Genomic DNA, 57,671 nt, shown 5'->3' with positions numbered 1-57,671 from the left:
GGCGGAATTTGGGTTTGAGTACTTCTTTCTCGAGACCCATGGCGTGCTTTTGGCAAAACCCGCGCCCAAATACGGCGTATTTGCGCCAATAAAGACCCCGGCGGGGCTTTATTGCATGGGTCGCGAGCAGAGCAGCTCCATGGAAGTGTGGAGCCGCAAAACCGGCTATCCGGGGCATCCCGAATACCGCGAATTCTTCAAGGACATTGCCACGGAACGCGATCCCGAGTATTTGGGTGACTACTTTATGGCGGGCGACACACCCATAGAAACCGGTCTCAAGTATTATCGCATTACCGGAAGCGAAGACAAGCAGGTTTACCGTCCGTGGAACGCGCTTCGCCTTGTCGAAGATCATGCGCGCCTGTTCGTGGCGAACCGCGAGGTGACCGTGACCGATTTGCTTCCGAACATGGATGGCAACAAGGTCTCCATATTGTGCCCCTACGACGCGGAACTCTTTGGGCACTGGTGGTTCGAAGGCCCGATGTTTATCGAGAAGATGTTCGAACGCGCTGCTAGTTCCAACGTGGTGGAGATGGCGTCGCTTGAATCTACAATGCACGAGTCACCCGATGGCGGAACTCATGCGCCCATATTCTCTTCGTGGGGCGAGGGCGGCTTTGGCGAAGTTTGGATGAACGATGAAGTCAGTTGGGCGTACCCGCTGTTCTTCCGCATGCGGGCGATGATGAATGAGATGAAACTTCGCATTGATAATTCTAAGTCGGCGCAAAACCAACTTCAAAAACGCTTTTATGCGCAAATGGCCCGTGAGCTGGTTCTGTTCCAGGCTTCGGACTGGGCGTTCATGATCCACAACAAGTCGGCTGCCGATTACGCGAAGTCCCGCCAGAATGGCCATTACAAAAACGTGTGCGCCCTTTATGCAGCTGCCACGGCGGCAGTCGTCATGAGCCGCAAGCATCCCGACACCAGCTTGCTTGCGAGCCTGGAGAAAAAGGACAATCTGTTCCCTTGGATTAGCGAGTTGCTGTAGCGTCGCTTTTACAATTCGCTAGTAAATGATCATCATGTCTTGGCTGCGCCCGTGGGCGCCGGCGCGGAACCGGTAGAGTCCGGGGACCATTTTTGCTTTCACTGTCGATTCGTCAATGCAGTGGGTGCTGTGCGTGTAATTTTCACGCATCACGAGGTCGCCACGACGGTTGCGGATTTCAATGAATTTTTTTCCTTTGGGAAGCGGTGTAAAGCACAGGTTGCCGTTACGCCAAGGCGTGGGGTAGGCGCGTAGCGTTGAATCTTTGACCACCTCGGGAATGTAATCGGAATCGGCGAAACGGCTAAAAACCCAAACGAGGGAATCGTACTTTAAAGATTGCGACCGGATTTTGTCCAAGGTGGAGGTGTTGATGATTGGCGTAACGGTCGCCTTGCCGTTGCTGTATTGGACCGCGCTCGCTTTGCCTTTAAAACTGCTGAAGTCCATGTCGTCTGCCGTGTAATACTGGAACGAGAACTTTTCCATGTCTGGCGCCGCGGTGGGAGCCTCCTTGAACAGGGCTTCGGGCCACTTGGGCTGATCGGCGTTGATCCACAGGTTGGAATCTACAGCCAAACTGCGCTTGCCGGCGAACGAAATCTTGGTCGAAAAGTCGTGGAAAACGCTGTCTGCAGATAAATTCCGCTCGCGGAGCACTTTGGAAAGCTGCCCCTGGAAATTGGTATTGGGGTCTTTGGCGAATCCTTCCCAAATTTTTTTGTCGAACATTGCGTCAAAGTGGAAATACAGGTAAATGTACAGGATTCCAAGGCCGTAGTCGTCGGGGTAGTTGTCCAAAGGGAGCCCTGGACTTCTTAATACCGAGCCTACGTGCGAAATGTAGTCGTCCACATCGGGTGCGGCAACTTCTTCGATGCCCGAGGCGGATGCTTCGAACCAAAAGGACCAGTAGTCGACGCTCATGTAGCGGAGCTGTACGGCGTGGTAGAGTTCATGGAAGGCGGTGACGCGAATGCCCATGCCCCAATCGCGTACATACGAGCGTTCGACGCTTTTTAGTTCGGCGGTGGCGACCGCGTACTTGCAAATGTCGTCGTTGACCGTGACGCTGTCGTAGGTCAAACTGGAGGCGTTGATGGGTACATAATAAAAGTCGTTGTCCAATAAGATTTCAGTTTTTTGCGGGTCGTTGTAGTCGGTGGGGTGGGTGATGCCAAAGCAGCCGGCGGTGCACTGGTCGGTGCCCACGACGCTTGCATTCCTCACGTTGTACAGGTCGACGATTTCGACAGGGTAAAGCCCGGAGTCGATGTTCTTTTGAAAGTGGTACGAGACGCTTCCGCCAATGGGCTTTTTCATGCCCAGCTTGCCTACATGGTGGTCCCAGGCTTTTTCCATGCTGGCGGCGACGCTGTCGACAAAGGCCGCGGTGGTGGCGTGGACGCCGTTCAGCGTATAGAATATTTCGAAGTGTTTCGTTTTGCGGGTGTATACGGTATCGTAATAGGCCTCAGGTTCGCAATTGGACGTGAACTTCCTCGCTGCCGTCATTTTGCCTTTATTCTTTTGGCGTTTGATGACGGCGTGCATGGTTCCGCAATGGCTAGCGACGTCTGGGAGGTTCTCGGCGGCGGGGGCGAACGCGAAAAACGCGAGCAATGCTGCTACGGCAATCTTTTTATACGAGCGGGAACAGGTCGAAAGCATCAGGTGATTCCTCCGATGCCTGCCGCCTTCAAGATTTCTTTGGCGCGTGTTTTTACTTGGGGTGGAACGTTCAATATTTTTTGGTGCCTCGGCTTGATGCGGGCGTCTACAATCATGGGGGCATCTATGGACCAGTGCTTGTTTGCGACTTGCTCGTTTAAGCCATGAACGTCTTGCGCCGGGTCCGAGCGAGTGAAGGTCACCCACAAAAAGTCGTCGATGTTCTGGATTTCGTTCAGGTTGGTTACGATGCTGACCCAGGGATAGTTCTCCTTGAAAGGCCAATGATCCAGTTCGTTTGAAAGTTTTTGGATGTCGCCAGCCCCTTCGACGGCGATGACGCCGTTCATCACGTTCTTGACGGCAGTGAAACCTTCGGGCAGTTTGAGCGTTGCCAAGTCGGCTTCAAAATTCCTGAGCAGGCGGCGCTTTTCGCCGGCGGCGACTATCACGAGTTTGGAACCGTGGTTCAGCGAAGTGCCTGTGTAGTCCAGCGTATCGATGGTGGTCGAAGTCTGGAAGTGCAAATCGCGCTTGAAGTCGATACGTTCCAGAATGTGCTCAAAAAAGGCGGGCACGTCGCAAACGTCCAAGTTGGGGTTGTCTTCTTTGGCCGCAAGCATCAGGTACTTGCTGAGCGAGACCTGATTGAAGCCGAGCAGCGCGTTGGCTGTTTTCAAGAGCTCCATCGGTTCGCGTTCTGCGCGGCTCGCGTAGGGGCGGAACCGCTCGCTTCCCAAGGCTAGGCAGAGCGGGTGCACTCCGGCGGCGTCGACTGCATGGACCGCGTGCACGCCGGGAATCGATGCAGGTACCATGGGACGCGTAATCTGGTGGATGAACTTGCCAAAGAGCGTGTCCTCTTTGGGCGGGCGTCCCACAACGGTAAATGGATAAATGGCGTCTTTTTTACAGAGGACCTTTTTTACCTTGAGGTAAGGGAACGGGTGCTTGCCAGAGTAGTAGCCCACGTGGTCGCCAAACGGCCCTTCGGGTTTCAAATCGGGGGCGACTTCGCCTAAAATGCAGAAATCGGCATCGCTCGAAATCACGTAACCGTCATGGATAAAGTAACGGAAACGCCTTCCGGCGAGCATCCCGGCAAATACAAGTTCCGAGAGGTTCTCGGGCATGGGCATCACTGCGGCGATGGTGTGCGCCGGAGCGCCTCCAATAAAGATGCTCACCTTGAGCGGCCTGCCTTCTTCAATCGCCTTTTCGTGGTGGCGGGCGATGTCCCTCTTGATTTGGTAATGCAGACCGCATTCGGCGTCGGTTCCCTTGGTGGGGTCCGCAGCGGCGTAATCGTTACCCGAGAGTTGAATGCGGTACATGCCCACGTTGGTCTGCAGTATACTGGCGCTTTCGCTTGGGCGTGTAGCCACTTGCGGGAGGGTGATGAACGCCCCGCCGTCCTCGGGCCAGCAAACGACTTGCGGCAGGTCGGCGAGGGAACATTCTTCAAAGTCCTTGATGCTTCCGCTTTTTTTGGGGAGGGCTCGGATGCCTGCCGTTGCGGCGTTGAACAGGCGCGCAGGGCTCGGCTTTTTGAAAAACTCCACGGGGTTCGACTTGAAAAGCACCGCGGTCTGCGTGGACTCGAGCGTGTCACGGAACAAAAAGTCCAAACGCTCTTGCGTGCCAAAAATGTTGGCGGCGGCAGGGAACCTGCTTCCCTTGACTTTCTCGAACAGGAGTGCCGGGCCACCGCAGTCAAAAGCCTGGCGGGCTATTTCGGCCATCTCCAAATACGGGTCCACCTCCTGGTGGATACGTTTGAGCATCCCTGCTTTTTCCAAATCCAGCAGAGCCTGTTTAAGATCGCTGTACATAGAAACCGGAAGTTTCCTTGAAATTTAGCCTGCTGTAGCGCTCTGGTCCAGGACCTGGAATTCCTGGGTCTTCTTTTGGGATTCGTAGGCGAGCATTACTTCGCGGGTCGCCTTGCGGGCGTAAATGCCGTAGACCACGTTCGTCTTGTCGATAATGCCCGCGAAAACTTCTTCGGGGATGGTCGTGAATCCCTGGAACGAGAACTCGTCGTAAATGGCGGTCATGTTGCCTTCGGACACAAACTGGTGGCTTGCGGTAAAGCCGCGGAACGGTCCGTCGCCCAGGCGCACCGTGACCTTGTTGTCGGCGACGGAACTGATGATGCCCTTCCACTTGATGGCCTTGAAACCGCACTGAATGTGGTAGTTGACGCTCGCTCCAGGAGCGAGTTCAGCGGGTAAGGTGTAGTGGAGGATAGGCGTCGTACCAATGGTCAGGTTCATCGGGGCGTATCGCATGGTTTCCATCACATTGGGGAGGGAAAACTCTTGCCACGATGTTTGACTCAATTGTACCATACAGCAATAAATCTAGTAAAAAATGACGGATAAAAACGTTAATTTATGAACTCTTTCGATAATTCGCTAAAAGCCGTTGTGGGGTTCTCTTTGACCCACTCCGCCGAGACCTTGGTGTGGAGGAAGCGCCCCTCGACCGAGTTGTACCAATGCACCACGCAGGTATCCTTTAAAATGAGCTCGTCTAACTTGTTGCTGGTCTTTGGTTTAAACCAGTGCGCGCTGATTTCGGGGCCGAGGGGGTAAAAAAAGCGTGCCGGCAAGACCACCATGGATTCGCTGCTCTTGTTGTGCGTGACGTTTTGCATGAGCCGCGTCCCCAGGCGGTAGCGTTTGAGGCGTTCCGCTTCGGGCATTTTCTTGATGAATTCAAAGGCGCTGCGGATGGTGGGGTTCCCGGGCTCGGAACCTATGATGGCGTTGTTCACCGCGGCAGAGAATCCTCTCTCGGCAAGGCGGAACAACCTGTACCCACCGGGGAGTCGCGCACAGAACTCGCGGAAGGCGAATTGGAGGCCGCAATAAATCCAACGGAAGGGATTGACGCTCCTGAAAAGGTCGGCGGGAAGCGCTACGGGTTCGACTCCAATAAAGCCCTTTTGCTGCATGAGGTTGTCGAAAGGTTTTACGACAATGACGTCGGTGTCGAGGTAAACACCGCCGTATTTGTAGAGAAGTGCCAAACGCAACAGGTTGGCTCGGCTGGCGGGCGCTTTGAGTGTCTTGAACAGCTTTAGGCAAAGCCCGTCATCGTCCAGGCCTTCAAAGTGGGAGTCCTGGACGGGGATGACCTCGAGTCCGGGGATGTCCTTGATGAGGTCCCAACCGTCGCCTTCTTGCATTAGTCCTTCGTGTACAAGCCAAATGGACTGTGGCTGTTGAACTTTGTATGCCGAACGGACGGCGACACCGCCGCTCCACGGGAACTTGGGGCCTAGCCAAATAAAGATGAGGCGATTGGGAATCATTTTGCTAAACTCTTGTATAAATCCAGTTGTCTTTTAAAGCAGTCTTCCCAGCTGTATTTTTCGGCATAGGCGCGGGCGTTCTGCTTCATGGTCTGCATGTCGGAATGGTAAAGTTCCACAATGGCGTTGGCGAGAGCCTGCGGTGTACGTTCGGCGAGGATTGTCCCTGCCTTGGATTCGGTCACGTGTTCAAAGGCGGCTCCGGCGGCGGCTCCCACCTGGGCGTTGCCGCTTGCCATGCTTTCGAGAATGGAGAGTCCGAAGGTCTCCCAGCCCGAGAGGGCAAGCCCCAGGTCGACGCTCGCGTAGTAGCGGGCCATTTCGTCAATGGAATTCACAAAGCCAATGTAGCGCATGTGCGGGTGCTTGGCGACCGCCTCCTGTACTTGCGGGAGCGAGGGCCCCGTTCCCGCAAACACAATAGCGGGTTCGTGTCCCAGCTTTTCGGTCAGGATGTCGTAGGCGCCAAGGACCAGGTCCATGCCTTTTTCGTTGCAGTGCCTGTGCGGGAAAAAGATGGTGAGGCGGTCCGGGTCGCCCGCCTTAAGCTCTTGCACCAAGGCTTCGTCGCGCTTGGTGGGCGAGAACATTTGAATGTCGCAACCGAGCGGGATCCAGCGCGGGTCCGGGAGGTTGTTCTTTTTGAGGCGCGCCATGACCTCCTTGGAAGAGGCCTGGATGCAGTCGAAGCCCTTGAATTCTTTGCGGGCGTACCAGAACGCCTTTTTGCGGCAGAACGTGCCTATGCCGGGCCCCACTTTTTTGGCGACGGGGCGACCCACGTAAGTCACGGGGAAGTCGGCGTGCCAGAATCCCACCAGCTTGGATGCGGGCGAGATTTTTTTGGCGGCGCGGCGCACGACCGTCGGCAAAATGTACGGGGAGCCGACTTCAATAATGTCGGGCTGGTACTTGGCGAGCACGGGCTCCACCTGCGAGCGCTTCCAAATAAAGCGGTATTCCCAGTTACCGGGGAACTTGAACGCTTCCACGTGCTCAATGACGAGGTTTTCGCTCTTTTGTTCGGTAAAGGTCTTGCCGTCGGGCATCACAAAAACCGAGAGCGCGTTTTCGCCCTTGGAGCTGGCCGCTTCGTAAAACGCCATTTTTTGCAGGTGGTAACGGCGGACTCCACCTCCGGATGGGCTCCAGAAGTTGTTGAAGTCGACGATGGTGAACGGCTTGGTTCCGTTTTGCATTAGGTTTCTTGCATCCTGTTGGATTCCGGATCTATGGAGAGCGTTCCTCTATAGAGGTTGTTTGTACCCAGACGCTTGGAGTTGACCGACAAGAACAGGTTGCCGCCCTTGGATTCGAGCCAGTAGATGGCGTCGGAATCACGGAGGTAGGCGCGCGGCCCCACAAGGCCGTTCTCGGAATCGATGAGCTCGCCGCCGAGGAACAGCGGGATGTCGAGCGCCTTGTACAGGTCAAGCATCACGGAGGAGCGACGTTCGTGAATGTCCGAGAGGTCCGGACGGTCCGAAATCTTGAGGTGGTCAATGCCGTCAATGATGACGATCAGGTCCGGGTGGTCCTTTTGCTCGCCCTTCAAAATGTCTAGCAGTTCCGTGTTGTTGAACGCCGGCTGATCTTCCCAGATTTCGAGGCGGTTGTTGCGCACGTAGCCCATCAGCTCGCGGGTCGCTTCCAAAATCTTTTGGTTGATTTGGTCGGATTCGTTCTGCTTGCGCACGGTCAGCACCGATTCGCCAATCATCATGGCGACCAGGCGGTCAAAAATCTGGCGGCGCGGTGTCTCGAGCGCGATGTAGATGATTTTGAGCTTCGGGTTGCTCTGGAGCAGGTCTAGGGCGAGGCTCGAAAGGAGGGTCGTCTTGAGGCCGAACGGGTTCGAGGACACGTAGAAACAGCCAGACTGGATACCGTCAATCTCTTTGGTGAGTTTTGGGAAGGTGTTCAGTGAATAACCCACGCTCACATCGGGGGGGCACGCCATGGCGGTGTCAAAGTTCTCCTTGATGTCTTGCAGCAGCATGGAACGTCGATGCGTGTGCACCGTGTCTTCTTCGGTTTGGTCGATAAGTGTAATCAGCTGGTCGGCGCCGTTCTTGCGGAGCACCTGGTCAATGGTCTCGTCCTTGGGGAGTACGATGGACTTGAACCTCAAATTCAGTTCTTCGGCCATCTTGAGGTAGCGCTGGATGCGGTATTCCTGTTCGCGGCGGTTGGCTTCGCGCCGCAAGATGAGCGTCACGGAATCGGCGCCGCAGGCCTTGAGCTTGTAGAGGTGGCTCAGCGAAAGTTCCTGGTACATGGTCGAAACCACTCCCGGGATACCCGCGAGGTCGGCCGTGAGGGCGTCAAAGAACCCTTCAACAATAATGGGCTTGTCGTTTTCGGGCTGGATGTTGAACGGAATGTCCCCCGGACCCGAGGCGTAAGAAATGTAGGGGTGGCCCTTGCCTTCGTCTTCCATAAGGCGGCCGTAGACCGAGTGGATGAGCCCCTTGGAGTTGCGGGCTGGGATGGTGATGCGCGGCTCGTGATAGGCTTCGAGGTTATCCAGGTAAAAACTGATTTGGTGGCGTTCGATGCCCGAGAGCATGCAGTAGCTCACGAACGGTTCGGGGTCGCCGCTGTAGTAGCCAATGCCGTAGAGCTGTGCCTGGCCAATGCTCCAACCGCGGCTGGAGAGGTATTCGGCTGAGGAAGGGCTGCGGCATGCCGCCCAGTGGCAGTAGCGCACAAAGCTCTCGAGGACCTTGGACTTTTCACCGCCAATTTCCTTGATCCAGGGGTGCTCATCCTTGAAGGAATCCTGTTGCTGTTCGGCTTCCTGTGCGCCCAAAAACTCGGTGGCTTCGGCACGCGCCTGCGGCTCATCCATGCCGTTAAAGCGGCTGCGCATCACAAACTCGATCAGGTCGCCCTCGCTACCGCACTGGAGGCAACGGTAACGCCAGTAACCCAGGGCGTCGTAGAAAAACAGCGACGTCTCTTCGGGGGCGTGAAAGGGGCAGCAAGCGATAAGGTTTCGACCCCAACGGCTCAGGGGAATCCCCAACTGGCGTGGGTGGGTTTTGGTTCTCACAATTCCAGCATGTTCCTGATCGATTAGCATAAGGGCCTCCAGAAGGCAATCTCTTTTAAGAGCCTTCCAAATGAAAATCTAATAAAGAAACTGGAATAAAACCAATTTTTGGTCAAGAAAAGTAGTTATAATTGGAATATGGTTATTCTAGGAATTGACCCCGGTTCCATCACGACGGGGTACGCGTTTTTGGACAATTCCGGCGGCTCGTTGCAGGTGCTGGAATACGGGACTTTGCACGCCCCGGCGACCAACGCCTTGGAAGACCGCTTGCTCCACATTGTTGGGGAGCTGGAAAAACTTTTAGAACGCTACCGCCCCGAGGCGCTTGCCATGGAAGGCGTGTTCTTTGCCAAAAACGCCAAGAGCGCCCTGGTGCTGGGTCATGTTCGCGGGGCTGTGCTCGTGGCGTGCCGCAAGCGGGGAATGTCCTTTATGGAGTACCCGCCCAAGGTCGTCAAGCAGTCGGTGACCGGGGATGGCTCCGCCTCAAAGGAGCAGGTGGCGAACATGGTCTATACCCGTTTGGGGATTGAACCCTCAGACCTCCCATTGGACGCTTCTGACGCATTGGCCATAGCCTTTACCCACTGCACGCCGGCGCCATTGACGGTTGCCCTCAAGGGGAAGGCTAAAACCAAAAAGAAGAAGGCCACGGTGCAGCAGTGGAAGGACCTAATCGAAAAGATGGGAGGGACTATCCAATGAGTTTTGTCTCCGAAGAGTTTTTGCCCTATGGTTTGGGCCAACCAAATTTGGTCGAGGTGCAGCCGGGTTATTTCGTCGATGCCGACATCGTTCCTTTTGTAGACAAACTAAATAATGCAGCCAAGGCGGAAGGCTTTGAACTGCGCATTGAATCGGCTTACCGCCCTTTTGAAAAGCAACTCTCCATTTGGAACCGCAAAGCCCGCGGGGAACTTAAGCTCCTTGACGAGCATGGCGAACCCATGGAACGCCCGCAGGACGAAGAAGAACTGATGTATGCCATCCTCACGTGGTCGGCGCTCCCCGGGGCAAGCCGCCACCATTTGGGTACCGACATTGACGTGGTCGATGGCGCCGCTTGCCCCGAAGGATACGAGGTGCAGCTCACGCCCGCCGAATGTACCGGCATGTTCGTCAAGTTCCATGAGTTTTTGACCCGCCGGATGGAGAAGGGCGAGTCGTTTGGCTTTGAACGCGTGTTTATACCTGGCCGTGGCAAGATTCGCCCCGAGGGCTGGCACATTGCGCACCTCCCTACGTCGCGCAAGCGCTTGCAGAACTTCTCGCTCAGCACCCTCCGCCATATTTACGAGCAGTCTGACATGGCCTGCAAAAAGGTCGTGCTCGCCCGGCTAGACAAGCTTGCCGAAGAATTTATTTTCCCGTACTTTGTGTGACCGCCGTGAAGTTTGAGCCGGAACATCGGGGCGTCCTTCGCCTTAAAACAGAACCTTACGGAATATCCGTTTTGGGGGCGACGCTGCGCTATATCCCGTGCACGGGCCCTTGCCGCCTTCTGGTTATGGCGGCCATCCATGGCGAGGAACCCGAGACCACTTTTTTGCTTAGCCGCGCCCTCCGCGCGTACGCCAGTCCGTTTAAGTCTATCGCCTTTGTGCTGTGCGCCAATCCCGACGGCGTTGCCTTGGGCACCCGCGGGAACGCGAACGGCGTGGACCTGAACCGCAACTTCCCGACGTCCAACTGGGCTGCTGACCCGGTGGCTTCGCGTTCCGTTTTGGAAGCCCCGCGGGATACGCTTCTTTCGCCGGGTGATTTCAAGGGCGGCGAACCCGAGATCCAAGCTCTTGTGGCACTGGTGCAAAAGCTTAAGCCCTCGGCAATCCTCTCGATGCATTCGCCCATCGGTTGCGTGGACGCCCCGCGCCAAACGCCCCTTGTCCTTGACTTGCAAAAGGTGTTCCGTTTGCCGTGGGTCGAGAACATCGGTTACCCTACGCCCGGGAGCCTTGGGACCTGGTGCATGGAGCAGGGGTTGGAATGTGTGACGCTGGAACTGCCGCGCCTAGCCCTCGAACTTTTGTTCGAACGTTACGGCGAACCTTTTGCCGAGTTTCTGGAAAACGCCGACATCAAATAAAAAACGCTCCTTTGAGGGAGCGTTTCTCATACAACAAACTCGATTACTTTTCTTTGGCGACGGCGTTCGCTTCTTCGATGATCTTGTTACGCTGCACAAGTCCGATGGTAAAGCCAATGACCATGTAGCAGGCGACGAGAATCAGTAGGTAGGTCAGCACGTAAAGGCTCTGGGAAATGAACATGAAGCCGGCGATGTAGGTAATGACGATGAGGACCGCCTGGAAGTAGTTGAAAGCCTTGTTCTTGCGGGGCTGCAGCTTGGGGAGGAACAGCGGGCTTACCATCAAAATTCCCGTGATGAACATGATGATGACCGGCAAAAAGATGAGCGAGCTGTTCGGGTCGGCAAAGACGCCCTTGTTCATGAGGAACACGACCAGGATGGCGTTTACGGCGCCGGCAAAAGTTGAGGGGAGCCCCGAAAAGTGGTGGTGGTAGTTTTCGGAGTCGCAGGCGTTGTACTTGGCAAGGCGCATGGCGGCACACAAAACGTACACGGAGAGGGCGACCGCCATCATCGGCGTGTTTGCGTCAAAGAAGTCGGGGACCATGCTCTTGTAGGCGAAAATCACGCAGAATGCCGGGGCGAGGCCAAAGGCAATCAGGTCGGCGAGACTGTCGAACTGGGCGCCGAATTCGGAGCTGGCGTTGACCAGGCGTGCGGCAAAGCCGTCGAGCTTGTCGAGGAGAACGCAAAGGATGATGAAGTACGCTCCCATGAGAATGGGGTTCTTGGATGGAAATGCCCCCGTTACCCAGCAAATGGAAAATACACCGAGCAAAAAGTTCATGCTGGTGAATGCATTAGGCAAAATAAAGCGAGTCTTTCCCACGACGGATCTCCTTTGTAAACTTACGTCAAAAATAAATAAAAATGCGCCCAAAAGGCGCATTTTATCAGTATTTTAAGCTATTTAGCAGGTTTTATTTCCCACAGTGCCTTAACACCTGCGGCAACAATCAAATGTTGCGGCGGTGCGTAGGGATTTTCCTCGGTGGGGAAGTTGTCCCAGTGCTTTGTGGAGAACTGGTAGTACTGCGTGGGGCGGTACATCACCGGGATGACCGGTACGGTTTCCATGAAGATCTTGTTGAGATCGCGGTAGGCTGCAGCCAGTTCCTTTTCGTCGGTGACGGTCGGGATCTTTGCCAGAAGCTTATTGGCGTTCTCATTTTTAAAGCGCCCCTGGTTCGAGAAGGCGTCTTCGCCAACGGCCTTTACGCCGCCGATAGTACCCATGATTTGCTCAAAGCGGCTCCACGGTGTTGCTGCAGAAAGTTCGGCAGTCTGCGTTTTCATGGCGAGGTCGAAGGTCCCCTTGCGCAAATCGGTGTCCCATACGCTGTAGTCCACGAACTTTTCTTCGGCAGGGATGCCGACTTCTTGGAAAGAGGCCACAATGACCTTGATGGCGTCTTCCCAGTCGGTCCAGCCAGACGGGCATTCAATGGTGATGGTGCGGACGGGCTTGCCACCCTTGTCCATGAGCCTGCCTTCGTCGTTCCATGTATAACCGGCGTCGGTCAAGATCTTTTTGGCCTTGTCGGCGTCGAAACCCAATTCCAACTTGTCGGCGTCTTCTTTGTTGAAGAACTTGCTCTCGGAACCGAAGGGCAAAATGAAACCGGCCTGGATGTCGGGCGTGTAGTTGGAGATGGCGCGGGTCTTGATCTTTTCGTAGTTCACGGCGTAGGTCATTGCCTGGCGGAAGGCGACGTCATTGAGCGGCGCGTTCTGGTGGGCGATGATGAGCGTTGTGATAGAGCCCGGAAGATGGTAGGGCTCGTTGCGGCTCCAAGAACGGATGCTGTCTTTTGCCTTGTCCCAAATGCGCGGCAAGAAGATGGACGAGACATCGAGGTTGCCCTTGGTCATGGCACTGTTGAAGTGGTTGTTGCCGTTGTAGAGGGAGTGGATGATGAACTTGGGAGCCGGGAGCTTGCCCCCGTGCTTTACGTTGCCCCAGTAGTTGGCATCGCGTTCCAACACAATTTTGTCGGGAGAGAACGTCTTGAGGTTGTACGGGCCCGAGACCACGGGCACGGAGTCGTTCTTGAAAGCCGTAATGCGGTTGAAGTCATAGGACTTGCCTTTTTTGGCGGAGTTGACCAACGGTTCAAAGACGGCCTTCGGCAGGATGGAGGTTTCGGCGATGGCGTTCAGCAAAATGAGAGGGTTCTTGTTGTTTTTGACGTAGTGGAATACAATGTTGTTGCCTTCGACAGCCTCGATGGACTGGATGTATTCCCAGTTGCCGTGACGCGGGGTCGGCAAAATCTCGTCAATGTGGAATGTGAACAGGACGTCGTCCACGGTGACCGGTTGACCGTTGTTCCACTTGGCCCTCGGGTCCAGGTGCACCACGAGCGAAGAGTCCGTCTGTTCAAAACTGTCCGCGAGCATCGGTTCAAGCTTGCCGTCAAGCTGGTTGTAGGTAACAAGGGTCTCGTACATCAGGCGGACGTTGCCGTCGATGGGGAAGTTCGGGTCGTAGTCCAATGGGTTGAAGGTCGACGGGGGAGCCCAGTCGAAGCCGCCTATATATAATGTTTCGGCTCTCGGATATTCCGAAGCGTCCGCGGCGGCGGATTCCTGTTTAGTCTCCTGGCATGCCACAAGGCTCGCTGCTGCAATCAGCAAGCCTGTTTCCCCTAGAAGCCCGAAGATTTTGTTAATAGCACTCATAATCCCTTCATCTCATATTTTGTCTCTTTTAACACAAAAGAAACAATACTTTATAATGAAAATGTAGTGAGTTTTATAAAAAAATGCTACTAAAAAATCTTTACAGACTATGATAAAGTGGAATAAACGGGGGCTTTAAACCACTTTTTTGAACTAATTACAAAGAAAACCCGTACAAAAGGCGTTTTGACGAGGCGCTGTAAAGTGTTTTGTTCAAAATAAAGGGGGTGCCAGCCCCTCCGGGGGTGCTGAATTTTTGCTGGACCTTGCCGTCTTTGAGTGAAATGGAAACAACTTCGTTGCCTTGGTCAAGCCAGGCCGAGTTGTCGTGGATGAACGGGGTGTTGAATACGCTGTTCTTGCCTTGGAACTTCCAGAGGGGAGCGCCCTTGATGGTATAGAATAGGACGGTTTGATCCGAAAGGCCCACCATAAAGTGCGGCTTTCCTTGGTACTGGACTGCCTGCAGCGACGAAATGGGGGATTCCAGCAAGATTTGAACGGGCTCGTTGGCGTTGTTGGTAGTGTTGTACAAGTAGAGCCTGTTGTTTGCCGTGGCGATTGCCATAATGGAGTCTGCCTGGGCCAGTAGCGAAATTCCGTTTTGGAGCTTGACGCCGTTGCTCTTGATTTGCCCGGAGCCGTCCCAAAGGTGGATGATATCGCCATCAAGACTTGCCAGGTGCAATTCCGCGCCATTCTTGGTGAAGAGGAACGGGATGGAGAAAATCTTGCGGGACCAGGCCAGCTTGCTTTCGGGACGCAGAATCTTGAGCAGAAACCCGTTCCAAGTCGAAACGTATATGGCGTCGTCGTTTACCTTGACGTTGAAAGCCTTGCCGGGGAGCTGGATGGTTGTTGGCGGCGTATCCTTGTTGAAGTCGTAGATGTTCAAAGTGAATCCGGAGATAAGGGCGAGAATGGCGTCGTCATGGTCCATCACAGGGCTGTTGTCCATTTTGGCGAGAGGGCGCGTCCAGCGGAGTTCCCCGTTGTCGGCGTTCACGCAAATGAGGCGCTCGGCTGCCGGGTCAATGGTGAACAAGTTCTTTTTGCTGCCAAAGAGCTGCGGGTACTTGGTCTTGGGCGAAATGTTTAGGAGGCTTACGAACTTGGCGCCAATGGCTTTCCCGTAGCGGTTCAATATAACCGGGGTCGCGTAGGGGTTGCTGACCGAGTGACGGACTGCCTCGGACCATGCTTTTTGACGGTCCTTGTCGTTGCCCTCGTTGTTCTCCAAGTACAGTGCCTTGAACAGCCAAGCTTCGGCATTGCCCGGTTCCAGCTTGAAAATGGAATCCAAGATACTAGGCAGCGAAGTCCAGTCGCTGTTTTCGACCAATGAGGCGGCACGCTTGGCGAGGTTCTCCGAAAGGAGCGGGTGCATGCCGTAATAGTGCGGTGCAATCCCCTGCAAGTAGGAGTCGCCAAAGAACAAGTAGATGCTTTCGCCCGTGCGGATGACATCCGTGGTGATGGGCTTGGTGAAGTTGAAATGCCAAAGCGGCCTAAGGATGGTATCGACGACGGTGAGCGCGCCTTCGTTGGTAAAGAGACCGAGTGTCCCTTGGGCCAGTTCCTGAATGTCGGCGGCGTCGCTCCTGATGATGGATTTGATAGTGCCGTTGGACTTGTTCAAAAGTGTAACGCGCCCTGAGGCCTCTAAAACGGCAATGCGGTTTTCGAAGGAGAGAATTTTTTCGGCATTGCTGAAGGAAACCCTCCATTGGGGGATGGCGCTGTTTTTGGGCTGGTAGCAAAACAGCGTATTGCCCGAGAGCAACAAGATGTCGCGCTTGTCGACGAGGAGTTCCTTGATGGGTTCGAACTGGGTGATGGTGTAGGTTTCACTGGCGTCGCCATCCGAAACAAAATGCAGGGCATTGTCGGGACAGTTGAGCACGAAGTGCCCTGTGGTGGCGTAAAAAGCCGATACATCACAGCCGTTGTACTTCTCGTTGATTTGCGCACGGATGCCTTTTTTGTTGAGCAACGTCAGAGTGTGTGCACTTTGCGCGAGAATGTTGTCGCCCTTGATAAAAATGCTGGTTGTCCCCACAATGGGGAACGCCCTCTTGATTGCGGAGTTGGTAAAGGACTTAAAATGGAGACTGTCTTTTTCGGGATACTGGTACCAAACGCCTGCGTCGTCAATATAAAGGATTTCGGCGTTGGCCCCTATATGGGGGTTGATCGAAATAAGGGTGTCCTGCTCTACCTTTTTGATGTTCTTGTTTTCGAGTAGGAGGTAGGTCGAGTTGTCCTTGAAAATTTTGGTAATGGGGGACTTGAGCGGGATCTTCTTTTTGAGCAACTCGTCAAAGGTGTTGCTGGTCGCCGCTTCGCGTTCGGCAAGCCAGTAGGCCTTGGCGGTCTCCTTGGTGTTGTTCAGGCTTTGCTTGTAATAGAAGTTTGCTGAACTGAAATTGCCCGCGAGTTCTTGGATTTTGGCAAGGTAAAAGTGGGCTTGCTCCTTGTCTTCGCGGTCGCCTTTTTCGGAGACGTCCTTGAGAATGCGAATAGCCTCGGCAGTTTCGCCCTTCATCTCGAACAGGTAAATGGCCTCTTGCAGCGAGTACGCCATGGTGCTGGCGTGAGCCTTGCCGCCAAATACGCAAAGCAAGGCGAGGCTCGCTGTGGCGGCCGCCCTTAGAACTTTGGCATTATGGAACAAGACTTTTGTCATAGGCTTAAGCGTCGAATTTGTAACCGGCTCCGCGAATGGAGAGAATGATTTTGGGGTTGGCCTGGTCTTCTTCCAGTTTTTTGCGGAGGTTTACAATGTGATTGTCGATGGTGCGGGTCGAGGGCATGTTCTCGGGAGTGTAACCCCAAATGTCCTGGAGCAGGTCTTCGCGGAGTACGACTTCGCCGCGGTGCTGCCAAAAATATTTGAGAATCTGGAACTCGCGTGCCGACATCTCGAGCGGGACTCCCGCCTTGGTGGCTTCGTATTTTTTGAAGTCCAGGTGGACGTCGGCAAAGTCGATGGCGTCCTGTGCGGTGTGGGCCGCTTCTGCCTTGGGCGCGGTTGTCTCGACGCGGCGCAAAAAAGCCTTGACGCGGGCGAGCAGTTCCAAAATGGAGAACGGCTTGGTCACATAGTCGTCGGCGCCCATCTCGAGTCCTGCCACCTTGCTCGTCTCTTCGGTTTTGGCCGTGAGCATGATGATGAAACATTCGGGATGCTTTTTGCGAATGACTCGGCAGACTTCAAAGCCACTCTTTTTAGGAATCATCAAGTCCAAAAGGACGAGGTTTGGCTGGAAGGAGTCCGCCTTGGCTATGGCTTCTTCGCCATCGCATGCGGTCTCGACGATGTAGTTTTCCAGCTCAAAGTTGTCTTGGAGCCCGAGGCGGATGATTTCTTCGTCTTCGACGATGAGGATTTTGTGTTGCATAATCAGTCTACCTTCTTGAATTTGACGGTAAAGGTGGATCCCTTGCCGGGTTTACTGGTTAAAGATATGGTTGCCTTGTGGGTCTCGGCGACGCGCTTCACAATGGCAAGCCCCAAGCCGGAACCTTTGGTGCTGCGAGTCATCTCGTCGCCCACTCTATAAAAGTCATTAAATATATTTTTTTGTTCCGATGAAGGGATGCCAACGCCGGTATCGGTCACAGAAAAAACGCCTCGGCCGTCTTCGTTGAATACGCTAATCGAGATTTCGCCGGGGGCGTTGGTGTACTTGATGGCGTTTTCGACGAGGTTTTGTACAAGGCTGTAAAGCGCCGTGTAGTCGCCCATCACATAAACGCCCGGCTCAAACTTTGTATGAAATTCAAGCCCCTTCTCGACGCCGATGTCTTCGATGGCGTCAAACACTTTTTGGGCGCAAATAGAAAAGTCCAGTTTTTCCCACTTGAAAGCGCCTGTGCCGTGCTCCATGCGGGTGTAGTTCAAAATGGCTCCAATGAGGTTCTCGAGGCGGGTGGCTTCTTTGCCAATGAGCCCAGAATACTCCTGCACTTTTTCGACTTTTTGTACGCGTCCGCGCGCCATCATTTCGGCGAACATCTTGATGGAGGTGAGGGGCGTCTTGAGTTCGTGCGAAACACTTGAGAGGAAGTTCGCCTTCATGGCGAGCAGCCTGTGCTCTTGGGAGATGAATCTCAACATAAAGAACGAACCCAAGATAACCGTGATCAGTGAGAACGAGAGCAACCCGTACATGAGGAACATGCGTTGGCGAGTTTCTTTGCGGATTTCCTTGACGTTCTTTTCGTAGAGGGAGAATTCCCAGTTGCAGGCGTCGCTAATGCGGGTCTGCGTCAAAACGGATGCGCTGTCGGGGATGCTTCCCATGAGGACGTTGTTGTTCTCGTTCACAATGGAATAGGGAATGTTTTTCCAGCTTTGGGCTACAGACTTGATTTTGTCGAGCAGTCTATTTTTGTATGTTTCGTTGTCAATTTTTGCGATGACAATCTGGTTGCCCGAAAGTTGCGGGTAGCTCATTTTGAACAGGGTCACGTTGCCGTCGGTGTGGTAGAGAATACCGTCTTTGGAGGTGTATTCGTTGTCCATGAGCTCGGCAAAGAGATTCTTGTACTTGGCGAGGATGTCCATATAGCGGAGCTGATGGTTGAAGTTGGAACGCAGGTTCCAAAAGGCCTCGCGCTTTTCTTGACTCAGGTCTTCAAAAGAGAGAATTTGGGTAAAGGCTTCTTCAAAGAAGAACTTTGCCGACGAAATGTTTTCGATGTGCTCGCTTTGCAAAAACTGCGATAGCACGGCAAGGCAGTAGTCCTCGGCTTCTTGGTGCTTTTTTTGCTTGATGAGGATTTCGAAGTGGAGTAGGTTCACCGAACGGGTGAGGTCAGCGTGGAGGTAGCCCTGCAAGTGTGGGTGTTGTTCCAGAATTTTGAGTAGGCGCAATGCCTCGGGGTAGTTCTTGCTTTTGTAGGCAAGGCGGATCATGCCCAAAATGTTTTGGACTTGTTCCTTCTTGGTCTCGAAGGGTGAGTGGAGCAACCGCATGGAGCGGGTCAGGTACATCTGGTCGTTGGAGCTGGGCTTTTGCTCTTCGTGAAAGAACTGTTGCTCTACAGGGCTAGGTCTAATGTCCGAAAAATCAGACGTCTTGTAGAAGTGTCTTGACGAGATGTCGGGGTAGACCAGCTTGTTGTTGTTGAAAAGGAAAATGGCCTCGATTCCATTCACGTCCTTGAAGGCCGTGGCGTTGCCGAATTCCAAAAGGCTTCGGGGCTGTTCGTACAAAAACAGGGAGGCCGCCTTGGTCTCTTGGTAAATTTTGTCTTGTTCCTTGATTACGGCTTCCTCGACTTCTTTTTGGAACGAGGCGCGGTTCTCGTCGAACGTCTTTTGGGCGAGGAAGATTTCGTTTTGGATGTTGCGGAAACTCAAAAACGAAAGAATGGCCGTCGGCAACACGATGCCGCCGGCGAAAAGTGCAAAAAAGAGGAGATTGTTTTTGTTAAACTTTATCGACATGCCGCCTCTCTATAGGGGCAGACTCGCCGATATGCTGGGAAACAAGAGTATCAGTACACTGCTCCCCATGAGGAGCGTCACAAGAGTGAATGCCACGGCGGCAATTATGACGAGCGCTTTGGTCACTTGACGACGTTTGCGGAGTGGGTGATGGAAACCTTGTGCCCGGTTTCAATTCTACGGTTGTTGGAGTAGATTTCGCGAATCAGCACACAGGATTCGTTTTTGCCGGCGCGGGCGATGATGCCCCTGCCCAACAGGCGCGGCGGGATGCTGGCGTCGGACTTGTCTTCTTCCCAAATGGCCACAGCGTCGCCGGTGTTGAACTTTTGGTCAAGCCCCTTGTCGATTAGCACGTAGTTGTAGCTCCCGATGATGAGCATTGGGTCGGTGGCGTACGTGATCATGGCCATGTCTTCAATCTTGGCTTCCTTGACATTGGAGTAGCCCGAGACGTTGATGGTCTTTAGAGGCTGTTTGAGCCTTGCCTTGGCTTGGCTGATTTTGATTTCGCGGAAGCTCTGGACAACGCGGGCGCGGGAAAGCGTGTCGCCGATGGCGGAAATCTTGGCAATGCCGTTCAAACGAAGGAGGGCGTACTTCTTAAAGGAGGTGCTGCCCTTGATGGCAACTTCAATAGGACGTGCGTCGAAGATTTCGACAAGATCACCCTTTTTGAGCTTGGAATAGGTTTTTTTGCCAACGCCGACCACGACCTCCGATTCGGGGATGTGGATGAGCGGTTGTTTCTTTTCGCCCGAGACGATGGAGATGAAGGACGAATCCTTTTTGAGGGAGTCGATTTCGTAAATCATCGGAGCGTGGATCTGGTAGTAACCGTTAAAAATCTTGGGCTCGGGGCGTTTTTGATAGGTGTAGCGGTCTGCGTCGATTTTCTTTTTGGTCGGGCGCTTGTCACGGCTGCGGAGGTCGCCGAGCATATCTTCAAAGTCACCTTCGCGTCCATCGCCGTCGTCACAACCCACGGCAGTCACGCCCTTGGGGAGGTTCGTGTCAGAGACGGCGGTGGCACAGGGGTTCTTGCCTGCCGGGGTGCGCAGAACTTGTTCTTCGCGGAGGCTGTCGCCAAAGTAGATGGAGTCGCCCGGGTAAATCCAGTGCGGGTCCTGAATGTGGCGGTTGTTTTCCCAGAGGTCCGGCCATGCGAATGGGTCGTGCAGGAATTCGTCGCTCAAGTCCCAGAGGGTGTCGCCTTCCTTGACGATATAGGCAGAGGCGATCAAGGCCGTGAGGCCAAGGCAGAGAGTCGCACATTTTAAAAATCGCATAATAATCCTTGTAACTCTTTGAACGTGAACAAGTTATGTAATAATTTAATCTTTTCTTTGCCTAAAAGTAGTCCTGGATTGAACAAAATGCGGAATATCGCCCTGTTTTTGGGCGTTTATGCGTTCTTTGGGGCGCTGGACGGTGCGAGACTTGCGGTTTTGGAGCGGATTTTGACTCAAAATGCCTGCTCGGTCGGGCACAAAGACCAAAAGGAGCTCGATTTTCCCGCTGCCCGGTTCCAGGTAGAGGGGGATGTTCTTGCGGAGCATGTAGCCTTCGCGGCGGAAGTGGCGGATTTCCTTGGTGGCGACTTCGAGGTCCGATACCTGGATCAGGATGCGTTCCGGGCGTGACATGGCCGCAGACTGTTCCACGCCCGCAGGGAGGGACTCGCCATCGGGCAGGTTGAAGTAGAATGTCCAGCGTCCTTCGTTTTCTTCTTTGCCAAAGAATTTTTGGAAAAAACCGGCGTCGAGCTGGCAGCGGTGGAACCGCAGGTTTTCGTCGACGAGGCACTTGGCGTTGAAGCGGGTCGAGAGCATGGCCGATTCGCGGCAGTCCAACGCTTCCACTTGGCTAAAGCAGCTGGCGAGGGATGCCCCCACGTAGGAGCAACCCGAATAGAATTCAAACAACTTGTCGCCTTTTGCCGGGTGGATGGCGTCCTTGATGCGGGCGGGGAGGGCTAGCCACGCCTCCTTGGCGCGCGGGGCCCAGTCCAAAACATGCATGTGGAACCCGGTTCCGGCAAGCGGCATGTAGTCGCTCCCGTAATTGCATTTGCTCTCGACGCGCACCGACTGCTTGAAGGCGGGGTCGAACAGCTTGTCGGGCATGCACTGGATTTGGTGGCAGCTAATAACCTCGGGGCAACTGCGTTCCAAAAAGTCAGAGAAGGTCTTGAATCCGTGAGCCGAATTCTTACCGTGAAAACTTGCCTGGACCAGGACTGCAAAACGTCCGTCGCCGGTGGCGCGAAGCCAAATTTGACGGATGGTCTTGCGGAAAATGCGCAGGTGGTCTTTGTGGAGCTGTTCGCCAATGCGCGTCACGACTTCGGGCGGTTCCATGCCCTTGGCTGGAGCCTCTATCGAAAGGACTTCGTGTTCGCCTTGTTTTTTGCATACAAAGCGCCAGTCGGCGTTTTCGGCGGCGCTCTCCTTAGTGAACCAGGCCTGGAACTTGCCGGGGATGTTGTCGTTCTCAGCCCATGCCAAAAGCTGGCGCTTCAGGTCTTCGGCGGTCAAGTTTTTGTGGGGAGCGGGCTTGGTCACGGCGGGTTCCGGTTTGGCTATGCTGCTGGCCCTTCCGTTGTGGAACTTGCCGGCGGTTAGCTTTTTGGGCGCCCTGGGATTAGAGCGCGCGTTACGACTTTGTCTTGTATACATAAAAAACAGCTGCTAAAAAATTATACCAAGAAACGCGGGTAGATCCAGGAGCATTCGTGGGCGATCATCTTCGGGAATTCGCGGAATGTTCCGTTGATCTGGTACAAGTCGAGGCTGCCTTCCACCGGGGTGAGCGACATGACGCTGTCGGCGCGGGAGCTCAGGTACGGGTACTCGTCGTTGTTGCAGGCGGTCACCACGGCGCAACCCGTGAGGGCGATGATGGTGTCGATCATTTGCATGAGCATTTGATGCGGTGCGCCCGTCAAACGCAGGGACTTGGGGTTGTGAAGCACTGCCGAGATGGGGTCGATGACCACTACGCGGTAGTCGTGGTTCTCAAGCTTTTTGGCGCCCTCGATGCGCTTGGCAATGAGCTGGGCGGTTTCGATAGGTGAGAGGGCCGTGCCACGCAGGTTCAAAAAGCCGAACTTCGAGGTGCTCGCGTTGAGACCGCGAATGCTTCCCAACAGGTGCAGGCGGTTCAGGAACACGGAACGCGTGAGTTCGTAGTTGATGAACAAAACATCGTTCGAGGAGGTCGAGTTGCCGAACCAGTCCTCGCCGTAGCAAATGGAGAGGCCGAGGTCCATGAGGGCAAACGACTTGCCGCTCTTGGGAGGCGCCGTGAACAAGAAGAATTCTCCGGTACGCAGCACGTTCTCGATGATGCTCGCATCCTTTTTGGGCGCTTCTTCGCTGTCGCTCGCCAGTTCCACCAGGGGCTTGCCGTCGAGGGAGTATTCCACCCATTCGCGCCATTCCTGGAAGTCCTTGGCGCCTTGTTCCAAACCGATGAGGTACTGCTGCTTGCCGCCGCGCAAAACGCCTGGCATTCGCGCCATCATGTTCGGGTTCTTGTTGCTCGGGTCCACAATGAAGCCCTGTTCTTCCAGGGTCTTGAAGAGGAAGTCAACGCGCTCGTTGTATTCGTTCTGGTTGCTCGCGCCAATCTTGACCCATGCCTGTGCGGAGTTTGCACCAAGGGTATTCACGATGGCGGCGCAGGGGAGGTTCAAGGCCTTGTAGTAGGCGAGCTGCTTGGCCAAGAGCATTTTGGGACTGTCGACCACCACGTAGCGGTACTTGTAGCTTTCGTCGGTCGCGTCCGGGCTTCCCTTGGTGGCGTTCACGCAAATGAGGGCGCCTTCGGGACTGTCGAGGCTCTTCATGATTTTGGCGATGTTCGCGTCTTGGCCTACAATGTTCGAAACTTTTTCAGAGGTGCATTTGGGCGTCTCGGAAACCTTGAACTCGATGGTTTCGTCGCTCTCAAAGACGGCTTCCAAAAGCTTGGCGAGGTCCTTGCGCCAGTCGTGGCTCGGCCACGGGATGGAGAGGGCTTCGGGGTCAATCTTGTGGTTCTGTAGCAAGGTGAGCGACTGCGTGTCGAGACCCATGGCGAGCATCTGCTCCATCGAGAACATGCCCGCGGGCATCGGGGAGATGATGGTCGGCTGGATGGGGGCAGCCGTGGCTTCTGCCTTGGGCGCGGCCGTTTCGGGATTTTTTTCTTCTTCGCGTTCTGCGGCACGCTTTTCGGAGGAAAACGCACGACGGAGAATCTGTTCGACTTCGTCTGGCGAAAGGCCGTTGTCTCGTGCGACGCCACCCAGCTGGAACGAGGCGTCCATGAAGGTCCAGCCTTCTTGTTGAGCGGCTTCGCCTGCCTTGAACAACTCACTTTTGAGTTCGTTTCCGGTGAGTTTGCACTTGAGGAACAGGTTGATTGTTTTTCTTGCGTTTTCCATAAAGAGCCTTCCGTTAGAGGTTTATGAATTCAAGATTTTACTTGATGCGGAGCCTCGCGTATTCGTAGAGTCCAAGGGAGAGAGCTACGGAGGCGTTGTAGGAGTGGGCCTCGGGCATCATGGGGATGCGGAGGATGGCTTCGCACTGTTTTTTGATGAACGGCGGGAGACCGACGTCTTCGCCGCCGACTGCTAGGACCACGTGGTCGGCGAACTGGAAGTCGGCGAGGTTCGTCTCGGTGTCGGCGTCAAGGCCGAGCACTTGGTAGCCGGCCATCTTGAGTTCGCCGATGGCGGCTTCGAGGTTGTCGGGTCTGCAAATGCGGAGTTTCTCGAGAGCTCCTGCCGAGGTGCGGGCGACGCTTGGCGTAATGCCGCACATGCCCTTAGCGGGCAACAGCAAAATGCTTACGCCCAGGGCGAGCGAACTTCTGATGCAGGCGCCCAGGTTTCGCGGGTCCTCGATGTTCGTGGCCACGGCGACCAACTTTTTTTCGCCGGTATCGCGGGCTTTGAAAAATTCTTCGCGGACGTCCATCCAGTTGAGGAGCTGCTTTTCGTTCATTAGGGCGACCACGCCGTGGTTCGGGCGGGCGTAACTGTCCAAAATTTTGGAATCCACTTGTTGCACGTGAACGTGGGCGCGCTTGGCGAGCTTTTGCAGTTCGTACAGCTTGGGGTTGCCGGACTGGTGCATAAAGAGCACGCGATGCACTTGGAGAGGGTTTTTGGTAAGCAGTTCCTCGACTTCCTTGAGTCCGCCGACAGCGACCTGCGGTGCGGCATCAGCGTCGCCCATGGCGGTCACGATGTGCTCGGGGCGCGGACGGTCTCCAAAATGGCGCGGGTGGGGGTTGCCCCCGGCAAAGTTCCGCGGGCGGTCCCCGAAACTGCGCTGGCGGTCGTCCCTGCCAAAAGAGCGTTTGCGATCTTCTTTGAAATCGCGACGATTGTCGTCATTGTAAAAAGCCATTCTTGATTCCTTTTTGAACTAACCCTTTTCCCGGCAAGCGATGACCACATCCATTTTAATGTCGGTCTCCTTTTGCTCTAGGGGCTCTTTTGAAATTTGTGCGGGCGTGGCGATCCCCGCCTTGTAGGCCTTGGGGAACTTGGCAAGGAAGCGGTCGTAGTAACCCTTGCCGTGGCCCTGCCTGCACCCGTCCCATGTGAACTTGGTCCCGGGCACGAGGAACACGGGGATTTCGCCCTCGAATTTTTCGAGCCCTTCGCGCGGCTCCATAATACCGAAGTGCCCTTTGACCAAATCCTTTTTGAGGTTTTGGATTTTGTAAAAATTCATGATGCCGTCCCCTTCGCAGCGCGGCAAAAGCAGGCGCCCTTCCATGGCGAGTTCCTCGACCACGGGCATCAGGTTCGGCTCTCCCTTGACCGGGTAAAAGGCGGCGATGTTCCGCGAATCGCGGTAGCCGGGGATGTCGTGGATTTGCTGCCACGGTTCCTGGATAATGTCTTCGCCTTTTTTTTCGCGGCGCTTTTTGAGGATGAGGTCCACAATCTGGCTGCTGCCAAAGACAATCGTGACGAGAACAAATACAGCTATGGCGGTAATTACATCCATAGGCTAGTCCTCACCAATGCGTTTTGCCGAGGGGAGCTTTTCTTGTAGAATCTCGTTCCATATCCGGCGTTGCCAGTTCATGAGGCGGGCTTCGTTGTAGCGGGTTTCCCACGGCATGTCGCCGGGGGCGGCAAGCCAAATGAGCTGCGCCTTGTTGGCAAGCATCGAGGCGTCCAGCCCGATTTGTTCGGCCTTTTCGTCACGCCAAAGTTTGAGGGCTATTAGCAGGTCTGAGTGGGGCACTACCGGGGGCGGCGGAGCCTTCGGCAGCTTGGCAGGCCAGTCCGTCTCGGGGGTGGTGACCGCGTCCCGCATCATGTTGAGGAACGAATCCAAACGTTCGCCCTTGAAGTTGCGGGGCAGCTTGGGCAAAAACTTTTCGTCCACTTCGGGGAAGTGCGCTTGCTGCGCACGGGCGATGGCGAGCATCAGTTCGGCGGGCATCACCTTGTATGGAGGACGGTCGAGCTCCTCGGCCTGCTTTTCGCGCCATTCCCAAAGGTGCTTCAAAATGTTCAGGGCGCACGGGCTGTAGATGCTGCTTCCCGGAATGCGCCAGGGGTCCTTTTTGGGCGGCGCCGGGTGCTTGGCGTGCTCGATGAGCGCGCTGCATTGCTCGGTGAGCCAGTCCATGCGGCCGGCTGCCTGCAACTTCTCGACCAGGATGGCGCAGAGCTCATGCAGGTAGAAGGTGTCGTGGATGGCGTATTCGCACATCTCGAGGGGCAGGGGGCGGGTTGTCCAGTCGGCGCGCTGGTTTTCTTTTTTGAGCTCGTCCCCAAAGTATTTGCGGACCAGGTCGGCAAGCCCAAGGTGCGGTTCGTTCAGCAGCTTGGCGGCGAGCATGGTATCGAATATATGTGCCGGGGAAAACTGGTAGGTCTGCCACAGGAGGCGTAAATCGTAGTCGGCGCCATGGAAAATGAGCGTCTGCATGGCTTTTGCCAAAAAAAGTGGAGCCAGGTCGAGCCCGCAAAGCGGGTCCACAATGTAGTGATGCTCCCCGATGGTAATCTGGATGAGGCAGAGACGGGCTGTGTAATGGTACATCGAGTCGGCCTCAGTATCGACGGCCGCCATATCATAGAGCTCGAGGTCTGCGATAAGGTTCGCGAGACTTTCTTCGCTGTCGACCAGGATGTATTTTTCGTTCTGCATCATTATGGTCAAAATGTAATTAAATTGAGAAAAAAGAAGAATCTCCAGAATGAAACGAGGCTCAATAACGGAATATGTGGTGTTACCCGCAGTGCCGCTTGAGCGCGGCGATGTATTCCCTTGCATATCGCGATTGCGAAACTCCCTTGCGAGTGACTATCCCGATGGTCATCTTGTCGAATACGGCGAGGGGCTTTGCGATGATGTTTCGGCCGTTGAGCTTGTGGCTGATGACGCCCGAACAGATGGTGTATCCGTCGAGGCCGATGAGCAGGTTGAATAGCGTTGCGCGGTCGCGGACCTTGATATTTCGCGGGCAGTCGAAGTCGATGGCGGTGAGCGGTTCTTCGGCGAAATAGAACGAGTTGAAGTTTCCCTGTTCGTAGGTGAGGTAGGGATACGGTTTCAGGTCGGCAAGGGTAATCCTGTCTTTTTGCGCAAGCGGGTTTCGGGACGACATGAAAACATGCAGCGGGGTCGTGAACAGGGGCTCGAACAGCAGGTTATTTTTTTGCATCATCTTGCAGATGACCTTTTCGTTCTTGCCGCTTAAGTAGAGAACCCCGATTTCGCTCTTCATCTTTGTCACGTCGTCGATGATTTCGTTTGTCTGCGTTTCGCGGAGCGTGAAGTCGTAGCTTTCGCCGCCGAACTTGCGAATGACATCGACGAAGGCGTTCACCGCGAAGGAGTAGTGCTGGCAACTGACGGAAAAAATCGTGTTCCCGTTTTCGCCATTCTTGTAACGATCTTCAAGGAGGGAAGCCTGTTCCAGCACCTGGCGCGCGTACGAGAGGAATTCGTCGCCTTCGTTCGTAATCGTAACACCCTTGTTGCTCCTGTTGAATATGGTGACACCCATTTCTTCTTCGAGTTCGTGGATGGATGCCGTCAGGCTCGGCTGCGAGATGAAAACTCGCTTGGATGCTTCGGTGATGTTCTGCGTGTCGGCGACCGCTACTGCGTATTTAAGTTGTTGTAATGTCATAGCATTTTTTTATTACTGGTTATTTGCCATAGATTTTACCTATGGTGAATGCACAAAAAATAGTATTTTACCGATGATGTTTTTTGAGGTATATTTGCCGACAAACGAAAAACATGTAAAAAAAGGTAGGTTATACAACATGACAACGAAAAAGACATCGGTAATTGGGTTCCCGCGCATCGGTAAGGCCCGCGAACTCAAGTTTGCAAGTGAAAAGTTCTTTAAGGGCGAAATTTCCAAAGCAGATCTCCAGAAGACCGCCGCAGAAATCCGTCAGTACGGTTGGCAGAAGCAAAAGGCGGCCGGCATCGACTTCATTCCGTCCAACGATTTCTCCTTCTACGATAACGTTCTCGATACGGTGTTCCTGCTCGGGGCCGTCCCTGCGCGTTACAAGGAACTCGGGCTTTCTAAACTCGAGACCTATTTTGCCGCTGCGCACGGCTATCAGGGAGCAAAGGGCGACGTCAAGGCCCTCCCGATGAAGAAATGGTTCAATACGAACTATCACTATATTGTTCCCGAATTGGACGATTCAACCGAGCTTGCTGTTGCAGACAACGTGAAACCCCTCCGGGAATACAACGAGGCGAAGGCTGCCGGGGTTCATACAGTTCCTAGCCTCGTTGGTCCCTATACCTTCTTGCGCCTGGCCCGCTACAACGGCAAGAAGAATGCCGCCCACTTCGCGGCGTCGGCTGCGAATGCCTACCTGGATTTGGTGGAACGGCTTTCGGCTGCGGGTGCGGAATGGATTGCGCTTGCCGAACCCGCCCTCGTCTTCGACGTGAGTGAAGAGGAAAAGCGGCTATTCAAGTCCATCTACGCATTCCTGTTGGAACAGGTGCATGCGAAGACGTCGGCGAAGATTCTCCTGCAGACATACTTCGGTGATATCCGCGATGTCTACGAGGATGTCGCATCGCTCGGTTTCGATGGCATCGGTCTCGACTTTGTGGAAGGCCTCAAGTCGCTCGAACTTGTCAAGGGCGGTTTCCCGAAGAACGCGATTCTCTTTGCGGGCGTCGTGAACGGCAAGAACATCTGGCGCGCCAATTACGCGCAGAAGAACGCTATCCTCGCCGAAATCGGGAAGGTGGTCGATGCGTCCCGCGTGGTCGTGGGTACTTCGTGTTCGCTACTGCACGTGCCCTACACGGTCGCTGCTGAACAGAAGCTCCCTGCGGAAACCCTGAAACATTTCGCCTTCGCCGAGGAAAAGATCGTGGAACTTGCCGAGATTGCTGGCGGCGACGCTTCCGCTCTCGAAAAGAACAAGACCCTATTTGCTACGGCCCGCGTGAGCGAGAATGCCGCAGTGCAGTCCGCGCTTGCCTCCCTTTCCGATGCCGACTTCGCGCGTAGCCCGTCCCGTGCTGAACGCCGCAACATCCAGGTCGCCGAATTCAACCTCCCGGCTTACCCCACGACGACTATCGGGTCGTTCCCGCAGACGGCCGAAGTCCGTGCGAACCGCGCCGCCTTCAAGAAGGGCGAAATCACCCGCGAGCAGTACGTGGCATTCAACCAGAAGAAAATCGCGGAGTGCATTGCCCTCCAGGAAAGCATCGGCCTCGACGTGATTGTGCATGGCGAATTCGAACGCAACGACATGGTGGAATATTTCGGTACGCAGATTGATGGGTTCATCTTCACGCAGAACGCCTGGGTGCAGAGTTACGGCACGCGCTGCGTCAAGCCGCCCGTAGTGTGGGGCGATATCCACCGCAGCAAGCCCATCACTGTCGAATGGTCCGTGTTTGCTCAGCAGCAGACGAGCAAACCCGTGAAGGGCATGCTCACCGGCCCGGTGACAATCCTCAACTGGTCCTTCCCGCGCGAAGATATCTCGCTCAAGACGCAGGCCCAGCAGATTGGCCTTGCCATCCGTGACGAAGTCTTGGACCTCGAGAAGAACGGCATCAAGATTATCCAGATTGACGAGGCCGCCCTCCGCGAGAAGCTGCCGCTGCGCAAGACTGACTGGCACAAGGAATACCTCGACTGGGCTATTCCCGCGTTCCGCCTGGTGCACGCGAAGGTCAAGCCCGAAACGCAGATCCACACGCACATGTGCTACAGCGAGTTCAATGACATTGTCCGCGACATCGACTCCATGGATGCCGATGTGATCACTTTTGAGGCGAGCCGTTCCGACCTCAAGCTGCTCGATGCGCTCAACGATGCTCGTTTTGAGACGCAGGTTGGCCCAGGCGTGTATGACATCCACTCGCCGCGCGTGCCCTCCGTGGATGAAATCGTGAATACGATCCGCAAGATTATAGACAAGGTCCCGCAGGAAAACGTGTGGGTGAACCCTGATTGCGGCCTCAAGACCCGTGGCGAAACGGAAACCACCGCAAGCCTCAGGAACCTGGTTGCCGCGGCCAAGCAGCTGCGCGCCGGAGCCTAGGAACCGGTTTTCTGCAATAAATTTCCAAAATACACCTCACAGTCCCGCAGGCGTCCACTTGCGGGGCTTTTACGTTAAAATGTCACTAAAAAGATTCTATATTTGCGCCCATGAAAAAGATTTCCCTTACGGGCATCAAGCCCACCGGCACGCCGCATTTAGGCAACTACCTGGGCGCCATCCGCCCCGCTCTTGAACTTTCCAAGACCTACGATACGGTCTACTTTATCGCTGACTACCACGCCCTCACCACTGTGCAGAACGGTGCCGAGATGCGTGCGAACATCTACAAGATTGCGGCGACTTGGCTTGCTCTCGGTTTGAACCCCGAAGAGGGCCTGTTCTACAAGCAGAGCGACATTCCCGAAATCTTCGAACTCAGCTGGGCACTCAGCTGCTTTACGCCGAAGGGATTCATGAACCGCGCCCACGCCTACAAGGACAAGGTCGCGAAGAACGAAGCCGCCGGCGAAGATCCGGATGCCAACGTGAACATGGGCCTCTACTGCTACCCATGCCTGATGGACGCCGACATCCTCATGTTCAGCGCCGACATCGTGCCCGTGGGCAAGGACCAGAAACAGCACGTGGAATTCGCGCGCGACATCGCCATCAAGTTCAACAAGCACTTTGGCGAAGATGTGTTTACCATTCCGGAACCGGTGTTCCAGGAAACCACCGGTATCATCCCCGGTCTCGATGGCCGCAAGATGAGCAAGTCCTACGACAACGTCATCGACATCTTCCTCGAGAGCAAGGCCCTCAAGAAGAAGATTGGCAAGATCGTCACGAACTCCCAGGGCATCGAGGAACCGAAGGATCCGGATTCTTGCAACGTGTTCAAGCTGTACAAGCTCTTTGCCACGCCGGAACAGACCGAGGCGCTCGCTGCCCGCTACCGCGCCGGTGGCATGGGCTGGGGCCACGCCAAGCAGGAACTCCAGAACGTTCTCGAAGAACACCTGGGTGCCGCTCGCGAAAAGTACTTCTACCTGCTCTCCCACACCGAAGAAATCGACAAGATTCTCGCGTACGGCAAGGAGAAGGCACGCGTGAAGTCTAAGGCGATGATGGAGAAGGTTAGGAGCCTTCTCGGAACGTATTGACACCGCACGCTCAGTACTTACTCGCTCAAAATTTCAAGGAACGCTGGAACGCTGAAGGCGTCGTTGTTGGCGAAATTCCCCGCGAGGAGGTCCATGACCTCGTCGGAGTATTCGATTTGCTTGGACAGGAGCTTGACGGCGTCAATGCGGGTTCGCGCAATTTCAAATTTCTTCAGCACCATCCAAAAGAAAATGGCGAACTGGACCTTGCCAAGACTGTCGCCGTCGAACAGCGACTTGGCGTAATAGCGGAAGAGCATGTAAGCGACAATCCGGGCGCCGTCATCGTCGCTGAACAGGGCCGCCCCCGGGTCTTGACTACGGGCTCCCCAACCCTGACGGGTGATGCGTTTGTAGGCCTCGTCCCATTCGAGGCCGTAGCTTTCGCCTTTGCCCAGAACTTTGATCCACTGTTTATGAATGGTTTCGAGGCTCGGCGCGGTGTTGGGGTCGCAATCTTCTCCTCCGCAAACCAGTTCTAAGAGCATTTGCAGTCGCTGGTTCAAGGGGATTTCGCGTTGCTCCAGAATGCGGAACATCTCTTGACGCTCGGCAAAAATCATATCACGCGCCTCGCGGGCGTCGTCGGGGATGTCGTCCTCGGGTTCGTTCACTTCACTTTCGACAAGGTTGAATGTTGACGCGTCACCGCTGCAATCCAACAGCAGCCGGACGCCTTCTTCGCAGCAGAGCCCGATTCCTTTTTCCATTACATCGCCGTAGACTTCCACAAAACGCGGGTGCTCGCGGCACGTGTCGCCGAGGTAGCTTTCGCCGAGGTTCGAGATGACCCTACAGAGTCCGTCGGCATTCAAAAACGGGCAGCGGTTTTTCGCCTCTAAGGTGAACTGGTTGTTGCAGGTTTTTGCCCGCAGTTCCTCGCCAAACGCGCCCGGCACGCGGCGGTATTTTTCCATGGTGCTCGGGTCGATACCGATTTCCCACCCAATGCAGCAGCAGTCGGTGCATTTGTCGGCGACGCAGTGAAATTTGTGGTAGAAATCGGGCGTGCGGAGTAGCATGACCCAAAACTAGTTATTTATATTATGGATGTGAAAAGGATTTTGCTATGGATATGTTGCCTTGCGATTTCGGTGCTTGCCGCCGAAACGCCTTCGCCTGCAAAACAGGTGGGCAACATTCCGCTGCCGCACCAGTCCGCCTATACGGGAGTGGGGCTGGGTGTGGGCATTGGCGCCGGCATTTTCAACCCAACAGAGGACTGCGACTGCCTTGGCATTTGGCAGGATCAGCTTGAGTATTTTTATACGGATTGGCTCAGTGCTGGGGTTGACGTGCGTTTTTTTGGAGGTGACCTGGATGGAGAAACGAACGTCCTTTATCAGCGTTACCGCGGCAATGTCCGTTTCCATTTCCCATTCAACTCGTTTGATTTGTTCTTGGCTCCAGTTTTCGGGCTAGAAAATACCGATATCGAGGAAATTCGTGACGAGTGGGACCACCGTGAAAACCGCTGGTGGCTGCCTGGGGCCGAAGTCGAAGTGGATTCGACCCGTAAAATTGACGATTGCGAAAAGATGTTCTCGTTGGACGGGTTCTCGGTGGGCGCAGAAATGGGGCTTGGTTGGAGGTTTTCCAAGTTTTTCGGGTTGACCGGAAGCGCTCTTTACGAGTACAATTTTTCGGCGGCCCAGCTTTTGACCCTTTCGCCGGGGGTCGCTTTTAACCTGGGGGACGCGTGGTCCTGGGCGCAGAACAACCTGTTCTCTGCCTGGATTTCTGTTGAAGTCGGCTTTCAGCGTTACTTCAACCGCGGGGTCTCCGATTGGGCAAATTCAGCCTACTTGGGATTGCAAATCGGCATATAATTCCTATCTTTGTAGCGTCTAAAATTTTCTTAAAGGAAACTAAAAAATGGCTAAAAAAGAATCCAAGAAGAAGGTTGTCCTCGCCTATAGCGGTGGACTCGATACCTCTATCATCATTCCTTGGCTCAAGGAAACCTACGACGTCGAAGTGATCGCCTTTGCCGCCGACCTCGGCCAAAACGACTTCCCGAACGCGAAGGCCCTTGAAGAGAAAGCCCTCAAGACGGGTGCCAGCAAGTGCTACGTTCTCGACCTCAAGAAGGAATTCCTCGAAGAATACGTTTGGCCGACCGTTCGCGCCGGTGCCAAGTACGAAGGTACGTACCTCCTCGGTACGTCCTTTGCCCGTCCGCTCATTGCCAAGTACCAGGTGAAGATCGCCGAGAAGGAAGGCGCCTACGCTGTGGCTCACGGTGCTACCGGTAAGGGTAATGACCAGGTCCGTTTTGAATTGACCTACGCTGCCATGAACCCGAAGCTCGAAGTCATCGCTCCGTGGAAGGACCCGCGCTGGACATTCCATAGCCGCGAAGATGCTATCGACTACGCTGCCGCCCACAAGATTCCGCTCAACGGCATCAGCAAGAAGAAGATTTACTCCGAAGATGGTAACCTGTGGCACCTCTCTCACGAAGGTGGCGTTTTGGAATTCCCGGAACAGGAACACAAGTACGAGTTCCTCAAGCACACCAACACGTACGAGAAGGCTCCGAACAAGGCCGACCATGTGACGATTACTTTCGATAAGGGTAATCCGGTGGCTATCGACGGCAAGAAGATGGGCGCTGTCGAACTCCTTGAATACCTGAACAAGATTGGCGGCAAGAATGCTTGCGGTCTCTTGGACATCGTTGAAAACCGCCTCGTTGGCCTCAAGAGCCGCGGCGTGTACGAAACTCCGGGTGGCACGCTCCTGTACAAGGCTCACGAATGCCTGCAGCAGCTCGTGCTCGACAAGGAAACTTTGTTCGAATCCCAGAAGATGTCTATGACGTATGCGAACCTCGTGTACAATGGCCAGTGGTTCACCCCGCTCCGCCAGGCTATGGACGCCTTCTTCGCCGAAGTGAACAAGGTCGTTACCGGTGACGTGACCCTCAAACTCTACAAGGGTAACATCATCCCGGCCGGCATCAAGAGCCCCTACAGCCTCTACGACATGGGCCTCGGCGGATTCACCGATGTGGACATGTACGACCAGAAGGACGCCACGGGCTTCATCCGCTGCTACGGCCTCCCGCTCAAGACCCGTGCCCTCTTGCTCGGCAAGAAGACGAACGTGGACTTCGGTGGCGTTCCAAGCCTCAAGAACAAGTAATTGGGTTCTTGACCGAAATTAAAAACTCGCTCACGTTTGTGGGCGAGTTTTTTTTGAACTAGATTTCTATCATGTAGCCCACGCGCCAAATGATGTACTCGGGCTCGTCGTGCTTTTTGAAGTAGTGGATGGGGTAGGCGACCTGCGTAAAGAATCCGTACAGGTGCGCCCAAATTTCGGCAGATATGTCGAGCGTCTCGGTGTAGTTGTACGGGTAGAGGTACATCTCGCCGTTGGCGTCGTTGAATGCCTGGTGCAGCTTGTTGGGCGCTTCGGCGAATTCATAACCGCCGCCCACGCCCACGTCCAGCTTAAACGGGAGATTCCTGAAAAAAGTCCATGCGAGTGAGCCGCGGTAGCCGCACCAAAAGTCGTTGGGACCGTTGTGGGCGCCGAGTCCTTCGGCACGGAAGATGACATTCTTGTACCCGAACCCGGCCACCAGAGCGAGCGGCGTCGGATTCCCTACGGATACGCCGCCCTCGAACCTCCATGGGGAGGGCGCGTCGGCTGCGAAAGCCGATGCGATGCCTAGCGCGATGGCGAGCAGTATGGGTACAGATGCCTTGCGCATGGCTTAGGGCAGTTCTCCGCCGATGAGCTCCATCTGTTTTTTGTAGATGTCTTTGCAGGCGTTTTCGCCGAGGTCGAGGAGCGTGTTGAGCATGTTGCGGTCAAAACTGGCGTGTTCGCCAGTGCCCTGCACTTCGATGAAGTTCTTGGCGTCTTGCATCACCACGTTCATGTCGACATCGGCGGCGGAGTCTTCTACGTAGCAGAGGTCGCAGAGCGGCTTGCCGTTGACGACGCCCACGGAAATAGCGGTGATGCCGTGTTGCAGAATTTGTTCGGTGATGCCCAGGCGTTCCTTGATTTTTTTGAGGGCTATAGCAAGGGCCACGAAGCCGCCGATGATACTTGCGGTACGGGTGCCACCGTCGGCTTCGATCACGTCGCAGTCAACCACGATGGCGTTCTCGCCGAGTGCAGCCAGGTTGGCTGCGCCGCGAAGCGAGCGGCCCACCAGGCGCTGGATCTCTTGCGTGCGGCCACTCGCGCCCTTGCGTTCGCGTTCCACGCGCTTGCCCGTGCTCTGTGGGAGCAGGCTGTATTCGGCGGTAATCCATCCGGTGCCGCGGCCTGCAAGCCAGTCGGGAACCTTCGGGAGGAGGGTCGCATTGCAAATCACGCGGGTGCGCCCCATCTCGATGAGCACGGATCCATCGGCACTACTAATAAAGCCGGTAGTCATTTTCAGGGGGCGGTATTCGTCGAATTTTCTGTCGGTGCGTTCGTATGCCATGGTGTCCATCCTTTTTTAATAGCTCAGTTTCTCCGTCGTGCCTTCGCGGAAACTCCCGAGGCGGTACACGAAGTCGCAGTAGCTTTGCAGTTCCTTGAGCGCCTCGATGACGGCAGGGTCCTTCGGGCTTCCTTCGAAGGAGAGGTGGAATATGTATTCCCACGGGCGGTCGGGATGCGGACGACTCTCGATGCGCGTGAGGTTCAGGTCGCGCTTGGCAAAGCACCCGAGGGCGGCATGTAGGGCGCCGGACTTGCCGGAATCGCTCAGCATAAAGAGAAGCGTCGTCTTGATTGTGCCTTCTTCCGGAAGCGGGTTCGCCGTCTTCTGGATGGCGTAAAACCGGGTGAAGTTCACCCCCGGCAAGTTCTCTATACCTTCGGCCAAGATATCCAGGCCATAGAACTTGCCGGCGTAGGCGCTCGCGATGGCGCCCACCGTTTTATCTCCGCGCTTCGCAACCTCTTCGGCACTGCCTGCGGTGTCGTAAAACGCGGTGCTCTTGATTTTCGGGTTGCGCCCGAAGAATCGGCTGCATTGCGCAAGGCCCTGCGGGTGGCTCAGCACCTCCTTCAGGTCAGCAAGCTTTGTTCCGGGGAGCGCGCACAGGCTATGCGAAATCTGGAGCTTGACTTCGCCCACGATGGGGTGGCGCCACTTGTACAGCAGGTCGTAGTTGTCGTAGATGGAACCCGCGGTGGAGTTCTCGATGGGGATTGCCCCGCCATCCACGGCGCCGGTCTCGATGCCCTGGAAAATCTGCTCGAACGTGTCCATCGGGACAACTTCGATATCGTTTCCGAACAAGTGGTAGGCGGCACTTTCGCTGTAGGCCCCGCGACGGCCCTGGAATGCGATTTTCTTCATAGAGGGAAATATAGTTAATAGTTACTAGTAACTCAGAACTCGGAACTGCGCCGCAGGCGCTTACTTAAATCTTCTCCCGCCCTGGTACTTGGGGCTCCAATATTTGTCGTTCATAGGCGAAATCATTACGCCCTTGCTCGTGCTGGCGTGTATAAACCGGTCGCCGTTCAGGTAGATGCCCACGTGGTCGACTTTCCAAAAGCTCCCAAAGAAAACGAGGTCGCCTTCCTTGAGGCTGCCGCGGCTCACCTTGGAACCGCGAGAATCTTTGAACATGCCGGAGGAACTGTGGTCGAGTGCGATGTTGTAGTAGCCCTTGTAGACCTGCATCACGAACCCCGAGCAGTCGGTGCGTTTTTTTTCGGCGGCGCCGTAAACGTACTTGGCGCCGAGCCAACTGCGGGCATAGTCCTCGAGCCCTCCGCGTGGTTTTTGCGGGGGAGGTGCCGCCATCTTGTGGGCGGCGGCGTTCTTTTGCGCCGATGCGGTTGTTTGACGGGCTTGTGCTGCGGGTGATGCCGCGGGGGCGGGGGCCGCCTGGGGCGGTGCTGCCGTTTCGTTCGCCGTTTCGGCCTTTGCCGTTGGCGCCGGCTTGTAATCGCCGATGCTCCGGTCGTAACCTGTGCGCACGGGGAACGTGCAGCCCGCGAATAGGGCTGCAGCGATCATCGCCACGATGAACATCGAAGCGCAGTGAGCCGAGAGACGAATCATCGCCTTAAATGTATATAAAAAGAGAACGGGAGGATTTATTCAATAAACCCGTGCGGCTTGTATCCGAGGCTCTTTACGAGTTCAAAGTCCTTTGCGTCGTGCACACCCGATGTGGTAAGCATGTCGTCGGTGATGGCGGCGTTCGCCCCGCTCTTGAAGGCGCGCACGCCGTTGTCGCCCAGCACGTTCCTTCCGCCCGCGAGCCGCAAATAGGCCTTTGGGTTGATGAAGCGGTAAATCGCCACGATGCGGCAGAACTCGTCGTTAGTGAGCTTTGGGAGCTTTTCGAAGGGGGTGCCCGGGATGGCACTGAGCACGTTCATCGGGGTCGATTTCACGCCGAGCGCGCGGAGGTCGAGACACATGTCAATGCGGTCTTCCATTGTTTCGCCGAGGCCCATGATGCCGCCGCTGCAGATTTCGAGCCCCGCGGCGAGCGCGTTGTTGAGCGCGCCGATTTTGTCGTCGTAGGTGTGCGTGGTGCAAACGTCGGGGAAGTGCCTGCGGTAGGTTTCGAGGTTGTTGTGGAAGCGGGTGAGGCCCGCGGCCTTCAGCTTGTCGAACTGTTCCTTGCTCAAAAGCCCGCTAGAAAGGCAAACGGAGAGCTTCGTCTCATTCTTGATGGCGCGGATGGTCTTGGAAATCTGTTCCACGTCGCGGTTCGAGAGCGTGCGTCCCGAAGTCACGATGGAATAGCGCGGGATGCCCGCGGCTTCCTTCTTTTTTGCGTCGGCGAGTATTTCCTCGGTGCCGAGTAGCTTGTATTCGGGGGCTCCCGTGTGGTAGTAGCTGCTCTGGGCGCAGTACTTGCAGTTTTCGGAGCAGCGTCCGCTGCGCCCGTTGATGATGGCGCAAAAGTCAAAGTCGTCGCCCATAAAATGCTCGCGGATTTCGTTAGCCGCTTGCGTGAGCTCGTCAAGGCCTGCGTCGAGCAGTTTAATGGCTTCTTCGCGGTTGATTTCGTAACCGTCTAAAACTTTTTTCTTGAGTTCCTGAACGAAGGACATTTTTTCGATTCCCTAAAAAAGAAGATGCCCGCACGAGGCGGGCATGAAAATTTTGCTTTTCCCCGCTATTAGGCGTTGAACGGGGGCATTACTTGCCACAGCACGGCCTTGTGTGCGTGAAGCCTGTTCTCTGCTTCCTCGAAGCTCATGTTCACGCTCAGGTCGTCCATGATCTCGTCGGTGATCTCTTCGCCGCGGTGCGCGGGGAGGCAGTGGCTCACCTTGCAGTGCGCTGGAGCGAGCTTCAGCAAGTCGCGGCTGATCTGGAACGGGAGGAAGTGGCTCTGCTTGGAGGCCTTCTCGCCTTCCTGGCCCATGGAGACCCAAACGTCGCTATAAAGAATGTCGGCGTCCTTCACGGCTTCCTTGGGGTCGTTGAACACGCGGTACTGGCAACCGTGCTTCTTGAGGCCCTCTTGGGCTTCTTCCACCACCTTGGCGGGCTGTTCGTAGCCCTTGGGGCAGGCGAGCGTGAAGTTCATGCCCACCTTGGAGGCCAGCGCGAGGAAGCTGTTCGCCACATTGTTGCCATCGCCAATGAAGGCGACGGTCTTCGGCTTGCCGTCGGCGTTCTTGAAACCGCCGAGTTTTTCCTTGATCATCTGGGCAAAGGCGATGGCCTGGCACGGGTGGTAGTCGTCAGTGAGGGCGTTCACCACAGGGATACTCCCATATTCAGCAAGCTGTTCCACCAGTTCCTGCTTAAAGCAGCGCACCACGATGGCGTTCACCCAGCGACTGAGGCAGCGGGCGACGTCCTTCACGCTTTCGCGCTTGCCGAGGCCAATGGAGTTCGGGTCCAAAAGGACGGCGTTCCCGCCCAGCTGGTTCATGCCTACTTGGAACGTGGTGATCGTGCGCAGAGACGGCTTCTCGAAGAACATGGCGATGTTCTGGCCGTGCAGACGGTCAGAAACCTTGCCGGCGTGGACCTCCTGCTTGAGGCTGCTCGCAATTTCTACGGTTTCGAGGATACGTTCTTCGCTCCAGTCCTGGAGCCTAAGGAAATGCTTGTTACGATCAATCATGGATTCCTCCGGGCTTATGTCCGAAAATGAAAAAAACGAAAAAACGGAGCTTTTACACTCCGTCTTTAGGAAATCACTTGAGAATGCTAACGGATATTAGCGAAGTTTCTTTTTGTGACGGTCACGACGACGGCGTTTCTTACGCTTGTGAGTCGCAATCTTCCTGCGCTTTCTTTTCTTTCCGCAAGGCATATTGTATCTCCGTTAAGGGTTAAACTTGAATTTTAGGTTCCAAATAGAGCAATTTTTGGGTGTTTTGTCAAGGGGAGGGGGGATGTTTCCCCCCTAGCGCAAGTTTTTTTTAGCAAAAAATCTTGCGCTACCCACCCTCTCCTAGGGGGCGCCCCCCCTAAAACCCCGCCTTTTTGTAATTTTTGGTTCCTCTTCCAATTTTGTTTTTTTTATGAGGTACAGGCGAAAATGGTAGACGGTAGTGGAAAAAAATGGATAAAGCAGCGGCTTTTGACAGGCGAGCGCGCCCTGTTCAAGAGCGAAAACCTGCGCGTAGAGGACTGCATTTTCGACGACGGAGAGTCCCCGCTCAAGGAATCCCGCGATATCGACGTGCGGGGGAGCATGTTCCGCTGGAAGTACCCTCTCTGGTACTGCAAGAACGTCACGGTGAAGGATTCCGACTGGTTCGAGATGGCCCGCGCGGGCGTGTGGTACACCGAGGACATCTCGGTCGAAAACGCCATCTTCCAGGCGCCCAAGAACTTCCGCCGCTGTAAGGGCGTGTCGCTTGCGAACGTCCAGTTCACGAACGCTGCCGAGACGCTCTGGAACTGCGAAGGTGTGAACCTCAAGGACGTGACTGCGAAGGGAGACTACTTCGCCATGAACTGCAAGGACGTCTCGGTCGAGAACTTTAGGCTCGACGGTAACTACTGCTTTGACGGCGCGAAGAACGTGGTCATCAAGAACTCCCGCATGCTCTCAAAGGATTCCTTTTGGAATTCCGAGAACGTGACGGTCTACGACTCGTTCATTTCGGGCGAGTACCTGGGTTGGAACGCGAAGAACCTGACGCTCGTGAACTGTACCGTCGAGAGTCTCCAGGGCATGTGCTACATCGAGAACCTGGTGATGAAGAACTGCAAGCTCGTCAACACGACACTCGCCTTCGAGTATTCCACCATCGACGTCGAAATCGTAAACGAGATCGACAGCGTCAAGAACCCGAGCGGTGGCAAAATCCGTGCCGCGGGTATCAAGGAACTCATCATGGAAGCCGATAAGGTGGATGTGACGAAGACGGAAATTATTACAGGGGGGTAGTATGCCTCAAGTCAATTTTGACAGCATTATCGACCGGCGCGGGACCTATTCGCTCAAGTGGAACGTGCCTGAGGGCGAGCTCCCGCTGTGGGTCGCCGACATGGACTTCGCGACGGCGCCCGCGGTGGTGGCCGCCCTGCAAAAACGCATGGAATGCCCCGTATTCGGCTACACCGTGATCCCGCGGGAATGGAACGACGCCTACGTGGGCTGGTGGAAGCGCCGCTATGGCTACGAGATGGCGCGAGAATCGCTTGTATTTTGCACAGGGGTCGTGCCCGCAATTTCGAGCATGGTGCGTAAACTCACGACCGCGGGCGAGAACGTGGTCATCTTAACGCCCGTGTACAACATTTTTTTCAACTCCATCGTGAACAACGGGCGGAACGTAATCCAGTGCCCGCTCCGCTATGACGGCAAAACCTACGGCATCGACTGGCTTGCATTTGAATCGGTGCTTGCCGACCCGCAGACATCGCTCCTTATTTTTTGCAATCCGCATAACCCAGTGGGCCGCATTTGGTCGATCGAAGAACTCGGACGCGTGGGCGAACTCTGCAAGGCGAACGGCGTCACGGTGATTTCGGACGAAATCCACTGCGACTTGACTATGCCGGGCAAACGCTACATCCCGTTTGCGAGCGTGTCGGAAATGTGCCGCGACATAAGCGCGGTGTGTCTTGCCCCCACGAAGACGTTCAACATCGCGGGGCTCAACACGTCGGCGGTCTCGGTCGCAAACCCGAAGCTCCGCCACAAGGTATGGCGTGCCCTCAACACCGACGAAGTCGCGGAGCCCAACGCGTTTGCCATCCAGGCGGCCATCGCCGCCTACACCGAGGGCGAACCCTGGCTCGACGCACTCCTCGAGTACATACAGGCGAACCGCGAATACGTGGCGGCGTACCTGTCCGCAAACATCCCGCAAATGAAGCTCGTGCCATCCGAGGCGACGTACCTATTGTGGCTCGACTGCCGCGAATACTGCAAGGCGCGCGGCGTCACATCCGCAGTGCTTGAGCGCGAACTCCGCGAGAATGCGCATGTGTTCATCTCGAAGGGAGTCATTTACGGCGATGCAGGCGAGGGGTTCCTCCGTATGAACATCGCCTGCCCTCGGGCGATCCTCAACGAAGCCCTAGAAAGGATAAAAGCATATATATCAACCACTAAGCACTAATTCATGGATCGCTTGGAACTGGTACGTGACGGGAAGGCGATGAGCCTCAAGCAGATGCTGCTCTTGATTGCGCAGCTGAGTGTCCCCGGCATCCTCGCGCAAATCTCGGTCATAGCGATGGAGTACATCGACGCTTCAATGGTCGGACACCTGGGTTCGAGCGAGGCGGCGTCCATTGGGCTCGTGGCCTCGAGTACGTGGCTCCTGGGCTGCCTCACGCACGCGGTCAGCATGGGCTTTACCGTGCAGATAGCCCACGCCATTGGCGGCAAGCGAGAGTTCCAGGCGCGGAACCTAGTGAAGGTGGGACTGCTTTTTGGCCTTTGCTTTAGCTTGCTGCTCGCGGCGTTCGGCGTGTTTATGCACAATCGAATTCCGGTGATTTTGGGGGCGGACTCCGGCATACACCACAACGCGGCTCTCTATTTTTTGATTATTTCGCTTGGGCTCCCCGCGATGCAGCTGAACGGCATGGCGGCGGGCATGCTTCAGTGCAGCGGCAACATGAAGCTCCCGAGTGCGCTGCAGGTGCTTTCTTGCTTTTTGAACGTGGCGCTCAACTTCTTCTTGATTTTTGGGCCGCACCAGGTGAACGCCCTCGGCTTTACACTACAGGTTCCCGGCGCGGGGCTCGGGGTGATGGGCGCCGCCTTGGGGACGGTCCTCACGGAATTTGTCATCATGCTCCTCATGCTGTACTTTTTGCTGCTCCGCTCCAAGAGCCTGCACCTGCGCGTGCGCGAAAAGATCTGCTTTTCTGTGCGGCAGATTCGCGAGGCCTTCCGCATCGCGTGGCCCGTGGGCTTGGAACAGGTGGTGATGTGCAGCGCCTACGTGATGTTCACCGCCATAGTCTCGCCGCTTGGCATGGTGGCGCTCGCCGCGAACTCGTTTGCCATTACCATCGAGAGTCTGTGCTACATGCCGGGCTACGGCATCGGTTCGGCCGCGACGACGCTCATTGGGCAGAGCATTGGAGCCAAACGCCGCGATCTCACTCGCAAACTCGCCTTCCTCACCACGGGGCTCGGCATGGCGGTGATGACGGTGACGGGCGTGCTCATGTACAGCTTTGCGCCCGAGCTCATCGGGTTCTTTACGCCTGACGAAGAAATCCGCGCCCTCGGGACGGCGATACTTCGTATCGAGGCGTTCGCGGAGCCGTTCTATGCGGCGTCCATCGTTGCGACGGGGGTGTTCCGCGGGGCGGGCCGCACGCTCGCGCCGAGCCTTATGAACTTTGTGAGCATGTGGGCGGTGAGGCTCCCGCTCGCGGCGTTCCTCACGGGCATCTACGGGCTACGCGGCGCTTGGATGGCCATGTGTGTCGAACTCTGCTTCCGCGGGTTCATTTTTGTTGTGCGGCTTTCGCGCCGGTCGTGGATTCCGGTGCACTGAAGGTTGGGGAGCCTTCGCGGGTTTTAATCTTCCTGCACCAGGTCCATCGCCTTTTGGATGAGGGCGACGGCTCCGCCGTATTCGGCGGCACGCGGGGCGCCGTTGCTCAAGAGCTGGCGGTACTTGCGGGCGCCGGGGAGCCCGGTAAAGAGCCCGTAGAGGTGCTTCACCAAGATGGTGGCGGGGCAGCCTTCGGCAGTCTGCTTCTCCACGTAGGGGAGGTACGCTTCCAAGACGGCTTTGCGCGAGGCGTAAGGGCTGGGCGTCTTGTCGCCAAAAATCCGTTCGTCGGCATCCCGCAAGAACCACGGGTTTTCGTAGGCCTCGCGGCCAACCATCACGCCGTCCAGGTCCTGCAGTTGCTCTTCCACCTGGTCGAGCGTCTTGATGCCACCGTTGATGCTGATGTTCAAATCGGGCATTTCTGCCTTGAGGCGGTGCACAAAGTCGTAGTGCAGTGGCGGGACTTCGCGATTCTCCTTGGGGGAGAGCCCCTTGAGCCAAGCCTTGCGGGCGTGCACAATAAAAATGCGACACCCGGCATCCTTGGTAGTTTGTACAAAATCTGTGAAGAATTCCCAGCTGTCGAGCTCGTCCACACCGATGCGGCACTTGATGGAGACAGGGATGGAAACGGCGTCCTGCATCGCCTTGAAGCAATCGGCGACGGTATGCTTCTCCTTCATGAGGCACGCGCCAAAGTTCCCGTTCTGCACGCGGTCCGAGGGGCATCCACAATTCAGGTTCACTTCGTTGAAACCCGCCGCTTCCACGAGCTTGGATGCTCGCGCGAGGTCCGTGGGATTGCTGCCGCCGAGCTGCAACACGGCGGGCTGTTCGAGAGGCTCGTGCCCGAGGAACATCTCGGGATTGTCGCAGTGCAAAAGCCCGCTCGCCACCACCATCTCGCTGTACAGCAGAATATGCTTGGAAAGCAATCGCAAAAAATACCGTTCGTGACGGTCGGTGCAGTCGAGCATCGGGGCTATCGAAAGCTTGCGGTTGAAATCGAGGTCCATGGGTAAAAGATAGTTTTTTATGCTATAAATGGGCGTGGCATAGGGAATGTTTCAAAATGCCTATTGACTTTTTGTTATCAAAAGTATGCTTTTGAACTAGCCGAAACAACCTGAATCAATAGCTCCGGGACGGACCTCCCATTAGGTCTAGTCTTTCAGACACCTCACGGACAATTTCCAGGCCGTCTCCTCGTAAGCATAGAGACCTGGAGTTGCTTCCGTCAGATTCTGTCCAAAGTAAATCCCGTATGCTTGCCCGGCGCTGTCTGTTGCAGTCCATATATGTGCATCGATTCCGGGGATTGTTCCCGCAGAAGGGCTGACCATGAAATCTCCCGGGAGTACCCCGAATCCATAATCATCGGTTCCTGCGTTTTCGTGGAAGCCCTCGCGGTAAGTCCAGCCTGTATCCGACATCAGCTTGACTGCCGACCGTTCCCCCACAAAATCCAGCAACGCCTGCCATTCGCTCATTTCGGGTAAATGGCTGCCTGCCGGGCACGCCTTTACGGCGTCGGCCCATTCATACAGCTTTCCGTACTTGTCGCAATATTCCTGCTTGCCCGACAGGCAGATTCCGGTTGCCTCGTCTCCGGAATAATCCAGGTTTTCGGCAAACCAAGTTTGTGAACCGATTTTCACCAACCTGTATTCCCGATGGTCTCGCGGGTCCGCAAATACAAGCGTGTCTTTTGTGTCCATGCTGCTGGAACTTGGCGTAGAACTGCTGCTAGAGTTCAAGGGCGCTTCGGACGAAGAGCTGCCTTCTGCCGAGGAGTCGGTGGCTTTGTCGCTGGAAGAAGATGAGGGCGCTTCGGACGATGAACTTTTTTCAGATGTCGAACTCTCGAACGAATCCGCATCGCTAGACGCGTCAAATTCACTGGCGGGAATCCATTTGCCTGAATAGCAGAGGAAATCCTCGTCTTTGTCCTCGACAAAAACGACTTCGCCTTTACGCGCATCTGTGCATTTTCCCAGGTCGTAGATGGTCTCGGCTTGTAGAAGCTTTTTATCCAAGGTGACGATGTCGTCTTCGCCCGAACAGGCTACAAATAATGCTGCTGCCACTCCACCGATAATTGTTTTGCGCATAGAATCTCTCCTTCCGTTCTTCTGCAAAAATAAGAAAAAAGTGTTAGAAAGTGATTGACGCTGCAATCCGTTAGGAAACTCTTGCGCCTTTTTTTGCTATAATATCTAACATGACTACAATCAAGAACATTGTGGTTGCCGGAGGAACCCACGGGAACGAACGTACCGGGGTCGCCTTGGTGCAAAAGTGGATGGAGAATCCCGGGTGCTACAACACTCTTTGTCCCAGTGCGAATGTACAGCTTGTGTACGGCAACCCGGAGGCCATGCGCCTCAACCGACGTTACCGCGATCACGACTTAAATCGTGCTTTTTCGCAGGTCTGCCTGGACTCTACAGCGGATGTGGACCAGTACGAGTTCCGCCGCGCCCGTGAACTCAATAAATTGTTTGGCCCCAAGGGCGCAAACACCAAAACGGACCTGTTGCTCGACGTGCACAACACGGGTTCGAACATGGGACTGTGCTTGATCCTTTCGGCGCGGGATCCGTTCACCATGAAAGCGAGCGCCGTGCTCACGCAGGAATTTGAAGACACCTGGATTTATTACCAGCCCGAGGAACGCAGCGTGTCGCCGTACTTTGGCACGGTCGCCAAGGCGGACGTTTGCATTGAAATTGGGCCGCAGCAGCACGGCACGTTGAACGCCTCCATCTTTGAGCGTTCCGAGAAACTGGTCCAGCGCTACCTGGAACTGACCGAGGAATGGAACCGGGGGCAACTCCAGACCCGAGCCCCCATTAAAGTAGATGTTTACACCCAGCTGCGAGACTTGGGCTACCCCAAGGCGTGGGCGGGCGCCCCGATTGCCGCGATGATCCACCCGGACTTGGACGGCCACGACTACTGCGAACTCAAGAAAGGAGACAAGCTGTTCCGCACCTTTGACGGCAAGGACATTTTGTACGAGGGCGAAGCGGACGGGAGCACTAGCGTGTGGCCGATTTTCATCAACGAACCCGCGTATTACGAGAAGGACATCGCGATGAGCCTTACCGTGAAGACAGAGGAAATGTGGTAATGTGTCATCCTGAGCCCATTCGACAAGCTCAGGGTGAACTCCGAGGCGAAGCCTCGAAGTCGAAGGATCCAGGAATGAATGTTTGATTTGGAATGAAAAAAATGAGTGAATTTGATATGAGCAGTGTACCGGGCGAGGAACTTTCGTCCATCCCTGGCGAAGAACGCCTCAAGAACTTTATGGACCTGGTGCAGTCGCAAAAGGCGGAACCGTGGAATTCCCGCCTCCAGGACATTCTCGACTCGTTCGAGGACTTTTTGACGTTGCGTCCGGATCCGCCCCAGTCGTGGCTCGACAACTATGCCGTGAGCGGAAAAAAGTTCGACTACCACCAGGTGGTGCTTCCCAAGGATTTCGAGGACCCCTACGAAGACGACCTGGGCAACATCCGTCGCCTGCGCAACGAGTTCGACCGCGTGCCCAGTACCATGGCGCTGGAACACGAACTCGTCAGCCGTAACTACTTTATTTACGAGAATGGTCACGCCGAACCCATCCCGGCTCCGCGCCCCATGCTAATGCTCGAAAGCCAGGACCGCGACGACGACCAAGAAGAACTGGAAGGCGACATCACCTGGGACTGCTGCATCAGCATTTTCCCCGACGGGAGCTACGTATCGTACAACTTGGAACATGACGATGAGGAGGTTCTGGGTGAGGATTTTAAGGCCGTTTTCGAGAAACACATCAAAACGCTGTCAAAATTGCAGCTGGTGATACCCGTCGAGGGCCGGGATTATGGTATATTAAGGAGTGATGCGTAGGTCCTTGTTGAAATATGCGTTTTTGTTGACCCTGCTCTGTAGCGGGGCTTTTGGCGCATTCATCCAGAGCCCTATCCCGCCGAACTCCAAGCAGAACTACTTCCGTGACGCTGACGGCGACGGTCGCATGGACCTGGTCTCCCTCCGTTTTTTGGGAGTTATTTCGCAGGAATACCTCACGACGATGATTGATAGCCTTGTCTTTGACTGGCTCGATTCCAGCGGCGTGAAGTCCCGTTACGTAGTCCGCTCTGCGCAGATGTCGCTGGACCCCTCCAACAACCGCCAGGTGCTTGTGGACCTGAAGGCGAAACAGGAACGGTTTATGCCGCTCACGGCGAGGGATCGCAAGGACTACGCCGGCATGAATTTTGGTAATGCCACGCTTTATGTGGCCGACAGCATCGAGTACCCCTTGAACATCAGGGACGGCATGGCACCCACGATTTCGAACGCTCACCTAAAAAGCTACCGCGGCAAGGCTCCCGATACGCTGACCCTGAACTTTACCGAGAGCGTCCAACTGGACGAGGGCTGTGTTTCCCACTTTGAATTCAAGGGGACCAAGGACTCGACGGTACGCTTGCTCTCGGTGAACAGCATGGTGTGGGGGCACTGGAAAGACCAGGTGACCTTGCAATTGCCCGGGGACTTGACCGAGAAGGAACGACTTTCCACAAGGGATTCGATTCGTTTTGTGGGCGGCTGTGCGAGGGACTCCCTCCGGAACGCAACCACCAGCCAAGCGAAGTTCTTCCCGGTGACGGGATTCTACCCGTTTGACGTGCAGTTCCCGGTGATGGCGGTGGAGCACGGCGACGAGAACGAGAATGCGCCCGTGTTCCAGCTGGTGTTCGAAAGCGCCGAGGATTCCCTGCGAGACTCCGTTTGGCAGGTCTCCATGGAGGTGATGGGCGCCGAGTTTGAGAACGCCCTGCGCGAGGCGCTGGGCATGGACGAAAAAGTTTTTATTGACCCGTCCAAGGTGCAGTTCCTTTGCAGTGTGAAGATCTACACGAACTTGGGTTCGTATGTGGTCGGGACCAAAATGGACGTGAAGGGTGATGACCCTAGGTTCAAGTACTCGCCGACCCGCTTAGGATTGCGCTGGAACCTGATGGATGGCAACCGTCGCCGCGTGGCGACGGGAGCTTACCTCGCGAACATCATTGTCGCGGTGGAGTACGACGGCAACATCGTTTTCCGTACCGACCGCAACTTGGGTGCCGCGACCCGCGTCTTTGGCGTGATGCGTCGATAGGCGGTCTCAAACCATGGACCCGTTCGAGACATCCATCTACAAACGCTATCAATCTATTGTCGAGTCTTTCTTGGGAGGGCGGCCCGCGGCTTGCGCTCACCGTGCGGGGGCGGAACCTCGCCGAGTCCGCATGGCGGAACTCTTGGACCGCTATGACGCCTTTTGCTTTGACGGTTACGGGACTCTCTATAACCGCGGCGATTTCGTGTACCCCGGGGCGCTGGAATGGTTCCGTGCGTTGCGTGCCGCGGGCAAGCAACTGCGGCTTGTGACGAACGCCGCCTCCAATACCGACGACGTGCTGGCGGCCGAGGCCGATGCCCGCGGGTTCGACTTTGTCGAGACGGAGACGGTTTCGTCGGGGAGCCTGCTCAAGGATTTTGTGAAGCGCCTGCCGGACGCCCCCCGCGACACCTATTACATTGGACGTGCCACTGGGGTGAACGTGCTTGCCGAGTGCGGGATTGCCGCCGTGGAGAACCCTGTGTCGCCGGTGGTGGCGGTGTCATCTTCGACTGCGACGGACGAAATGTACGCCCATGCGGTGGAAATTCTTCGTCGCCCGGGGGCCGTGCTCCTGGTGCTCAACTCCGACGCCTGGGCGCCGAACATTGACGGCACGCGCAAGCCCGTTTCGGGGGCGCTCGCCGAGCGCATGCGCCTGGATGCGGGTGACCCTGCGACTTACTACTTTGGCAAGCCTTTCCCCGCCATTTGGGACCGCGTGCGCGAATCGCTCCCGGCGGGAGCCCGCGTGCTGATGGTGGGCGATACGCTTGGGACCGATGTCTATGGTGCCGCTGTCGCCGGTTTTGACAGTGCGCTTGTTGTGGGGAGGAACGTGCCCGCTGCCGCTTTGGCTGCGGACGAGATCGCCCTCGGCATCAGGCCTACTTATTACCTGGAACCGTAGGGGCTTCTGCCGCAGTATTGGACTGCGTGGAATCGGCTGTTGCCTTTGGGTTCGCGACAATCACGTAGAGCGTGTCGTGCACGGTGACGGTGTCGTGGACAAAGACCGTGTCGTGCCCGCAAACCGGGACTGCTGTAGCGGCAGAGGATGTGACGGAAGAGGAACTTTGCGGCTTGGCGCTGCTCGGGGCGGGATTGGGCTGGTTCTTGGCTGCGGCTTCCTTGGCCTTGATTTTTTGGGCGAGGGCTTCGCGCTTCGACTTCAGTTGGTCAAGCTCCTTTTTGATGCGCTGCTTGTTATTTGGCCTGCGTTCGCGGGAGTATTTGCCCTCCAACTTGTTGATTTCTTGGTCGAGCGCCCGCAGTTCGTCGTACTCGGGCCCTTCGCCCTCGACCGTCGGTACAGGCGAAAAGAAGTCCTTGAACTTTTGCCACATGGATTTTTCTTCGGCGTGGAGGGTGGTGGAGCCCGCCACGATGGCGAGAAGTAAAATTCCAAGACTTGTTTTGCTAAAATACATGCAACAACGATAGAAAAAATGAAAAAAAGAAATCCACGATGGATGTGGATTTCTTTTCGAGCGGGAAAAGGGTCTCGAACCCTCGACATCGACCTTGGGAAGGTCGCGCTCTACCAACTGAGCTACTCCCGCATTGTTCAAAATTTAACAAAAAGGGCGTTTTTTGTAAAGGGAAACCGCATGTTGTGTTTACATAAACGCTTATTCGGCTCGGGAACGAAAAAAAAGGCGGTTTGGGCTTCTTTGATTTAGTTTAATATCGGAAAATTTACAGTATGGGAGTCCGCATGCTCGGAAGAATAGTTCTTGCAGAAATGACGCTGGTTTCGCTTATGGCGGGAACGGCGTTTGCCGAAAAGTACAACTGGAGCAATGTCCGCTTCGATGGCGGCGGCTTTGTGAGCGCCGTGATGCCCAGCGAGCAGGTCGAGGGGCTGATTTATGCCCGCACCGACGTGGGCGGCATTTACCGCTGGGACGCGACTACTTCACGCTGGATTCCCCTGATGGACTGGATTTCTCAGAACGACGTGGGCCTTTACGGTACCGAGGCTTTTGCTTTGGACCCGAACGACCCCGCGAAAATCTACGTGCTGGGCGGTACGGGATACTTTAGCAAGGGCCGCACGGCGGTGCTCCGCAGCAGCGACTACGGCGAGACCTGGGACACGAGCTACGTGGAAATGCTTGCCCACGGCAACGGCATGGGCCGCCAGACGGGCGAGAAGCTCGCGGTGGACCCCAACAACTCGAATATAGTGCTTTGCGGGAGCCGTACCAAGGGGCTTTACAAGAGTTCCGACGCGGGTAAGACATGGACCAGCCTTTACCAGGTGGCGCTCTCGAGTGCGACCGAGAGCAGCCTGAACGGCGTCAACGGCATCAGCTTTGTGCTCTTTGACAAAGCGGGTGGCAAGCTCGCCGATGGCAGCACCTCGACTATTTACCTAGGCATTTCTGAGACCAAGGACAATTTTCAAGTGAGTAAGGACGGCGGCAAGACTTGGAGTGTGGTTGCCGGCGCCCCCTCGGGGCTCATGCCCCATAGGGCCAAGATCGTGGACGGCGACATGTTCATCACGTTTGCTGACGGTCCTGGCCCTTACAACATTAGCCGTGGCGGCGTGTTCAAGTACAACATGGCCTCGGGCGCGTGGACCGATATCACGCCCTCCGACAGCGTGGAGGTGAACAACGGTGACCCCAATGCCGCAAAGCAGATGAAGCTGGAAGTGGACCAGAGCAGCTACGGCGGCATTGCTATTGACCCCAAAGACAAGAACCACATTGTGGTGACGACCTTGGGCAAGTACACCGGCCGCCATTACTACAAGGACGGCACCGAGAACTACGGCGACCGCATTTACGTGACGACGGACGGCGGCAAGACGTGGAAGCACGGCCAGCACTACAACGATGGCGTAAACATGGACGAGAACGGCAACGCCTGGATCCACGGCAACGCCATCCACTGGGCGGGCTCCATTGAGTTTGACCCGTTCAACAGCAAAAAGGTCTGGGTCACCAGCGGCAACGGCGTTTTCCAGACGGACGACATCACCGCCGACGTGCCGGTGTGGAAGTTCCAGAGCCGCGGCATCGAGGAAACTGTCCCGCTCGATGTGGTGAGCATTCCCGGTGGCCCCCTGGTGACGGCGATTGGCGACTATGACGGCGCCAGCTACTACAACATCAACGAAAGCTACGACCGCCCCAAGCCGATTGTGGGCACGACCGAGAGCATGGGCTACGCCGCGCAATCGGGCTCCCTGGTGCGCACGGGTGTCATCACGGTTTACGGGCAGTACGAGTCCATCAACTACAAGGTGATGTACCGCTCCGAAGACTACGGTAAGACCTGGGACAGCCTCAAGACGACGCTCAAGGGCGAGAAGGGCCTGGTGGTGCTCTCTGCTGACGGCAAGGTGATTTTGCACCGCCCGGACCAGAGTGCAAGCGTCTACCGCTCCGACGATAACGGGGTGAGCTGGACTGAGACCAAGACGGGCGAGCAGACGCAGTATGCGCGCATTGTCGCCGACCCGGTGAATGCCGATGCGTTCTACGTGATGAACGCCATGGGCACGCTCTACCGCTCCAAGGACGGCGGCAAGAACTTTAATGCAGCCACGGCGCGCCTGCAGAACGAGAGTGCCGGCGAGTATTACAATGGGGGTGGCCTTATACGTACCGTCCCCGGTCGCGAGGGACACCTGTGGGTTCCCATGGACCAAGCGCAAATGTGGCTCGCGAAGGGTTATAGCGAAAACGGCCTTGCCTATACCGAAGATGGTGGCGAAACCTGGAACCGCTGTGAGGGCGCAAGCACCGCCATCGCCGTGGGTGTCGGCAAGGCGAAGGAAGGTGCTGCTTACGAGACCATCTTTATTTGGGGTGCCGCGAAGGAAGGCGACCCGATTGGTATCTACCGCAGTACTGACAAGTGCAAGACTTTCGAGCGCATCAACGACGACGCCCACCAGTTCGGCGGCCCCGGCAACGGCAACCTCGTCCAGGGCGACATGAACAACTTCGGCGTGGTGTACATGAGTACGGTGGGGCGCGGCCTTGTGGTAGGCGCTCCCGAGGGTACGGATATTGTTTTGGGAAACAGACAGATTGCCTTGCCTGTATCGCCCCGCCTGCATCAGGAGAAGCGTACGCTCCATGTGACGGCGCCGATGGACGGTATGCTTGCCCTGTTCTCCGTAAACGGCAAGATGGTGCTTTCCAAGCAGGTGGCAGGGATCGCGCACGTTTCGCTAGAATCGCTCCCCGCCGGCCGCTACGTGGCGAAGCTGCTCAATTCTACGGGTAAACCTCTTGCAGTCAAGTTGCTCCAAATAAAGTAAATCTATATTTGGGCGCATGAAATGCAAGAAAATTCTTCCCGTATTTATTTTTTCCGCATTGCTGTTCGCAGCATGCGGTGACGACAGCTCTTCCGCTTCTGCGGACCCTTCTGCAGAAGAATCCTCTTCCTCCGTGGAAGAAGGCGATAACTCTTCTTCTTCCGAAAAGGACGCCAAGTCTTCGTCGTCCGAGGATGGCGACAAGGTTTCTTCGTCTAGCGAAAAGGCGTCCGACAATTCCCCGTCTTCTGCTAAGGAAGATTCCAAGTCGTCTTCTAGCGTAAGTAAAGACAAGTCCTCTTCGAGCGAATCTCCGAAGTCTTCGTCTTCTGAAGTTTCTTCATCTTCGATAGTGCTTCCGGAAGGGACCCGTGCTGCGAAACTCTCCGATTTACAGAAGAACTATGAACTCAAGGTGTTCGACCATACGGTTTACATGTCGACCGGCAGCAAGAAGGGCGTTGTCGCGCTCCGCATTCCGGACGAATTGTGGGGGTCACCTATACGGATTTTGCAGGTGGCGTGGTGAGTATTGAAAAGGGCAATAGCGGCGTGCAGTATAGCGAAACCGATGCCGCCAAAAAGATTGTGGAAAAAGTGAAAGAAGGCTTCAAGATTTCGTTCGTGGTCAAAGAAACCGACAATGCCGATGAAGACGACACAATTCTGTACTCTGTAGACGGTGGCGATTACAGCGAAGCCGTCAAGGCTAGCGTCGCTGTTCAGAAGGGCAAGGTCTCCAAGGCGGATTCGATCAAGAATAAAATCTATGAATGTGCCGATGGTGATACCACGAGGGTTTATAGGTTCTTCGATGGCTCGTATATCTATGAAAATTCGGTCGGCGACAAGGTGGTGAACTGGCATGCGGGCCGCTACGATATCCAGCGCAGCACCCTGTTGATGATCCCGTTCTACTATGTGGGAGAAGTCCGTACGTTGTTTAATCATTCTGTGGGCACCGACAACACCATTACCAAAATCTCGGGTGGAACTTTGAACTGTACGGTTGAAGGAATCGAGTACGAATACGAGAAGGCCGAGGATTTTGTCGGCGAATGGGTCGCAAAGAAAGATGGCTTAGATTGGACGTTTACCTTGACGGCTGACGGAACCTCGAAATTGGAAGCTCGCGAAGGTACAAAGACTGTCGAACGCAAGACGGGTACTTGGGAAATTTACGGCTACTATATGGTAATCGACAACAATACGTTCCTGAATGCGAGCAGCATAACTACCGCTATTTACGGCCAGCTGCAGACTGGACCGGTTGACCGTGAAACGGGCAAGATTAGCGGATTCTCGTTCATTCATAACGACCCGGATACGCCGCACATTCCGACCTCGTTCGATGCGCCGGAATATGACGACTAATGAGGGCCTTTGATATGAAACGCTTTGTGGCTTTATGTTTTCTTGTCGGCTATGCGCATGCCATTACTTGCATTGATGCCGTGCTGATGGAACGAAAGAATGAATTGTCCGGTTTCGTCGCTGATGATGGCGCGTATTTGGATAGCTCTTATGCTAAGTATGGAATTGGCGGTGAAGAAACCGTAAGTACGCAAAAAATAACTCGACTAGATGGGCAATTAATCGCCACTAGATACAAAAAGCGTGGTGATGAAGTTCAAATGGATACCGCTGCAATGGCAATTCGTAAAAGTGAGTCCGAAGTCGATGGAAGTGTCGAATACGAAATGGTCGTTCGTAAAGATCAAGTAAAGGATACCTTAAACTTTAATCTGATGTATTATCATTCGGGAAAAAAGGTATCTGATGATCAATTGAAATATTATCCCCATGGTATATGGACTAGTTACACCGACGTTGAAGAAGGTTATAGAGATGTTACTGATTATCATGTGCAGAATGATACACTTTTCCAGATTCTTGTTGGTAATGACCATGGTCCGACTTCGTCTGATACCTTGGAATATTACATCTATGTTCCGGACCAGACTGACCCCCACAAATGTGATTTATGGTATAGGCATGATGGAATAGGATCTGTTACGGACCTTGATGGTCACGAAGTTCAGGCAGGCGAATTCTACAAGAATTATGGGTTTACGGTTGTTGAAAATGAGAGCGGTTTTGTGTTAAAACGACTCCGTTATCACGATTTGCGTGTAGATGAATACTATATGGTTTATTCGAATGGGGCGCTATCGTCGATTGGAGTACCAACCCATGCGAAAATGCGTGTGCCCAAGGCTAGGGGATCCTTTGACGTAAAGGGTCGTAGCATCAACAAGAAAATACCCTACCGCGTGATATTTTAACTAAACGCAAAGAGAATTGAAAAAGGCCTGCTTGCGAGCAGGTCTTTGTGCTTTGAGATCCTTCGACGTCGCAACTTTGTTGCAATGCTCAGGATGACAGAATGGATTACAGCTTCATATCGCTCAAGCGCGTGTGTTCCACAGCATCGAACTCGTCTTGGATTTCCTTGCTGGGGGCTTTGGTGCAGAGGCTCACGATCACGATGGTCGCAAAGCTAAGCACGAATCCGGGCACGAGTTCGTAAATCTGGAAGATTTCGGCGGAGAATCCGGAGAGGTAGAACTTCCACACGAATGCGGTAATACCGCCCACGAGCATGCCCGCGATGGCGCCCGGAAGCGTGGTACGCTTCCAGAACAGGGCAAGGAGCATAATCGGGCCGAAGCAGGCACCGAATCCGCCCCAGGCGAAGCTCACGAGACTCATCACCACGTCGAGGAAGCTCTTGCCCTGTGCAGCGCCGTTGGCGCTGGGCGCCCCCTGCATGGCGACGATGACCGCGATAACCGTAATCGCCACGACCACGCCGCGGCTCACCCACATGACTTCCTTGTTGCTCGCGTTCTTGCGGAACAGGTGCTTGTAGAGGTCGTTACTGAAGGCAGACGCCGAAACCAGCAGCTGGGAGTCGGCGGTACTCATAATGGCGGCGAGGATGGCGGCCATGAGAATGGCGGCGACAGCCGGGTGGCAGAGTGTCTGGCAGAGAATCATGAAGATGCGTTCCGGGTCGGCGACGGTAATGCCGTTCGCTTCCACGTAGTAGCGGCCGAGGATTGCAATCATGATGGCGGCACCAAGGCAGATGGTCACCCAGGTCATGGCGACGCGGCGGGAGAACTTGATGTCTTCGGCGTTCTTGATGCTCATGAAGCGCACCAGAATATGCGGCATGCCAAAATAGCCGAGGCCCCACGCGAGGCTTGAAATCAACGCAATCAGCCCGATGGACTTGCCGGTGGTAGCGTTGGTGAACAGGCTCATCAGGTAGGGGTTCTGCGCGTTCACGGCGTCCATGGTGGCTGCAAAACCGCCCGAACCGGCCATGATAATCGAGGGAATGGCGATGACGGCGATGAGCATCATGGTCGCCTGGATAAAGTCGGTCCAGCACACGGCGAAGAAACCGCCCATGAAGGTGTAGCTCACCACGACGACCGCACCGATGATAAGGCCAGTGGTGTAGTCCATGCCGAAGATGGTGCCGAACAATTTAGCGCTAGCCACAAAGCCAGACACCGTGTAGAACAGGAAAAACGCGAGAATGAAAATCGAGGCGATGACGCGGATTACTCCCTTGTTGTCGCGGAAGCGGTTCGCAAAGAAGTCGGGCAGCGTGATGGAGTCGCCGCAGAAGTGGCTGTACTTGCGGAGCCTGCGACCCACGATTTTCCAGTTGAGGTACGTGCCGATGACAAGTCCGATGCCGATCCACGCTTCGGAGAAACCGCTCACGAAGATGGCGCCCGGGAGGCCCATCAAAAGCCAACCGCTCATGTCGGAGGCCTGTGCGGACATCGCCACGACCCACTTGTTCATGCCGCGGTTGCCCAGGTAGTAGGCGTTCAGGCTGTTCGCCTTCTTGGAAAAGTAGAATCCGATACCGAGCATCATCAGCAGGTACAGGATAAATACGGTAATGACCATTTGGTGAATCTCCTATTTTCGAATGCTTGTTTATTGAAATATAACTATACAGGCTACTTTTCCGTCCAGAGCCAGGTGCTCAGGTAGCGTTCGCCCGTGTCGGGGAGGAGCGCGACGATCCTCTTGCCCTTGAATTCGGGGCGTTTGGCGACTGTCAACGCGCATTCGAGTGCCGCTCCGGACGAAATCCCGACGAAGATGCCTTCTTCGCTTGCTGCCGCTCGGGCCGCGTTCCCGGCCTTCTCCGTGCTGGTGAGGTACACCTCGTCGACCACCTTCGGGTCGTAGATTTTCGGGATAAAGTTCGCGCCGATTCCCTGTATCTTGTGCGGGCCCGCGACACCCTTGCTAATCATCGGGGAGTCATCGGGTTCAATCGCAATCACGTAGACGTTCGGGTTCTTTTCTTTGAGGAACTTCGCGGTTCCGCTTACGGTGCCGCCCGTGCCCGCCGTCGCGATAAACACGTCCACGTTGCCCTCGGTATCGCGCCAGATTTCGGGCCCCGTCGTGAGGTAGTGCGCCTCCGGGTTCGCCGGGTTCTCGAACTGCTGCGGAATAAAGCTTCCCGGGTTCTGCGCCGCAATCTCGTTCGCCTTCTCGATGCAGCCCGCCATGCCCTTCGCGCCTTCGGTCAGCACGACCTCGGCCCCAAGCGCCTTCAATAGCAGCCTGCGTTCCATGCTCATGGAATCGGGCATCGTGAGCACCACCTTGTAGCCCTTTACGGCCCCCACGTAGGCAAGGCCTACGCCCGTATTGCCGCTGGTCGGCTCGATGATGAGGGCGCCCGGCTTGAGTTTGCCCTCCTTTTCGGCGCGTTCAATCATGTTGAATGCCACGCGGTCCTTCGCGCTTCCGAGCGGGTTGAAACTTTCGAGTTTTACGTAGACTTCGGCTTCGCCCTTGTTCAGCTTGTTGATGCGAACGAGCGGCGTGTTGCCGATGGTTTCCAAAATATTGTTGAATATTGCCATACTTCGATCCTTTTGGGTAAAAACTATAAAATCCCAATCGTGCTCAAGAAGATGCCCCAAAGTTAGTTGAAATTTCTGCAACCAAAAAGAAAAAGGTGGTCTCCAACTTGTAAATTTGGTTCAGCAAAAAAACACCAAGCAAGAGGATAACCACCATGATGAAAAGTACAAAAAGAACCCCAAAACTGTCAATCGTCCGCCGCGAAGAAATCGACATTTCGACCAGTATCGGGGTGGTTCTGGCCGACCTTGCCGAACAGGGGAAAAGCTGCCTTGACGCGCTGTCGAGGGAGATGGGCGCAAGGCTCGTGGAGGCGATACTCCTGGCCGAAAGGGAACAGCTCGGCGGTGCAGCATACCACCCCAGGGAGGGCTTCAAGAAGTGGTCCAGCCAGGGCGGTTCCGTGTACATCGCGGGCGGCAAGGCGAAGGTGCGCGTA

General features: G+C 55.3%; 50 protein-coding genes and 1 tRNA gene (1 of these 51 running past the window's edge). 20 read left to right on the top strand and 31 right to left on the bottom strand.

Annotated features, from left to right (window positions below; translation table 11 throughout):
- On the top strand, positions 1-1,000 hold the 3' portion of the coding sequence (locus BUB55_RS05490) for a glycoside hydrolase family 57 protein (protein WP_073188918.1). 605 nt of this gene lie to the left of the window's left edge; the window shows 1,000 of its 1,605 coding nt (coding positions 606-1,605); its start codon lies beyond the left edge, outside the window; its stop codon occupies positions 998-1,000.
- A gap of 18 nt (positions 1,001-1,018) precedes the next feature.
- Here the strand turns inward: BUB55_RS05490 and BUB55_RS05485 are convergent, their stop codons facing one another.
- The 6 genes from BUB55_RS05485 to BUB55_RS05460 are packed head-to-tail and all read right to left on the bottom strand — an operon-like array spanning position 1,019 to position 9,075.
- Entirely contained in the window at positions 1,019-2,671 is a 1,653-nt protein-coding gene (locus BUB55_RS05485; RefSeq protein WP_073188916.1) for a hypothetical protein, read from the bottom strand.
- Positions 2,671-4,503: a UbiD family decarboxylase gene (locus BUB55_RS05480; RefSeq protein WP_073188914.1), complete on the bottom strand. Its 1,833-nt coding sequence runs from the start codon at positions 4,501-4,503 to the stop codon at positions 2,671-2,673. The genes BUB55_RS05485 and BUB55_RS05480 overlap by 1 nt, the downstream gene beginning before the upstream one ends.
- Before the next feature lie 24 nt (positions 4,504-4,527).
- Positions 4,528-5,022, bottom strand: a complete 495-nt coding sequence (locus tag BUB55_RS05475) for a hypothetical protein (RefSeq protein ID WP_143152919.1) — start codon at positions 5,020-5,022, stop codon at positions 4,528-4,530.
- A 38-nt stretch (positions 5,023-5,060) separates the two neighbouring features.
- A complete protein-coding gene (locus BUB55_RS05470; RefSeq protein WP_073188910.1) occupies positions 5,061-5,990 on the bottom strand; it encodes a glycosyltransferase in 930 nt (309 codons plus the stop codon).
- A complete protein-coding gene (locus BUB55_RS05465; RefSeq protein WP_073188908.1) occupies positions 5,987-7,189 on the bottom strand; it encodes a glycosyltransferase in 1,203 nt (400 codons plus the stop codon). Before BUB55_RS05465 ends, BUB55_RS05470 begins: the two co-directional genes overlap by 4 nt.
- Positions 7,189-9,075, bottom strand: a complete 1,887-nt coding sequence (locus BUB55_RS05460; protein ID WP_073188906.1) for a CHC2 zinc finger domain-containing protein — start codon at positions 9,073-9,075, stop codon at positions 7,189-7,191. Before BUB55_RS05460 ends, BUB55_RS05465 begins: the two co-directional genes overlap by 1 nt.
- Positions 9,076-9,183: 108 nt before the next feature.
- Between BUB55_RS05460 and ruvC the strand changes: the two genes are divergently transcribed.
- The 3 genes from ruvC to mpaA are packed head-to-tail and all read left to right on the top strand — an operon-like array spanning position 9,184 to position 11,134.
- Positions 9,184-9,753 (top strand): crossover junction endodeoxyribonuclease RuvC, encoded by a 570-nt coding sequence (gene ruvC, locus BUB55_RS05455; RefSeq protein WP_073188904.1) that lies wholly within the window; start codon positions 9,184-9,186, stop codon positions 9,751-9,753.
- Positions 9,750-10,430: a M15 family metallopeptidase gene (locus tag BUB55_RS05450; RefSeq protein WP_073188902.1), complete on the top strand. Its 681-nt coding sequence runs from the start codon at positions 9,750-9,752 to the stop codon at positions 10,428-10,430. Before ruvC ends, BUB55_RS05450 begins: the two co-directional genes overlap by 4 nt.
- Positions 10,427-11,134, top strand: coding sequence for a murein tripeptide amidase MpaA (gene mpaA / locus BUB55_RS05445; RefSeq protein WP_234971816.1), 708 nt, complete (start codon positions 10,427-10,429; stop codon positions 11,132-11,134). The genes BUB55_RS05450 and mpaA overlap by 4 nt, the downstream gene beginning before the upstream one ends.
- A 43-nt stretch (positions 11,135-11,177) precedes the next feature.
- Here mpaA and BUB55_RS05440 read toward each other — a convergent pair whose 3' ends face one another.
- From BUB55_RS05440 to BUB55_RS05385, 12 genes are all read right to left on the bottom strand, one after another.
- The gene (locus BUB55_RS05440) at positions 11,178-11,969 is read right to left on the bottom strand and encodes a CDP-alcohol phosphatidyltransferase family protein (protein WP_073188900.1); all 792 of its coding nucleotides are present in this window, start codon (positions 11,967-11,969) and stop codon (positions 11,178-11,180) included.
- 77 nt (positions 11,970-12,046) lie between these two features.
- The gene (locus BUB55_RS05435) at positions 12,047-13,822 is read right to left on the bottom strand and encodes an ABC transporter substrate-binding protein (protein ID WP_073188899.1); all 1,776 of its coding nucleotides are present in this window, start codon (positions 13,820-13,822) and stop codon (positions 12,047-12,049) included.
- 157 nt (positions 13,823-13,979) lie between these two features.
- Positions 13,980-16,508 (bottom strand): hypothetical protein, encoded by a 2,529-nt coding sequence (locus BUB55_RS05430; protein WP_073188898.1) that lies wholly within the window; start codon positions 16,506-16,508, stop codon positions 13,980-13,982.
- Positions 16,509-16,512: 4 nt separating this feature from the next.
- Entirely contained in the window at positions 16,513-17,226 is a 714-nt protein-coding gene (locus BUB55_RS05425; protein WP_073188897.1) for a response regulator transcription factor, read from the bottom strand.
- Positions 17,226-19,277: a sensor histidine kinase gene (locus tag BUB55_RS05420; protein ID WP_234971814.1), complete on the bottom strand. Its 2,052-nt coding sequence runs from the start codon at positions 19,275-19,277 to the stop codon at positions 17,226-17,228. The genes BUB55_RS05425 and BUB55_RS05420 overlap by 1 nt, the downstream gene beginning before the upstream one ends.
- Positions 19,278-19,399: 122 nt before the next feature.
- Positions 19,400-20,566: a LysM peptidoglycan-binding domain-containing protein gene (locus BUB55_RS05415; protein ID WP_073188896.1), complete on the bottom strand. Its 1,167-nt coding sequence runs from the start codon at positions 20,564-20,566 to the stop codon at positions 19,400-19,402.
- A 45-nt stretch (positions 20,567-20,611) separates the two neighbouring features.
- On the bottom strand, positions 20,612-21,955 hold the full coding sequence (locus tag BUB55_RS05410; RefSeq protein WP_073188895.1) for a hypothetical protein: 1,344 nt from the start codon (positions 21,953-21,955) through the stop codon (positions 20,612-20,614).
- 20 nt (positions 21,956-21,975) lie between these two features.
- Positions 21,976-23,706, bottom strand: a complete 1,731-nt coding sequence (locus BUB55_RS05405) for an AAA family ATPase (RefSeq protein WP_073188894.1) — start codon at positions 23,704-23,706, stop codon at positions 21,976-21,978.
- Positions 23,707-23,743: 37 nt separating this feature from the next.
- A complete protein-coding gene (locus BUB55_RS05400) occupies positions 23,744-24,679 on the bottom strand; it encodes a TrmH family RNA methyltransferase (RefSeq protein WP_073188893.1) in 936 nt (311 codons plus the stop codon).
- Positions 24,680-24,697: 18 nt separating this feature from the next.
- Positions 24,698-25,288 carry a 5-formyltetrahydrofolate cyclo-ligase gene (locus BUB55_RS05395; RefSeq protein WP_073188892.1) on the bottom strand — a complete coding sequence of 197 codons (591 nt, stop codon included), beginning with the start codon at positions 25,286-25,288 and terminating at the stop codon, positions 24,698-24,700.
- 3 nt (positions 25,289-25,291) lie between these two features.
- Positions 25,292-26,449 (bottom strand): ribonuclease D, encoded by a 1,158-nt coding sequence (locus BUB55_RS05390; protein WP_073188976.1) that lies wholly within the window; start codon positions 26,447-26,449, stop codon positions 25,292-25,294.
- A 79-nt stretch (positions 26,450-26,528) separates the two neighbouring features.
- Positions 26,529-27,434, bottom strand: coding sequence for a LysR family transcriptional regulator (locus BUB55_RS05385; protein ID WP_073188891.1), 906 nt, complete (start codon positions 27,432-27,434; stop codon positions 26,529-26,531).
- Positions 27,435-27,573: 139 nt separating this feature from the next.
- Here BUB55_RS05385 and metE point away from each other — a divergent pair, with 139 nt between their 5' ends.
- Complete coding sequence (metE, locus tag BUB55_RS05380) at positions 27,574-29,847, top strand: 5-methyltetrahydropteroyltriglutamate--homocysteine S-methyltransferase (protein ID WP_073188974.1); 2,274 nt, start codon at positions 27,574-27,576, stop codon at positions 29,845-29,847.
- A gap of 110 nt (positions 29,848-29,957) precedes the next feature.
- Positions 29,958-30,953 (top strand): tryptophan--tRNA ligase, encoded by a 996-nt coding sequence (trpS, locus tag BUB55_RS05375; RefSeq protein ID WP_073188890.1) that lies wholly within the window; start codon positions 29,958-29,960, stop codon positions 30,951-30,953.
- Positions 30,954-30,970: 17 nt separating this feature from the next.
- Here the strand turns inward: trpS and fliB are convergent, their stop codons facing one another.
- Positions 30,971-31,975 (bottom strand): flagellin lysine-N-methylase, encoded by a 1,005-nt coding sequence (gene fliB / locus BUB55_RS05370; protein WP_073188889.1) that lies wholly within the window; start codon positions 31,973-31,975, stop codon positions 30,971-30,973.
- Between the two features lie 30 nt (positions 31,976-32,005).
- Between fliB and BUB55_RS05365 the strand changes: the two genes are divergently transcribed.
- Both BUB55_RS05365 and BUB55_RS05360 read left to right on the top strand, forming a co-directional pair.
- Entirely contained in the window at positions 32,006-32,782 is a 777-nt protein-coding gene (locus BUB55_RS05365) for a hypothetical protein (protein ID WP_143152918.1), read from the top strand.
- 46 nt (positions 32,783-32,828) lie between these two features.
- Entirely contained in the window at positions 32,829-34,100 is a 1,272-nt protein-coding gene (locus tag BUB55_RS05360) for an argininosuccinate synthase (protein WP_073188887.1), read from the top strand.
- A gap of 58 nt (positions 34,101-34,158) precedes the next feature.
- On the opposite strand, the gene BUB55_RS05355 is transcribed toward BUB55_RS05360, so the two are convergent.
- The 6 genes from BUB55_RS05355 to argF all read right to left on the bottom strand — a co-directional run bounded on the left by BUB55_RS05355 (position 34,159) and on the right by argF (position 39,019).
- Complete coding sequence (locus tag BUB55_RS05355; protein ID WP_073188886.1) at positions 34,159-34,674, bottom strand: hypothetical protein; 516 nt, start codon at positions 34,672-34,674, stop codon at positions 34,159-34,161.
- A 3-nt stretch (positions 34,675-34,677) separates the two neighbouring features.
- Positions 34,678-35,403 carry a ribonuclease PH gene (rph, locus tag BUB55_RS05350; RefSeq protein ID WP_073188972.1) on the bottom strand — a complete coding sequence of 242 codons (726 nt, stop codon included), beginning with the start codon at positions 35,401-35,403 and terminating at the stop codon, positions 34,678-34,680.
- A 15-nt stretch (positions 35,404-35,418) separates the two neighbouring features.
- Entirely contained in the window at positions 35,419-36,270 is an 852-nt protein-coding gene (locus BUB55_RS05345) for a prephenate dehydratase (RefSeq protein ID WP_072808584.1), read from the bottom strand.
- Between the two features lie 60 nt (positions 36,271-36,330).
- The gene (locus tag BUB55_RS05340; protein ID WP_073188885.1) at positions 36,331-36,984 is read right to left on the bottom strand and encodes a C40 family peptidase; all 654 of its coding nucleotides are present in this window, start codon (positions 36,982-36,984) and stop codon (positions 36,331-36,333) included.
- 35 nt (positions 36,985-37,019) lie between these two features.
- Entirely contained in the window at positions 37,020-37,991 is a 972-nt protein-coding gene (bioB, locus tag BUB55_RS05335; RefSeq protein ID WP_073188884.1) for a biotin synthase BioB, read from the bottom strand.
- Positions 37,992-38,059: 68 nt separating this feature from the next.
- Positions 38,060-39,019: an ornithine carbamoyltransferase gene (gene argF, locus BUB55_RS05330; protein ID WP_073188883.1), complete on the bottom strand. Its 960-nt coding sequence runs from the start codon at positions 39,017-39,019 to the stop codon at positions 38,060-38,062.
- 420 nt (positions 39,020-39,439) lie between these two features.
- Between argF and BUB55_RS05325 the strand changes: the two genes are divergently transcribed.
- From BUB55_RS05325 to BUB55_RS13955, 3 genes are read left to right on the top strand one after another with little or no spacing between them, the layout of a single operon-like run.
- Positions 39,440-40,297 carry a DUF3737 family protein gene (locus BUB55_RS05325; RefSeq protein ID WP_073188882.1) on the top strand — a complete coding sequence of 286 codons (858 nt, stop codon included), beginning with the start codon at positions 39,440-39,442 and terminating at the stop codon, positions 40,295-40,297.
- Position 40,298: 1 nt separating this feature from the next.
- Complete coding sequence (locus tag BUB55_RS13960) at positions 40,299-41,477, top strand: MalY/PatB family protein (RefSeq protein ID WP_143152917.1); 1,179 nt, start codon at positions 40,299-40,301, stop codon at positions 41,475-41,477.
- Positions 41,478-41,480: 3 nt separating this feature from the next.
- Complete coding sequence (locus BUB55_RS13955) at positions 41,481-42,875, top strand: MATE family efflux transporter (RefSeq protein WP_143152916.1); 1,395 nt, start codon at positions 41,481-41,483, stop codon at positions 42,873-42,875.
- Positions 42,876-42,898: 23 nt separating this feature from the next.
- On the opposite strand, the gene dusA is transcribed toward BUB55_RS13955, so the two are convergent.
- Complete coding sequence (gene dusA / locus BUB55_RS05315) at positions 42,899-43,894, bottom strand: tRNA dihydrouridine(20/20a) synthase DusA (protein ID WP_073188881.1); 996 nt, start codon at positions 43,892-43,894, stop codon at positions 42,899-42,901.
- Positions 43,895-44,041: 147 nt separating this feature from the next.
- Positions 44,042-44,989 (bottom strand): FISUMP domain-containing protein, encoded by a 948-nt coding sequence (locus BUB55_RS13785; RefSeq protein ID WP_083596895.1) that lies wholly within the window; start codon positions 44,987-44,989, stop codon positions 44,042-44,044.
- Positions 44,990-45,099: 110 nt separating this feature from the next.
- Here BUB55_RS13785 and BUB55_RS05300 point away from each other — a divergent pair, with 110 nt between their 5' ends.
- From BUB55_RS05300 to BUB55_RS05285, 4 genes are all read left to right on the top strand, one after another.
- Positions 45,100-46,011, top strand: a complete 912-nt coding sequence (locus tag BUB55_RS05300) for an aspartoacylase (protein WP_073188875.1) — start codon at positions 45,100-45,102, stop codon at positions 46,009-46,011.
- A 101-nt stretch (positions 46,012-46,112) separates the two neighbouring features.
- Entirely contained in the window at positions 46,113-46,775 is a 663-nt protein-coding gene (locus BUB55_RS05295) for a hypothetical protein (RefSeq protein WP_234971813.1), read from the top strand.
- Positions 46,768-48,036: a hypothetical protein gene (locus tag BUB55_RS05290; RefSeq protein WP_143152915.1), complete on the top strand. Its 1,269-nt coding sequence runs from the start codon at positions 46,768-46,770 to the stop codon at positions 48,034-48,036. Before BUB55_RS05295 ends, BUB55_RS05290 begins: the two co-directional genes overlap by 8 nt.
- A gap of 13 nt (positions 48,037-48,049) precedes the next feature.
- Positions 48,050-48,949, top strand: a complete 900-nt coding sequence (locus tag BUB55_RS05285; protein ID WP_073188871.1) for an HAD-IIA family hydrolase — start codon at positions 48,050-48,052, stop codon at positions 48,947-48,949.
- Here BUB55_RS05285 and BUB55_RS05280 read toward each other — a convergent pair.
- Together BUB55_RS05280 and BUB55_RS05275 are read right to left on the bottom strand one after the other, a co-directional pair.
- A complete protein-coding gene (locus BUB55_RS05280) occupies positions 48,927-49,469 on the bottom strand; it encodes a DUF4391 domain-containing protein (protein ID WP_143152914.1) in 543 nt (180 codons plus the stop codon). The two genes, BUB55_RS05285 and BUB55_RS05280, sit on opposite strands and share 23 nt — an antisense overlap.
- Positions 49,470-49,528: 59 nt before the next feature.
- A tRNA-Gly gene (locus BUB55_RS05275) sits at positions 49,529-49,601 on the bottom strand.
- Positions 49,602-49,756: 155 nt separating this feature from the next.
- Between BUB55_RS05275 and BUB55_RS05270 the strand changes: the two genes are divergently transcribed.
- The 4 genes from BUB55_RS05270 to BUB55_RS05260 are packed head-to-tail and all read left to right on the top strand — an operon-like array spanning position 49,757 to position 54,606.
- On the top strand, positions 49,757-52,321 hold the full coding sequence (locus BUB55_RS05270) for a VPS10 domain-containing protein (RefSeq protein ID WP_073188968.1): 2,565 nt from the start codon (positions 49,757-49,759) through the stop codon (positions 52,319-52,321).
- Positions 52,322-52,337: 16 nt separating this feature from the next.
- The gene (locus BUB55_RS14555) at positions 52,338-52,850 is read left to right on the top strand and encodes a hypothetical protein (protein ID WP_234971812.1); all 513 of its coding nucleotides are present in this window, start codon (positions 52,338-52,340) and stop codon (positions 52,848-52,850) included.
- Positions 52,847-53,695 carry a hypothetical protein gene (locus tag BUB55_RS14550; protein WP_234971811.1) on the top strand — a complete coding sequence of 283 codons (849 nt, stop codon included), beginning with the start codon at positions 52,847-52,849 and terminating at the stop codon, positions 53,693-53,695. Before BUB55_RS14555 ends, BUB55_RS14550 begins: the two co-directional genes overlap by 4 nt.
- A gap of 14 nt (positions 53,696-53,709) precedes the next feature.
- Positions 53,710-54,606 carry a hypothetical protein gene (locus BUB55_RS05260; protein ID WP_143152913.1) on the top strand — a complete coding sequence of 299 codons (897 nt, stop codon included), beginning with the start codon at positions 53,710-53,712 and terminating at the stop codon, positions 54,604-54,606.
- A gap of 106 nt (positions 54,607-54,712) precedes the next feature.
- On the opposite strand, the gene putP is transcribed toward BUB55_RS05260, so the two are convergent.
- Both putP and cysK read right to left on the bottom strand, forming a co-directional pair.
- Positions 54,713-56,254, bottom strand: coding sequence for a sodium/proline symporter PutP (putP, locus tag BUB55_RS05255; protein ID WP_073188866.1), 1,542 nt, complete (start codon positions 56,252-56,254; stop codon positions 54,713-54,715).
- Positions 56,255-56,307: 53 nt separating this feature from the next.
- On the bottom strand, positions 56,308-57,231 hold the full coding sequence (cysK, locus tag BUB55_RS05250) for a cysteine synthase A (RefSeq protein ID WP_073188864.1): 924 nt from the start codon (positions 57,229-57,231) through the stop codon (positions 56,308-56,310).
- Between the two features lie 155 nt (positions 57,232-57,386).
- Between cysK and BUB55_RS05245 the strand changes: the two genes are divergently transcribed.
- Positions 57,387-57,671 (top strand): hypothetical protein (locus BUB55_RS05245; RefSeq protein ID WP_143152881.1); only part of this gene is annotated, 285 nt, incomplete at its 3' end.

Source organism: Fibrobacter sp. UWP2, assembly GCF_900141705.1.
In the GTDB taxonomy this organism is placed as follows: domain Bacteria; phylum Fibrobacterota; class Fibrobacteria; order Fibrobacterales; family Fibrobacteraceae; genus Fibrobacter.
This window is presented reverse-complemented; position numbering and strand designations above follow the sequence as displayed.

What these genes read in the sequence shown, in the direction of transcription:
- dusA (WP_073188881.1), bottom strand. Translation starts at nt 43,894, where the DNA reads ATGGACCTCGATTTCAACCGCAAGCTTTCGATAGCCCCGATGCTCGAC.
- BUB55_RS14555 (WP_234971812.1), top strand. Translation starts at nt 52,338, where the DNA reads ATGAAATGCAAGAAAATTCTTCCCGTATTTATTTTTTCCGCATTGCTG.
- BUB55_RS05290 (WP_143152915.1), top strand. Translation starts at nt 46,768, where the DNA reads ATGCGTAGGTCCTTGTTGAAATATGCGTTTTTGTTGACCCTGCTCTGT.
- BUB55_RS05400 (WP_073188893.1), bottom strand. Translation starts at nt 24,679, where the DNA reads ATGGCTTTTTACAATGACGACAATCGTCGCGATTTCAAAGAAGATCGC.
- argF (WP_073188883.1), bottom strand. Translation starts at nt 39,019, where the DNA reads ATGATTGATCGTAACAAGCATTTCCTTAGGCTCCAGGACTGGAGCGAA.
- BUB55_RS05270 (WP_073188968.1), top strand. Translation starts at nt 49,757, where the DNA reads ATGCTCGGAAGAATAGTTCTTGCAGAAATGACGCTGGTTTCGCTTATG.
- BUB55_RS05325 (WP_073188882.1), top strand. Translation starts at nt 39,440, where the DNA reads ATGGTAGACGGTAGTGGAAAAAAATGGATAAAGCAGCGGCTTTTGACA.
- fliB (WP_073188889.1), bottom strand. Translation starts at nt 31,975, where the DNA reads ATGCTACTCCGCACGCCCGATTTCTACCACAAATTTCACTGCGTCGCC.
- BUB55_RS13785 (WP_083596895.1), bottom strand. Translation starts at nt 44,989, where the DNA reads ATGCGCAAAACAATTATCGGTGGAGTGGCAGCAGCATTATTTGTAGCC.
- BUB55_RS13955 (WP_143152916.1), top strand. Translation starts at nt 41,481, where the DNA reads ATGGATCGCTTGGAACTGGTACGTGACGGGAAGGCGATGAGCCTCAAG.
- bioB (WP_073188884.1), bottom strand. Translation starts at nt 37,991, where the DNA reads ATGTCCTTCGTTCAGGAACTCAAGAAAAAAGTTTTAGACGGTTACGAA.
- BUB55_RS05410 (WP_073188895.1), bottom strand. Translation starts at nt 21,955, where the DNA reads ATGTATACAAGACAAAGTCGTAACGCGCGCTCTAATCCCAGGGCGCCC.
- cysK (WP_073188864.1), bottom strand. Translation starts at nt 57,231, where the DNA reads ATGGCAATATTCAACAATATTTTGGAAACCATCGGCAACACGCCGCTC.
- rph (WP_073188972.1), bottom strand. Translation starts at nt 35,403, where the DNA reads ATGGCATACGAACGCACCGACAGAAAATTCGACGAATACCGCCCCCTG.
- BUB55_RS05420 (WP_234971814.1), bottom strand. Translation starts at nt 19,277, where the DNA reads ATGTCGATAAAGTTTAACAAAAACAATCTCCTCTTTTTTGCACTTTTC.
- BUB55_RS05260 (WP_143152913.1), top strand. Translation starts at nt 53,710, where the DNA reads ATGAAACGCTTTGTGGCTTTATGTTTTCTTGTCGGCTATGCGCATGCC.
- BUB55_RS05395 (WP_073188892.1), bottom strand. Translation starts at nt 25,288, where the DNA reads ATGGATGTAATTACCGCCATAGCTGTATTTGTTCTCGTCACGATTGTC.
- BUB55_RS05300 (WP_073188875.1), top strand. Translation starts at nt 45,100, where the DNA reads ATGACTACAATCAAGAACATTGTGGTTGCCGGAGGAACCCACGGGAAC.
- BUB55_RS05340 (WP_073188885.1), bottom strand. Translation starts at nt 36,984, where the DNA reads ATGATTCGTCTCTCGGCTCACTGCGCTTCGATGTTCATCGTGGCGATG.
- BUB55_RS05385 (WP_073188891.1), bottom strand. Translation starts at nt 27,434, where the DNA reads ATGACATTACAACAACTTAAATACGCAGTAGCGGTCGCCGACACGCAG.
- BUB55_RS05485 (WP_073188916.1), bottom strand. Translation starts at nt 2,671, where the DNA reads ATGCTTTCGACCTGTTCCCGCTCGTATAAAAAGATTGCCGTAGCAGCA.
- BUB55_RS05460 (WP_073188906.1), bottom strand. Translation starts at nt 9,075, where the DNA reads ATGCTAATCGATCAGGAACATGCTGGAATTGTGAGAACCAAAACCCAC.
- BUB55_RS05415 (WP_073188896.1), bottom strand. Translation starts at nt 20,566, where the DNA reads ATGCGATTTTTAAAATGTGCGACTCTCTGCCTTGGCCTCACGGCCTTG.
- metE (WP_073188974.1), top strand. Translation starts at nt 27,574, where the DNA reads ATGACAACGAAAAAGACATCGGTAATTGGGTTCCCGCGCATCGGTAAG.
- BUB55_RS05285 (WP_073188871.1), top strand. Translation starts at nt 48,050, where the DNA reads ATGGACCCGTTCGAGACATCCATCTACAAACGCTATCAATCTATTGTC.
- ruvC (WP_073188904.1), top strand. Translation starts at nt 9,184, where the DNA reads ATGGTTATTCTAGGAATTGACCCCGGTTCCATCACGACGGGGTACGCG.
- BUB55_RS13960 (WP_143152917.1), top strand. Translation starts at nt 40,299, where the DNA reads ATGCCTCAAGTCAATTTTGACAGCATTATCGACCGGCGCGGGACCTAT.
- BUB55_RS05405 (WP_073188894.1), bottom strand. Translation starts at nt 23,706, where the DNA reads ATGGAAAACGCAAGAAAAACAATCAACCTGTTCCTCAAGTGCAAACTC.
- BUB55_RS05345 (WP_072808584.1), bottom strand. Translation starts at nt 36,270, where the DNA reads ATGAAGAAAATCGCATTCCAGGGCCGTCGCGGGGCCTACAGCGAAAGT.
- putP (WP_073188866.1), bottom strand. Translation starts at nt 56,254, where the DNA reads ATGGTCATTACCGTATTTATCCTGTACCTGCTGATGATGCTCGGTATC.
- BUB55_RS05430 (WP_073188898.1), bottom strand. Translation starts at nt 16,508, where the DNA reads ATGACAAAAGTCTTGTTCCATAATGCCAAAGTTCTAAGGGCGGCCGCC.
- BUB55_RS05465 (WP_073188908.1), bottom strand. Translation starts at nt 7,189, where the DNA reads ATGCAAAACGGAACCAAGCCGTTCACCATCGTCGACTTCAACAACTTC.
- BUB55_RS05355 (WP_073188886.1), bottom strand. Translation starts at nt 34,674, where the DNA reads ATGCGCAAGGCATCTGTACCCATACTGCTCGCCATCGCGCTAGGCATC.
- trpS (WP_073188890.1), top strand. Translation starts at nt 29,958, where the DNA reads ATGAAAAAGATTTCCCTTACGGGCATCAAGCCCACCGGCACGCCGCAT.
- BUB55_RS05360 (WP_073188887.1), top strand. Translation starts at nt 32,829, where the DNA reads ATGGCTAAAAAAGAATCCAAGAAGAAGGTTGTCCTCGCCTATAGCGGT.
- BUB55_RS05475 (WP_143152919.1), bottom strand. Translation starts at nt 5,022, where the DNA reads ATGGTACAATTGAGTCAAACATCGTGGCAAGAGTTTTCCCTCCCCAAT.
- BUB55_RS05390 (WP_073188976.1), bottom strand. Translation starts at nt 26,449, where the DNA reads ATGATGCAGAACGAAAAATACATCCTGGTCGACAGCGAAGAAAGTCTC.
- BUB55_RS05435 (WP_073188899.1), bottom strand. Translation starts at nt 13,822, where the DNA reads ATGAGTGCTATTAACAAAATCTTCGGGCTTCTAGGGGAAACAGGCTTG.
- BUB55_RS05450 (WP_073188902.1), top strand. Translation starts at nt 9,750, where the DNA reads ATGAGTTTTGTCTCCGAAGAGTTTTTGCCCTATGGTTTGGGCCAACCA.
- BUB55_RS05470 (WP_073188910.1), bottom strand. Translation starts at nt 5,990, where the DNA reads ATGATTCCCAATCGCCTCATCTTTATTTGGCTAGGCCCCAAGTTCCCG.
- BUB55_RS05295 (WP_234971813.1), top strand. Translation starts at nt 46,113, where the DNA reads ATGAGTGAATTTGATATGAGCAGTGTACCGGGCGAGGAACTTTCGTCC.
- BUB55_RS05480 (WP_073188914.1), bottom strand. Translation starts at nt 4,503, where the DNA reads ATGTACAGCGATCTTAAACAGGCTCTGCTGGATTTGGAAAAAGCAGGG.
- BUB55_RS05280 (WP_143152914.1), bottom strand. Translation starts at nt 49,469, where the DNA reads ATGTATTTTAGCAAAACAAGTCTTGGAATTTTACTTCTCGCCATCGTG.